The following is a 47,075-nucleotide window of genomic DNA, read 5'->3' as shown; positions in this document are numbered from 1 at the left end:
GTCGCCTCGGCGCTGGCGGTGCTGATGCTGGCGATTCTGATCGTGCCCATCGTGCTGTTCAACCGCAGCCAGGCCAAAGAGCTGGAGGGCAAGGCATGAAGCGTTTCGGGTTCTCCAAACTGATCCTGATACTGGGGCTGATCTTCATCTATGCCCCGATGTTGATCCTGGTCATCTACTCCTTCAACGCCTCGCGTCTGGTGACGGTGTGGGGTGGCTGGTCGGTGCAGTGGTACGTCGGCCTGCTGGACAACGCCCAGTTGATGGGCGCTGTCATGCGCTCGCTGGAAATCGCCTGCTACACGGCGGTGACGGCTGTGGCGCTGGGCACCATGGCGGCGTTCGTGCTGACCCGTATCAGTCGCTTCAGGGGCCGCACGATGTTCGGCGGCCTGGTGACAGCGCCGCTGGTGATGCCCGAGGTGATCACTGGCCTGTCGTTGCTGCTGCTGTTCGTGGCCATGGCACAGGTGATCGGCTGGCCGCAGGAGCGCGGTATCGCCACGATCTGGATCGCCCATACCACCTTCTGCGCTTCGTACGTGGCGGTGGTGGTGTCCTCGCGGCTGCGTGAACTGGACCTGTCGATCGAAGAGGCCGCCATGGACCTGGGCGCACGGCCGTGGAAGGTGTTCTTTCTGATCACCATCCCGATGATCGCACCATCGCTGGCGGCGGGTGGGATGATGTCGTTCGCTCTGTCGCTGGATGACCTGGTACTGGCCAGCTTCGTATCCGGACCGGGCTCCACGACGCTGCCGATGGAAGTGTTCTCGGCGGTGCGCCTGGGCGTGAAGCCCGAGATCAACGCGGTGGCCAGCCTGATTCTGCTGGCGGTGTCGCTGGTGACATTCCTGGTCTGGTATTTCGGTCGTCAGGCCGAAGAGCGGCGCCGCAAGGCGATCCAGCAAGCCATCGAGGAAAGTGCAGCGAACTCCTGGCAGCAGCCCAAGGCACAGCGGCCGGTGGCGTCGGTTTGATGGGGTAGGGCGCTGGATCGTCAGCGCCCTCGAGGGCCTCTTCGCGGGCAGAGCCCGCTCCCACAATAGAACACTACTCCACAGACACAGCGCGGGTTTATTGTGGGAGCGGGTCTCTGCCCGCGAAGAGGCCGGCCTGATCAGCACTCGTATTGCCTTGGAACAATCATCCATGCCCTCTGCATTCCATCCAGACACCCTACGCAATTCCCTGCCACCCTTGGCCACCCGACAGCCGCTGTCCGATGAGGCTCAGGCCTACCAGCGCTTCTATCAGCTAGACCTGCCGGTACAAAGCTGGCTGGGTCGTTTCAGCGCTGCCGGCTTCGATTTGGTGGCCCAAGTGTGGCTGCCGCAACGGCCTGTCGCAACGCTCTTCGTCATGCACGGTTTCTACGACCACATGGGGCTGTACCGGCACGCCGTGCAATGGGCTTTGGAGCGCGGCTTCGCGGTCATTTCCTGCGATTTGCCAGGTCATGGCCTGTCCAGCGGAGAGCGGGCCAGCATCCACAACTTCGCCGATTACCAGGCGACCCTCAATGGCCTGTTCGCCGAAGCGAGCCTGCTGCAGTTGCCCCAGCCGTGGCATTTGCTGGGCCAGAGCACCGGTGGCGCGATCATCATCGACCATCTGCTGTACCACGGGGCACGGTCACCGGCACAGGGACAGGTGCTGTTGATGGCGCCGCTGGTGCGGCCGGTAGCGTGGGGCCTGTCCAAGCTCAGCTATCGCCTGCTCAAGCCTTTCGTCAACGGCATTGCGCGGCGTTTCAGCGCCAATAGCAACGACGTGGATTTTCTGCCTTTTCTGCAGGCCGATCCGTTGCAACCCCGGCGCCTGCCAACGGCATGGGTGGGTGCGCTGGTTCAGTGGGTGCAACACATCGAAGCCGCGCCGCGCAGTGCGCGGACGGTGGTGATCGTGCAGGGGGATGACGATGACACCGTGGATTGGCGACATAACCTCAAGGTACTGCGCGGCAAGTTCGCTGAAGTGCGGCTGTTGCAAGTAGCGGGGGGCAAGCATCATCTGGTCAATGAGGTGCCGCCGATTCGGGCGCAGTGTTTCGGGTTTTTTGACCAGAATCTGTAACCGCGTCGCTCCATTCGCGGGCAGAGGACTCGCCGCCCGCCCCGCTCTCACACAGGCATTAGTGGATCCTGTGGGAGCTCTGCCCGCGAATAGGGCCGCATGGGCACGCTAAGCCCCAGGCCGGCCCTGCGCCTGGCCGACCGCCAATCCTGCCCGTACCGCCTCCAGGGCGGCCTGATAATAAGCCTGCCCGGCTGCAGACTCGGCGAAATTGACGAACTCTTCCAGTTCCGGATCAGACAGACCGCGGTACACGTATAGCAGCGTATTGTTCAAATCGATGCCGATCTGCTGCTGCAGCCGCTCACGCTGGCCATCGAGCAAACCCGCGGCCTGACCGCCTCCCAGCAGACCTGGAATCATCGAACTGAGGCTGTCGGCGGCCACCCCGGCGATCGCCAGGCTGACCTCTGCACCGGCCTGGCGGGCGGGTAGGGCCTGGGCCAGGTGGCCGATCAACAGCGCGCGGGTGGACTCGACCTGCAGTTTCGGCAAACCCTGGGCGTTCTTGGCCAGTTGGTCGCTACGGGTGGCGAGCAGTTCGGCGGCGACGATCTTGCGGCCCAATGGCGATTCGAAGAAGGCGAGGGCAGGCTTGGGATCGGCCAACCCCTGACGCAGCCGCGCTTCGGCACGCTGGTCCATGGCCTGGGCCGCGAAGCGTTGGTCGCTGTTGCTCACCAGTGCCTGAAACACAGCCGGTGGCAGGCTGCTCTGGTAGCGCTGCTGGGCAGCCTTGAGGGCATCGCTGAAATGCGCTCTTTGTTCAGGCCAGCCAGCGGCCTTGTACAGCAAGTCGTGGTCGTCGGCCCAGGCAGGCGTCGTACTGAACATCATCAAGAACACAAGGACGCGGCGCATAGGGACTCCTGTCGGCAAGGGGCCATTGTCCGTGGCATTGCCAGGCTTTGTCGAGAAGTGACACAGGCATCGCGCTTGGATGCATCGACACTGTGCAAGCCTCTGTCGGTTTTGCGGGCGTATGGATACTATGCCGGGCATGCAAATACCTTCTGACCATCCGCTGCTGCTGCGCATCGTCGACGACCTGGCCGAGCAGGGTTGGTCGCAGCAGGAACTCTTCGTGCCCCAGGCGTTGACCCTGGCGCTGGCGGCCGAATGCCGTACCCGTCATGCCCAGGGCGAGCTGGCGCCAGCGGCCGTCGGGCGTGGCCCGTCCCAGGAGATTCGCGAAGGCATTCGCGGTGATCGTATCCAGTGGATCGAGCCGGGCGAAGCGCTGCCGTGCGACACCTACCTGTCAGTCATGGACAGCCTGCGCGAAGCCCTGAACCGTGGTCTGTTCCTGGGGCTGGAAGACTTCGAATGCCACTTCGCCCTGTACCCGCCGGGCAGTGTCTACCTGCGTCATCTGGACCGCTTTCGCGACGATGACCGGCGCATGGTTTCAGCGGTGCTGTACCTGAACGATGCGGATTGGAGCGAAGCGGATGGGGGGCAATTGCGCATGTACCTGCAAGGCGACACGGCGTACGACGTGCAGCCGATCGGTGGCACGCTGGTGGTGTTTCTTTCCGGAGAGGTACCGCACGAAGTGATGCCGGCACAGCGCAATCGACTGTCGCTGACGGGCTGGTTTCGGCGGCGAGGCAATGAGCCGTTCTGATACACCGCGTCGCCTGGTTCGCGGCTACCAGCCGCTCCTACAGGAGATCTGGGTTGATTGTAGGAGCGGCTAGCAGCCGCGAACCAGACGACGCGGTGTGCCAGGCACACCGCAATCCGGCCGCTATCAGAACAGTACGCGGCAACGAATGGTCCCGGTGACCTGTTGCAGTTTTTCCTGCGCCAGATCCGAGTATTCGGCGTCGACGTCGATCACCACGTAGCCGACCTTTTCGTTGGTCTGCAGGAACTGGCCGGAGATGTTGATGGCGTTCTCGGCGAAGACCTTGTTGATCTCCATCATCACGCCCGGCACGTTTTCGTGGATGTGCAGCAGGCGGTGCTTGCCCGGATGCGCCGGCAAGGCCACTTCGGGGAAGTTGACCGACGACACCGAGGTGCCGTTGTCGCTGTACTTGACCAGTTTCTCGGCCACTTCCAGACCGATGTTGGCCTGTGCTTCGGCCGTGGAACCGCCGATGTGCGGGGTCAGGATGACGTTGTCCAGGCCACGCAGCGGGCTTTCGAAAACGTCGTCGTTGGAGCGTGGCTCGACCGGGAACACATCGATGGCGGCGCCGATCAGGTGCTTGTCCTTGATCGCCTCGGCCAGTGCGTCGAGCTCGACCACGGTGCCGCGCGCGGCGTTGATCAGGATGCCGCCCTTCTTGATGGCGCGGATTTCCTTTTCGCCGATCATCCACTGGGTGGCGGCGGTTTCAGGCACGTGCAGGGTGACGATGTCGCTCATGCCCAGCAGGTCGGTCAGGCTGCCGACCTGAGTGGCGTTGCCCAGCGGCAGCTTGGTCACGGTGTCGTAGAAGTACACCTGCATGCCCAGGCCTTCGGCCAGGACCGAGAGCTGGGTACCGATCGAGCCATAGCCGATGATGCCCAGCTTCTTGCCACGGATCTCGAAGGAATTCGCCGCGCTCTTGATCCAGCCGCCACGGTGGCAGGAAGCATTCTTCTCGGGGATGCCGCGCAGCAGCAGGATGGCCTCGGCCAGTACCAGCTCGGCCACGGAGCGGGTGTTGGAGTACGGCGCATTGAACACGGCGATGCCGCGTTCGCGGGCAGCGGCCAGGTCGACCTGGTTGGTGCCGATGCAGAAGCAGCCCACGGCCACCAGTTTCTTCGCGCAGTCGAACAGCTCTTCGGTCAGCTGGGTGCGTGAGCGAATGCCGATGAAGTGCGCGTCGGCGATCTTTTCCTTGAGTTCGGCTTCGGGCAGCGACTTGGTGTGGTACTCGATGCTGGTATAGCCGGCAGCCTTGAGGACGTCCACGGCGGATTGGTGGACGCCTTCGAGAAGAAGGAACTTGATCTTGCTCTTGTCGAGGGAAGTCTTGCTCATCTGCGTAAACCTGTGTCCCGAAAAAAATGGCAGGAAGTGAAGCGGCGCGCACCGGGCCAGAGCTCGATTGGCGGGGTGCGTATGCTAGCATAGCCTCCCTGTCGTACGCCCATCCTGGGTCATGAGCCGTTCTCAGGGTGACTATGAATGGTTCGAGGTTTGACGGGCCGCGAACTGCTCGATTCGTGAAACCTTCACTTCCAGAGTCGCGTCCATGAACAGCCACGCCTTGATCGATGAACTCAAGACCCTGCTCGAGCCCGGCAAGGTCCTCACCGATGCCGCCTCCCTCGACACCTACGGCAAGGACTGGACCAAACAGTACGCCCCGGCCCCCAGCGCCATCGCCTTTCCCAAGACCATCGAACAGGTCCAGGCCATCGTTCGCTGGGCCAACCAGCGCCAGGTCGCGCTGGTGCCCTCCGGCGGCCGCACCGGTCTGTCGGCGGCAGCGGTGGCGGCCAACGGCGAAGTGGTGGTGTCGTTCGACTACATGAACAAGGTGCTCGAATTCAACGCCACCGACCGCACCGTGGTGTGCCAGCCTGGGGTCATCACCAAGCAGTTGCAGAACCTGGCCGAAGAGAATGGCCTGTACTACCCGGTGGACTTCGCCTCGTCGGGGTCCAGCCAGATCGGTGGCAACATCGGCACCAACGCTGGCGGCATCAAGGTCATTCGCTACGGCATGACGCGCAACTGGGTGGCGGGCCTCAAGGTCGTCACCGGCCAGGGCGATCTGCTGGAGCTGAACAAGGACCTGATCAAGAACGCCACCGGCTACGACCTGCGTCAGCTGTTCATCGGTGCCGAGGGCACCCTGGGCTTCATCGTCGAGGCCACCATGCGTCTGGACCGCGCGCCGAAGAACCTCACCGCGATGGTGCTCGGCACCGCCGACTTCGACGCGATCATGCCGGTGCTGCACGCGTTCCAGGGCAAGCTCGACCTCACGGCGTTCGAGTTCTTCTCCGACAAGGCTTTGGCCAAGGTGCTGGGCCGCGGCGACGTGCCGGCGCCGTTCGAAACGGCCTGCCCGTTCTATGCCCTGCTGGAATTCGAAGCCACCACCGATGACATCGCCGACACCGCGCTGGCCACCTTCGAGCACTGCGTGGAGCAGGGCTGGGTGCTGGATGGGGTGATGAGCCAGAGCGAGCAGCAGTTGCGCAACCTGTGGAAGCTGCGCGAGTACATTTCCGAAACCATTTCCCATTGGGTGCCGTACAAGAACGACATCTCGGTGACCATTTCCAAGGTGCCGGCCTTCCTGCGCGAAATCGACGCCATCGTCAGCGAACGCTACCCGGCCTTCGACGTACTGTGGTACGGCCACATCGGCGACGGCAACCTGCACCTGAACATCCTCAAGCCCGAGCACATGGACAAGGACGCGTTCTTCGCCGAGTGTGCGCTGGTCAATACCGAAGTCTTCGAAACCGTACGCAAGTACAACGGCTCCATCTCCGCCGAGCACGGCGTGGGCATGGTCAAGCGCGACTACCTGCAATACAGCCGTTCGCCGGTCGAAATCCAGTACATGAAGGCCATGAAGGCCGTGTTCGACCCCAATGGGGTCATGAACCCGGGCAAGATCTTTTCCATTTGATGCGTTCATCTGAGCAGAGGTTCGAGCAATGAGCTACCAGCACCAGTACATCGATGGCACCCGTATCCACTTCCCGCTGGGCAAGGTGGTGTGCATCGGCCGCAACTACGCCGAACACGCCAAGGAACTGGACAACCCGATCCCGACCGAACCGCTGCTGTTCATCAAGCCCAGCAGCTGCGTGGTGCCATTGCAGGAAACCTTCAGCATTCCCACCGACCGCGGCGCGGTGCACTACGAGGCCGAGATCGCGGTGCTGCTGGGCAAATCCCTGAGCACCCGGCCCAGTGTCGAAGAAGTCATCGATGCCATCTCCGGTTTTGCTCCGGCGCTGGACCTGACCTTGCGCGACGTCCAGTCACGCCTGCGCGAGAAAGGCCTGCCGTGGGAGATCGCCAAGTCGTTCGACGGCGCCGCGGTGATCGCACCCTTTGTGTCGGCGGCAAGCTTCCCTGACCTCACCAACATCCCGATACGCCTGACCATCGACGGCGAAGTGCGCCAGGACGGCAACAGCAGCCTGATGCTCAACCCCATCGTGCCGATGATCCAGTACATGGCCGGATGTTTCTCGCTGCAGGCCGGCGACGTCATTCTCACTGGCACCCCGGCCGGGGTCGGTCCGCTTGAAGTCGGCGCCGATATCGTGCTGGAACTGCCGGGTGTCAGCCACTTCGAAAGCCGCGTTCAGTAGTCGCGCCGCGCCTCACTTTTTTTTTACATTCGATCTGGATAATGCCCCCACCCCAGTGGGTGCATCGTCCAGATGTGCCCGTATGAATCCATCTCCAGCAAGGGTACTCCATGGTCCGCGCCGCGCTGCATTCATCCCGCCCCCTGTATAAACGTTGGTACCTGTGGACCCTGCTGGTGCTGCTGAGCGGCTACATCGTCGCCGTGGTCCTGCACTGGGACGACCGGGCCGAGCTGTGGGTGCAGGAGTGGACGCAGAACAGCGCGCAGCGCAAGGCCAGCATCTGGTTGCCCGACTACAAGGCCGTGATCGACGGCAAGCACTTGCCGGGCATGGAAGGCGACGAGGCTTCGGACATCACCTATCACTCTGGTACCCGCACGCTGTTCGCGGTCATGGGCAAGAATCCCTACCTGACCGAATTGAGCCTGCAGGGCGACGTGTTGCGCAAGATGCCACTCAACGGCTGGAAAAATCCGGAGGCGGTCACGGCGCTGCCCGACGGGCGTCTGGCGATCATCGACGAGCGCCAGCACCAGTTGACCGTGGTCAAGGTCGACGCCGATACCCGCGAGCTGAACATCGCCGATTTCGCATCGTTCGACCTCGGCCCTTCGACGGATCAGAACAAGGCCTTCGAAGGGCTGGCCTGGGATCCGCGCAACCAGCGCCTGCTGCTGGGTGAGGAGCGACCACCGGCGCTGTTCTCGCTGAAGCTGGGCAGCGATGGCCAGCCCATCGGCGAGAAACAACGCCTGGATGCGTCCGACCTGGACATGCGCAACCTCTCGGCGCTGGCAGTGGATCCTCGCACCGGCCACCGCCTGCTGCTGTCGGCCGACTCGCACTTGCTGATGGAGTATGACGAAGCGGGCAAGCAATGGAGCTTCATGACGTTGCTGGGCGGCATGAACGGACTCAAGGACACCATCCCGCGTGCTGAAGGGGTGACCATCGATGACGAGGGCACCCTCTATCTGGTAAGCGAGCCAAATCTGTTCTACGTGTTGCGCAAGCACTGAGGCGGCGAGCGCGCTTTCAGTACAGTGATGTTGCGGAGATTTCCTACAGGTTTATCCGTAGAAACTTAAGCTTGGCTTCATCATTTAATGGTTTGATGCGCACACTTCATTCAAGAGCCCGACGCGATGCGTTTCTTCGTTCGACCCGTACACCTGCTGCTGATCGCGGCACTGCTCACGCTGATCTGCGCCTTCGCCGCGCTGCACCACTTTCGCTGGCTCGAACGCGCCAGTTTCAATGTCGAGCGCTGGCTGGGCGGGCCCCTGCCGGGTGCGATCGATCTGGACAGCTATCAGGTGGATATCGAAGCAAAGGTGATCGAAGGTCTGGACGACGACATTTCGGCGCTGACCTTCGACCCGTCGCGCAAGACCTTGTTCACCGTCACCAACCAGCGCTCGGAGCTGATCGAACTGTCGCTGCAGGGCAAAATCCTGCGGCGGATCGAGCTGGTCGGATTCGGTGACCCGGAAGCGGTCGAGTACATCAGCCCCGGTGTCTATGTGATCACCGACGAGCGCCAGCAACGGCTTATCAAGATCAACATCGACGACACCACGCAGATCCTCGATGCGCAGCACGCCGAGCAGTTGAGCCTCAACTTCGGTGGCCGAAGCAACAAGGGCTTCGAAGGGCTGGCCTACGATTCGGCCGGCAAGCGCCTGTTCGTGGCGCGCGAGCGCGACCCCATGCTGATCTACGAGGTGCAGGGTTTTCCACGGGGGGTGAGTGACAAGCCGCTGGACGTGCAGGTCACCCAGGACCGTCGGCGCGATGCCGGGCTGTTCGTGCGCGATCTTTCCAGCCTGCAGTACGACGAACGCAGTGGTCACCTGCTGGCACTCTCGGACGAGTCGCTGCTGGTGGTCGAACTGGACGTGCAGGGGCGGCCCCTGAGCACCATGTCGCTGCGCAAGGGCCACCAGGGTTTGAGCAAGAGCGTGCCGCAACCCGAAGGCATCGCCATGGACGACGATGGCAACCTGTACATGGTCAGCGAACCGAACCTGTTCTACGTGTTCCGCAAACCCTGAGCGGTATTACCGCTCGGGGTGCAGGAATTTATCGAGAAACTGCCGGGTCCGCGCCTGCTGCGGGTTGGCGAACAGCTCACGGGCCGGGCCCTGCTCCACGATCACGCCTTGGTCGAAGAACACCACGCGGTTGGCCACGTCCCGGGCGAACTGCATCTCGTGGGTGACGATGACCATGGTCCGCCGTTCCTGCGCCAGGCCTCGAATGGTCGCCAGCACCTCGCCGACCAGCTCCGGATCGAGCGCCGAAGTCGGCTCGTCGAACAGGATCACCTGCGGCTGCATGGCCAGTGCCCGGGCAATCGCCACGCGTTGCTGCTGCCCCCCCGACAGCCGCCTGGGATAGGCGTCCTCCTTGCCGGCCAGACCCACCTTCGCCAACAGGCTGCGGCCCAGTTCGACCGCCTCGGCCATGGCCGTTTTCTTGACCACCACCGGCCCTTCGATGACGTTTTCCAATGCCGTGCGATGGGGGAACAGGTTGAAGTTCTGGAAGACGAAGCCCACTTGCTGGCGCAGCTCGCGAATCAAGCCTTGCTGCTGTGCCACGCGGGCACCGTCGATTTCGATGTCGCCCACGCGGATGCGGCCGCTGGTGGGTGTTTCCAGCAGGTTCAGGCAACGCAGGAAGGTCGTCTTGCCCGAACCGCTGGGGCCGATGATGGCCACCACTTCGCCGGCGGCGATCTCCAGATCGATGCCCTTGAGCACCGTATGACCATTGAACTGCTTGGTCAGGCCCTTTACCACGATCATTGCTTCACGCCTCTTGGTCGTGGCGGTTGACCCGCCGTTCCAGGTGATTCTGCAGGTGCGCCAGAATGCTTGCCAACAGCCAGTAGATCAATGCGGCCGCCAGGTACATGGTGAAGATCTCGAACGTGCGTGCTGTGATCAACTGCGCCTGACGGAACAGCTCCGGTACCTGGATGGTGGCGGCCAGCGCCGTGTCCTTGACCAGCGAGATGAAGCTGTTTCCCAGCGGCGGCAGCGCGGTGCGCATGGCCTGCGGCAGGATGGCCCGGCGCAGGGTCTGCGCGCGGGTCATGCCGATGCTGGCGGCCGCTTCCCACTGGCCGCGCTCGATAGATGCGATCGCTGCGCGCAGGATTTCACAGGCATAGGCTGCCATGTTCAGGGAAAACCCGATCAGCGCCGCCGACAGTGGGTCCAGCTCGATACCGACCTGGGGCAGGCCGTAATAGATCACGAACAGCTGGACCAGCAACGGTGTGCCGCGGAAGAACGACACGTAGACCCGCGCCGGCCAGCTCAGCAACCGGCTTCTGGACAGGCGCATGAGCGCCAGGCCGAAACCCAGCAGCAAGCCGAAGAACATGCCGCCCAGGCTGAGAAATATCGTGTAGTAGGCGCCCTTGAGCAGAAAGGGCGCCGAATCGAGCATCAGCTGCAGGCTGCTCTCGATCATTGGGTGACGTCAGCGCTGAACCATTGCTTGGAGAGCTTGGCCAGGGTGCCGTCCTTGCGCAGTTTCTCCAGAGCGTCGTCGATGGCCTTGAGCAGCTCCGGTTCGCCCTTGCGCACGGCGATCCCCGATTCCTGACGCGAGAACGCGTCGCCGGCCAGGGCCAGAGTCTCGTTGGTCTTGTTGATCAGGTCGAAGGCCGCCAGGCGATCCACCAGGATGGCATCGATGCGGCCGACACGCAGGTCCTGGTACTTGGTGGGGTCATCGTCATAGGTCTTCACGATGGCGCTCGGCACGTTGTCCTTGAGCCACTGCTCGTAGTTGGTGCCCAGGCCCATGCCGACTTTCTTGCCCCCCAGGTCCGACGCCTGCTTGATGCTGTCGGCGTTCTTCTTGGCGACCACCGCCTGGATACCGGAAATGGTGTAGGGCGTGGAGAAGTCGTACTTCTTCTTGCGCTCCTCGGAGATGGTCACCTGATTGACCACGATGTCCAGACGCTTGGAATCCAGCGCCGCGAGGATGCCGGCCCACGGGGTCGCCTGCAGTTTGACCTTGACGCCCAGCTCCTTGGCCAACGCCTCGGAAAGCTGCACTTCGAAACCGGTCAGCTTGCCGTTTTCATCGACGAAGCTGAACGGTGGATAGGTACCCTCCAGGCCGACGTTGATGACACCGGCGTCCTTGATCTTCTGCAACTGTTCGCCGGCGACCGCCTGGCCCAGCAGCGAGCTGCCCAGAACCAGACCGGCGATCAGCAGGTGTTTGCGCAATGCGGGAAAATTCATGGCGAATCCTTGTTGTAATGGATGATCGTGATGAAGGAGGGGCGCGATCGGAAAACAGGACTATAGGCACCGCCACGCTGGCCCACAAGTCCCAACGGTAGCCACGGAACGTATGACCCCGGCTTATGTTCAGATGCTCCACGATCGATCCAAAGCGTTCTTTTTGGTGCCAGGATTTTTCCCGTATGGTGGGCGCCTATCGGCGGCCATCGCTGTTTTCGCACAGGGCAGGACATAACCGTGAACGACATTCCTCAGGCACGCAAAGGCCATTGGCAGTTACAGTCCATCGTCGGCCAGTTGCATGAGGCGCGGTCCGATTGGCGTCGGCAGAACGGGCGCAGCTGCGGCATGCAGGGCGGTCGCGAGCTGCCTTCGCGCGAGGCCATGGCCCAGGTGCTCGAACAGCTGTGCGGTGCGTTGTTCCCGATGCGCCTGGGGCCGGTGGACCTGCGCGAGGAAAGCGAAGATTTCTACGTCGGCCACACCCTGGACGCCGCGCTCAACGAACTGCTGACCCAGGCTCGCCTGGAGCTGCGTTACGCGGCGCGCAATGGTGACTGCGACCTGCCGGCCGTCGACGCCAAAGCGTTGCAGTTGATCCAGGATTTCGCTGCCGCCCTGCCGGGCCTGCGGCGGTTGCTCGATACCGATGTGCTGGCGGCCTACCACGGCGATCCGGCGGCGCGCAGCGTCGATGAGGTGCTGCTCTGCTACCCCGGCGTGCTGGCCGTGATTCATCATCGTCTGGCTCACCATCTGTATCTGGCCGGCCTGCCGTTGCTGGCGCGCATCAGCTCGGAACTAGCCCATTCGGCGACCGGTATCGATATTCACCCCGGGGCGCGAATCGGCCCGAGTTTCTTCATCGACCATGGCACAGGCGTGGTGATCGGCGAAACCGCCGTGATCGGTGAACGGGTGCGTATCTACCAGCAGGTCACCCTGGGCGCCAAGCGCTTCCCGGCGGACGAGTCCGGACAATTGCAGAAAGGTCATCCTCGCCACCCGATCGTCGAGGACGATGTGGTCATCTATGCCGGGGCGACCATTTTGGGTCGCATCACCATCGGCAAGGGCTCGACCATCGGCGGCAACGTGTGGCTCACGCGCACCGTGCCCGCCGGCAGTAACCTGACCCAAGCCAATCTGGTGCAGCACGACAGCAGCCAGAAATAAGCGTACACGGCGCACGGCCAGCGGCTTGTTCAACAGGACCGTTTGGCCCATCAATTGGCCATCTACCCATCACTCGTGTTTTAATTGAACGCTCGTTCAATAAAACCATGGATCGCGATTCGCGTTCAACAGGAGGCCATCCCTTGCTGAAAACGCCCAGTTTCTTCCATTACCGAACGTGTGGAGTGCACAACGCATGAGTGCATCTTCATCGACACCTAGCGGCAACGTGCGCATGAACCCTCCGGTGTTCTACTTTGCCGCCAGCTTCATTCTGATTTTCGGCATCGTCGTCATTTCCTTCCCGCAGGCGGCCGGCCAATGGCTGCTGGCCGCGCAGAGCTGGGCGGCCAACACCGTTGGCTGGTACTACATGCTGGCCATGACCCTGTACCTGGTGTTCGTGGTGGTGACCGCGCTGTCGGGCTACGGCAAGATCAAGCTGGGCGCCGATCACGACGAGCCCGAATTCAGCTACCTGTCCTGGGCCGGCATGCTGTTCGCCGCCGGCATCAGCATCACCCTGTTCTTCTTCTGCGTGTCCGAACCGCTGACCCACATGCTGCAACCGCCGCAGGGCGAGGCGGGTACCCAGGAAGCCGCACGTCAGGCCATGCAGCTGCTGTTCCTGCACTGGGGTTTGCACGGCTGGGGCGTGTTTGCCTTCGTCGGTATGGCGCTGGCTTATTTCGCCTATCGTCACAACCTGCCGCTGGCGCTGCGCTCGGCGCTCTACCCGCTGATCGGCAAACGCATCAACGGGCCGATCGGCTACGCCGTGGATGGCTTTGGCATCATTGCTACCATCTTCGGCCTGGGTGCCGACATGGGCTTTGGCGTCCTGCACCTCAATTCGGGCCTGGATTACCTGTTCGGTGTGGCCCATACCCAATGGGTCCAGGTGATCCTGATCACCCTGATGATGGGCGCAGCCATTCTGGTGGCGGTCTCCGGCGTCGACAAGGGCGTGCGGGTGATGTCCGACATCAACATGCTGCTGGCCTGTGCGCTGCTCCTGTTCGTGCTGTTCGCAGGGCCGACCCAGCACCTGCTCAGCACTCTGGTACAAAACGTCGGCGACTATCTGGGCGCGCTGCCCAGCAAGAGTTTCGACGTCTATGCCTATGACAAACCCAGCGACTGGCTGGGCAACTGGACGGTGTTCTACTGGGCCTGGTGGATTGCCTGGTCGCCGTTCGTGGGGCTGTTCATCGCGCGCATCTCGCGGGGACGCACCATTCGCGAGTTCGTCTTCGGCGTGCTGCTGATTCCATTGGGTTTCACCCTGGCGTGGATGTCGATCTTCGGCAACAGCGCCATCGACCAGGTGATCAACCACGGCATGGCCGCGATCGGCCAGTCGGCCATCACCGACCCGTCGATGACCCTCTACCTGCTGCTGGAAACCTACCCTTGGGCGCGGACAGTGATCGCGGTCACCGTGTTCATCAGCTTCGTGTTCTTCGTCACCTCGGCCGACTCGGGCACTGTCGTGCTCTCGACGTTGTCCGCACGCGGTGGCAACCCGGACGAAGACGGTCCGAAATGGCTGCGGGTATTCTGGGGCGCGATGACGGCGCTGGTCACCAGTGGCCTGCTGTTCGCCGGCAGCATCGATTCGTTGAAATCGGCGGTGGTGCTGACCTCGCTGCCGTTCTCGATCATCCTGCTGGCGATGATGTGGGGGCTGCACAAGGCGTTCCACATGGAAGGCCAGCGCAAGATCGCCCAGTTGTATTCGCTGGCCCCGGTTGCCAGCTCGCGGCCTGGGCGCGGCGGCTGGCGACAGCGCCTGAGCCAGGCCGTGAGCTTCCCCTCGCGTGACGAGGTGTACCGGTTCATGGACACCCATGTGCGCCCGGCAGTGGCCGAAGTGACCGCCTCGTTCGCCGAGAAGGGCTTGGATGCCGTGACCCAGGAGGATACCAGCCACGACAACGTGACGTTCGAAATCGGGCACGGCGAGGAGCGGCCATTCATCTATCAGGTGCAGATGCGCGGTTACTTCACGCCATCCTTCGCCCGTGGCGGGATGGGCAACCAGGAGCTCAAGAACCGCCGCTACTATCGAGCGGAGGTGCATCTGTCCGAAGGCAGCCAGGATTACGATCTGGTCGGCTACAGCAAGGAGCAGATCATCAACGACATCCTCGATCAGTACGAACGGCACATGCAGTTCCTGCACCTGGTGCGTTGACGGTCATGGAGGGGCCGCAAGGCCCCTCGCTCGACCTGGTACCGAAAAGCTGCACGCATAAAAAAACCCTCGCACCGATGTGCGAGGGTTTTTTCATGGTCGCGCTGTCAGTTATCGGCGACGGCGTTCTTGGCCAGGATGGCGTTGGCCAGGTCCATGTCGGACGCTTCCAGACCAGGGTTCTGCGCACGGACTTTCTGGATCGCCGCTTCCAGATACGGGCCGCGGATACCGCCTTCGCTGGCCACGAAGCTGCCGGCATCGTCCTGTGCGGCGATGATCAGCTTGTGATCCTTGAAGGTCAGGTAGGAGGAGCCGGTCGTGGCGCCAGAGGAGAGCACGTTGCGCCAGAAGGGATCGGCCATGGCCGAGCTGACGGGCAGGGACAGCAACGCGAGGGTAGCAACAGCGGTTTTGAGGCGCATGATCGAGACTCCACAGTGTGATCCGGTACGAATGTGATCCGGGGCAGTTGTCGTTCTGCTCGTTGGATAGGGTCAATGTCATTCAAGTTCCCCGAGGCGGTCGAGCGGCCCGTAGTGGCGGCTTCACATCGCGTCGATGCGCGGGGTCACGCGCAGTACTTCCTCGAGCGTGGTCAGGCCGGTAGCGATCTGCCGCGCACCCCCCAGGCGCAGGCTGCGCATACCTTCCTTGCACGCCTGACGCCTGAGCGCAGTGAAGTCGGTATTGGCGCCGATGCAGGCTTTCACACCATCGCTCAGCAGCAGCACTTCATACACGCCGGCGCGCCCGCAGTAACCCGTGTCTCGACAACGCGGGCAACCGACGGCGCGCTGGGCACCCTCCGGGACAGCCATGCGCCAGGGCCCGATGAGGGCCTGCCAGCTTGTCGGATCGATATGCGTGGGCGCCTTGCAGTCAACGCACAGCGTGCGTACCAGTCGCTGCGCCATGACGCCCAGCACCGTGGCCTTGATCAGGTAATGCGCGACGCCCAGCTCCAGCAGCCGGGTGATCGCGCCCACGGCATCATTGGTGTGCAGGGTCGACACCACGAGATGGCCGGTCAGGGCGGCCTGGATCGCCATCTCGGCCGTCTCCAGATCGCGGATCTCGCCGATCATGATGATGTCCGGATCCTGCCTCATCAGCGCACGCAAGCCGCTGGCGAAGTCCAGATCGATGTTGTGGTGTACCTGCAACTGATTGAAAGCCGGTTCGACCATCTCGATCGGGTCTTCGATGGTGCACAGGTTGATCTGCGGCGTCGCCAGCTGCTTGAGGGTGGTGTATAGCGTGGTGGTCTTGCCCGAGCCGGTGGGGCCGGTGACCAGCACGATGCCATGAGCCTGGGTGGTCATCTCCCGCCAGCGACTCAGGTCGTCGGCCACAAGGCCGAGCTGGGCGAAATCCTTGAGCAGCACCTGTGGGTCGAAGATGCGCATCACCAGCTTTTCACCGAAGGCCGTGGGCAGGGTGGACAGGCGCAACTCGATCTCCTGGCCCTCGGGCAGGCGGGTTTTGATCCGCCCATCCTGAGGCTTGCGCTTCTCGGCGACATTCATGCGACCCAGGCTTTTCAGGCGACTGACGATGGCCAGCGTGACCTGTTCGGGGAAGCGGTACACGCAATGCAGCAAGCCGTCGATGCGAAAGCGCAACGCTCCGAAGTCTCGTCGAGGCTCGATATGGATATCGCTGGCGCGTTGCTCGAACGCGTATTGGAACAGCCAGTCGACGATGTTGACCACGTGCTGGTCGCTGGCGGCAGGCGCGACCATGTCGCCCAGCTGCAGCAGTTGCTCCAGGTTGCCCGCATGGCCTGACTGGCCCTGGACTTTGGCGCCGCTGACCGAGCGGGCCAGTTGGAAGAACTGTTCGGTGAAGCGCTGGATGTCGACGGGATTGGCCACCACGCGCCTGATCGTGCGCTTGAGCACCTGGGCCAGGTCGGCCTCCCATTGACGCTGCCACGGTTGCGCGCTGGCGATGGTGACACTGTGCTCGTCCACGGCCACGGCAAGGATTCCATGGCGCTGAGCAAAGGCCTGGGGCATCAAGGCCACCACGGTGGGTACGTCGATGCACAACGGATCGATGCGCAGGTACGGTTGGTCGGCATGCTGCGCCAGCCATTGGGTCAGCGCTTCGAGGGTCAGCAATTGTCCGGGTTGGCGGAGATCGGGTAATCGGTAGTCGGCGAGCTGTTGCAGGGGGTGTGTCTGAAGCGGTTCATTGTAGTCGAGGCTGTCGCGCAGTGCCTGGGCGCGCTCCAGCCCGATAAGGCCGTCGGCCAGCAAGTCGTCGACCAGCTCACGCAAGCACAGGTCGCAGTCAGGGCGATGCCGCAGGGTCGTGGCGACGAGGGTCATGCGGGGGCCTCCTTGGCGGTGCGCGATCTGTCGTGCCACATAGCCTAGCGCCCATGCCGGAAATTGCCCTCATGGCAACCATTGCCGCATTTGTCGCCGACTCAAGCGTACGATTGCACCTGGGCCGGATGCTGAGCATCGGCCAGTTGCACATCAAGGACACTGATCAGGTTGCGCATCTTTTCCGCGATCACCTGTGCGCGATGCCAGCTCAACTCGCTCACTTGCACCTGGATTTCCAGGCTGTCCGCCACCTGGCGGGCCGCGAGCTGACAGGGAATCAGGTACTGCATGGCAAACAGGTTGAGCACCCGGCAAAGCACGTCGGCTTCGATCTCTGCACTCAGGTTGAACTGCACGGTGGTGGTCAGATTGCCAGCGGCCCAGACATCCGGGCGTAGCGGGGTCAGCGATTCAAAGGCAGACATGGGTGATCTCCGTGGTCAATGGGGAAAGTCTCCCATGGCCAACACGGTATTTCTTGCCCAACTTTGCTCGTTATGGGGCTATCTTGAATCAAACAATTTTAAAATTCGAACAATGGAGAAATAATTATGCACAGCTCGCTGGATGCTTACGACCGGCGCATTCTGGCGTTGCTGCAAGAGGACGCCACGCTGTCCAGCGCGCAGATTGCCGAGCAGGTGGGGTTGTCGCAGTCGCCTTGCTGGCGGCGCATCCAGCGGCTCAAGGAAGAGGGGGTCATCCGGGCGCAGGTGACCCTGCTGGATCGCAAGAAGATCGGCTTGAATACTCAGATATTCGCCGAGGTGAAACTCAACGCCCACGGCCGGTCGAACTTCACCGAGTTCACGGAGGCCATAAGGGGCTTTCCAGAGGTGCTGGAGTGCTATGTGCTGATGGGCAATGTCGATTTCCTGCTGCGCATCGTCACACCGGACATCGAGGCCTACGAGCGTTTCTTCTTCGAGAAGTTGTCGATGGTGCCGGGCATTCAGGAGGTGAATTCGACGGTGGCGCTGTCCGAAATCAAGTCGACCACCAGCCTGCCGGTGGATCGGTGACTGGCGAGATCAGCCGCTCCTACAGGTTCACAACACCCTGCAGGAGCGGCTAGCAGCCGCGAAGAGGTCAGAACAAACACCACAAAGCTTACTTGCGCAGCAACAGTTTCCACGCGCGATTCTGACTCACGGCGATGGCCTGTTGCATCCGCGCATCCAGCACTTCATCGGTGATGTCCAGGCTGGCCAGAGCGTGCAGCTTGTTCAGCTCGCCGAACAGGCGATCGACTTCCGGCACGTCCAGTACGCCACGGGCCAGATGCAGCCAGCTCTGGATCCGCTCGATACGCGGCAACTGCTCGGCCAGATCCTCAGGTTGCTGCTGGTAGCGGGGCAGTTGCAGCGCTGCGCCTTCCTCGGCCAGCAGATGGCCTAGCCAGCTTTGCAGCTGAGCGGCGCCCTGACGGTTGCCGCGGTTGTTGCGCTCGACCGTCCACAGGCGGCCCATCAGCCAGCGCGAGGTGTTCAGCGAGAACTGGCCCCAGCGCACGTCCAGCAGCTCTTCGGCGAACTGCTCGGGTGCGGCCTTGCGCACGTCTTCGTCTTCCTGCCCGGCCTGCACCAGCGGGCGCCAGTCTTCGAGCAGGGCGTCCAGGGCAGTGCGCAGTTCGTTGCTGCTGGCGCGCGGTGCGGCCTGGCCCAGGCTGCCGACCAACCCGCGCAACTCGATGAGCTGTTGCACCCAGTCCTGCAGCAGGCGCCAGTGGCCGTTGAAGCGGTACTGCTCGGCCAGTCGCTGGCTGTTTGCCAACAGGTGCCAGGCCAGGGCGGTAAAGGCATCGTCGAGCGTCGTCTCGGCGCCCAGCTCGGGGGCGGGCAGACTCAGCGCGTAGCTGTCCGGATCGCTGAGGCGATAGCCGCGCTCGGCCTTGCTGATGTCGCAGGGCATCAGGGGCAGTTTTTCGGCCAGCTCGGCGGCCAGCTCCAGCAATGCCGCAGGCTCGCCTTCACGCAGTTCCAGCTCCAGCTCGCAGATCTCTTCGGACTGCTTGCCGACGATGACCTTGCCCAGGTCCAGGGCCGCTTCGATAACCACCCGGGCCTTGCCGCGGCCCCAGGCGATTTCCGCCCGCTCGCGGACGAAGTCGGTGGTGAATACCGGCTTGATGGTCTTCTTGTCCAGCTCGGCCAGTTGCTCGGGCCAGCATTCGCCGTCGAGCTTCTTCAGATCGAGCTTGGCCTTGGGCAGGTTCCAGTCGTACTCGTTGCGCTGCGACAGCCCGGCCACGCTGCTGCCACGGGTCTTGAGGGTCTGGATGACTTCTTCGCCATCGCGACGCAGGCGCAGGGCGACCTTGGCCGCTGCCAGTTCGCGGGCAGGCGTGTCGAAGTACTGGTTGAACAGCTCTCGGCGCTCCCAGCCACTTTTGTTGCGCTTTTTCAGCAGGGGATGCTCACGCAGAGCAGCGAGCGTTTCGCGGCTGACGCGCAGTTTGATTTCGGTTTCTTTGTGCATGAGGGGGCAATCCAAGCGCTGGCGGACAACAACGCGCTGATGACTAGATAAGGCCGTGCAGTGTACAGCAGTCGTGCCGCGGCGGTTTATTCTTGGCGCCCGATGGCTCTATGATGGGGCTCGCCTCGGGAGGATCGCCATGCCATTGCCGTCCATGCAGGAACAATTCGCCGCCCTCATCGCGGCGCCTTCGGTCAGTTGCACCCAGCCCAGCCTGGATCAGTCCAACGGCCCGGTGATCGATCTGCTGGCCAACTGGCTGACCGAGCTGGGCTTCGCCTGCGAGATCCAGCAGGTCGAGCCCGGCAAGTTCAACCTGATCGCCACGTTCGGCAGCGGCCCTGGCGGTCTGGTGCTGGCCGGGCACAGCGACACGGTGCCTTACGACGAGGCGCTGTGGAACACCGACCCGCTCAAGCTCACCGAAGTCGATGGACGCTGGGTCGGGCTGGGCAGCTGCGACATGAAGGGCTTCTTCGCACTGGCGATCGAGGCGGTGCGTGGCCTGATCGATCAGCCGTTCAAGCAGCCGCTGATCATCCTCGCGACCTGCGACGAAGAGAGCTCGATGTCCGGTGCCAAGGCGTTGGCCGCCGCCGGCCGGCCGCTGGGCCGTGCCGCGGTCATCGGCGAGCCGACCGGGCTCAAGCCGATCCGCCTGCACAAGGGGGTGATGATGGAGCGCATCGACATCCTTGGCCGCAGTGGCCATTCCTCGGACCCAAGCCTTGGGCACAGCGCCCTGGAGGCGATGCACGGGGCGATCGGCGAGCTGATGAACCTGCGTCGGCAATGGCAGCGCGAATACAACAACGCGCAGTTCAGCGTGCCCCAACCGACCCTGAACCTGGGCTGCATCCATGGCGGCGACAACCCCAACCGCATCTGTGGGCAATGCTCGCTGGAGTTCGACCTGCGGCCGTTGCCGGGCATGGACCCACAGGTCCTGCGCACCGCCATTCGCAGCAAGCTTGCGCCGTTGGCCGAGTTGCACCAGGTGAAGATCGACTATGCACCGCTGTTCGCCGAGGTGCCACCCTTCGAGCAGCGTGCCGACACCGAGTTGGTGCGGGTTGCCGAGCGGCTGACGGGGTACACGGCGGCGGCCGTGGGCTTCGGTACCGAGGCGCCGTACTTCCAGAGCATGGGCTGTGAAACCCTGGTGCTGGGGCCAGGCAACATCGCCTGTGCGCACCAGCCCGGCGAATACCTGGAAATGTCACGTTTGCAGCCTACCGTGCGTCTATTGCGTGAACTGATCGGGCATTACTGCCTCGAATCGGTGATTGCCTAAATCGGCGTGCCTGCGGGCCGTCATCCCTGCAAGGAGTGCGCGCGTGTTGCCAAGCCTGTCACGACGATAACCCTCATACCGCTGTGCGCCGAGTGATGCTTTTCGTCCCACTTTTCTACAGGCTTCTGCCGTTATGCCCGACTACGTGAATTGGCTTCGCCACGCTTCTCCCTACATCAATGCCCACCGTGACTGCACCTTCGTGGTGATGCTGCCCGGCGAGGGCGTTGCCCACCCCAATTTCGGCAATATCGTTCACGACCTGGTGCTGTTGCACAGCATGGGCGTGCGCCTGGTGCTGGTCCATGGATCGCGCCCGCAGATCGAAAGCCGTCTGGCCGCGCGCGGCCTGAGCCCGCACTATCATCGCAACCTCAGGGTTACCGATGCGGCCACGCTCGAGTGCGTCATCGATGCGGTGGGCCATCTGCGGATCGCCATCGAGGCGCGCCTGTCCATGGACATGGCGTCCTCGCCGATGCAGGGCTCGCGGTTGCGCGTGGCCGGCGGCAATCTGGTCACGGCGCGGCCGATCGGCGTGGTCGAGGGTGTCGACTATCACCACACCGGCGAAGTGCGTCGGGTCGATCGTAAGGGCATCAACCGCCTGCTCGACGAACGCTCGATCGTGCTGTTGTCGCCGCTGGGTTACTCGCCTACCGGCGAGATCTTCAACATTGCCTGTGAAGACGTGGCAACACGGGCCGCCATCGACCTGGCGGCCGACAAGCTGCTGCTGTTCGGTGCCGAGCCGGGGCTGCTCGATGAAACCGGTCACCTGGTGCGCGAACTGCGCCCGCAGCAGGTGCCGGCGCACCTGTCAAGGCTGGGCAACGATTACCAGGGGGAATTGCTCGATGCGGCCGCCCAGGCGTGCAAGGGGGGCGTCAGCCGCGCGCACATCGTCAGCTACGCCGAAGATGGCGCATTGCTCACCGAGCTGTTCACCCGCAATGGTGGCGGTACCCTGGTGGCGCAGGAGCAGTTCGAACAGGTACGCGAAGCCAACATCGAAGACGTCGGTGGCTTGCTGGACTTGATCAGCCCGCTGGAAGAGCAGGGCATCCTGGTACGCCGCTCTCGCGAAGTGCTGGAGCGCGAGATCACCCAGTTCAGCGTGGTCGAGCGTGAAGGCATGATCATCGCCTGCGCCGCGCTGTACCCGATCGCCGACTCACAGACCGGCGAGCTGGCGTGCCTGGCGGTGAATCCGGAATACCGCCATGGCGGTCGTGGCGACGAGCTGCTCGAGCGTATCGAAGAGCGAGCGCGGGCGTTGGGGTTGAACACCTTGTTCGTGCTCACCACCCGCACGGCGCACTGGTTCCGCGAGCGTGGCTTCGTGCCCAGCGGCGTCGAACGCCTGCCGGCGGCACGCGCCTCGCTGTACAACTACCAGCGTAATTCGAAGATCTTCGAAAAGGCGCTATAGCGGCGCATCAGGCCGACCGGTGGCGCCTTCTTCGCGGGCAGAGCCCGGCTCCCACATGAGATAAGCACATATCCATTGTGGGAGCGGGCTCTTCCCGCGAAAAGGGCGCTGCGGTGCAGCAGAGATACCGCAGGGTATTCACCGCTGTCAGTTGCTGATGGCCAGGATGCTTGCCTGATAGGAACCGACGAACACATCGAAATCGCCCACTTCCTCGGCCTCGAGCGTCGCCTGGGCGGCCAGTGAATCGCGCGCCTGCTGTTCGAACTCCGCCTGGTCTTGGCTGCTCAGGGGCTGTTGCCGGAAGTACTCGGCATGGGCCTGGCTCTGGCTGAAGGAAAACTCGGCGAAGCTCTGTTTCTGCTCGGCCATCTTCGCCAGGACCTGCGCCGACGGCGTCAGCGAAGGATCGCTGACTTTGGCGCGTTGCGCCGCCATCGCCTGGGCATGCTCATCGGTACCGGTACTGCGATCGAGCAATGCAGCGACGGCGTCGATACGCTCCAGCAAATCGCCGGCCCACGCCTTGAGCTCGACCGCCTCGCCATTGCGCTGCAACTGCAGGCCCGGCCGACGACCTTCCTTGACCGTGCTGAGGAAGTTGCCGGTACAGGCCGCGCATTCGTTGCTGTCGATCTGCGGGCTGCTTTCCAGCGCACAGAACAGCAGGAACGCATCGAGGAAGCGCGACTCGGTCAGGTCGACCCCGGTGGGCAGGAACGGGTTGATGTCCAGGCAGCGCACTTCGATGTACTGCACGCCACGGGCCATCAATGCCTGGATCGGCCGCTCGCCACTGTAGGTCACCCGCTTGGGACGAATGTTGGAGTAGTACTCGTTTTCGATCTGCAGGATGTTGGTGTTCAACTGCACCCATTCGCCGTCCTTGTGCGTGCCCACCTGCACATACGGCGGATACGGCGTGGCCACCGCCTTGCGCAGGCTGTCGGTGTAGCTGGCCAGATCGTTGTAGCAGGGCGTCAGGCCGGCCTGGGCATTGCTCTGGTACCCCAGGTCGCTCATGCGCAGGCTGGTGGCGTAGGGCAGGTACAGGGTTTGTGCATCCAACTGCTCGAGCTGATGGGCGCGGCCGCGCAGGAAGCCGGCATCCAGTGCCGGCGAGGCGCCGAACAGGTACATCAGCAACCAGCTGTAGCGACGGAAATTTCGAATCAGCGCGATGTACGCGGACGATTGGTAATCACGATCGGTGCCGACATAGCCATCAGCCTGCTTGAGCACCGGCCACAGCTGCTCGGGCAGGGAGAAATTGTAGTGAATGCCGGCAATGCACTGCATGGTGCGGCCGTAGCGCAGGGACAGGCCCTGGCGATAGACGTACTTGAGGCGGCCGATGTTCGAGGTGCCGTAGTAGGCCAGCGGGATATCTTCCTCGGCCGGCAGCGGGCAGGGCATGGAGGGACTCCACAGGTACTCGCTGCCCAGCTTGCTGTACACGAAGCGGTGAATCTGCTCCAGGCTGTGCAGGGTTTGTGCGGGATCCTCGAGTGCGGGCGTGATGAATTCCAGCAGCGATTCGGAGTAATCCGTGGTGACCTGTTCGTTGGTCAGCGCCGACCCCAGCGCCTCGGGGTGCGGCGTCTGTGCCAGGCGACCCTCGTGGTTGACGCGCAGGCACTCACGCTCGATGCCATGCAGGCACTGCGCGAGCAGAGAAAGGGTGGCAGGCTCGCCGAGCAAAGTCAGGCGGCGGTTGAGAAATTCGCTCAAGTTGGATTCCTTCACGCGTCAGTCGCCCCGATATGGGGGTGGAGCGGACGGTCTGCAAGGGTGAAGACAAAAAGGAACCGGCGTCGTCGCCTGGTTTCGATCGGGCAAGGTGCAGGCCGTACTGCAATCGACACCGCCTGCGCCGTGCCGAAATTACCGCAGAACGACCCCTTCGGGCTAGAGAACCACGAAAGTACCTTGTGCCTTTGCCATCAGTTTTTCGCCCTGAAGCACCTCGGCCTCCACCACCATCGTGCGTCGGCCGGCGTGCAATACCTGGGCCTTGCAGATCACCTCACCTTCTGACACCGCGCGAAGGTAATTGATCTTGCATTCGAGCGTGACGCTTTGATTATCGAAACCGTGGGAGGTCGAGCACGCCAGGCCCATGGCAATGTCGACCAGACTGAAGATGGCCCCGCCGTGCATCACCTGGCCGCGGTTGCGCAGGTGCTCGGCCATGGGCAGTGCCACTTCCGCCACACCGGCATCCAGGCGTCGCACCTGGCAGCCGAGCTCGCGAAAGTAGGCGCTCTGGGTCAGATCGTCGTCGATCTGCATCAGCGTTTCTTCAACTGTTTGGCATTGGCGAACAACGACGCCATGGCGCCGTTGGCGGGCGCGGCGGCTTCCTTGACGCGGGTCGGAGCGGCCTGCTGACGGGCTGCGGCACCGGGACGACTGCCCCGTGCACCGTCGATCTTCTCGCCGGGCGTGTCGCCCATGCGCATCGACAGCCCCACGCGTTTGCGCGGAATGTCCACTTCCATCACCTTGACCTTGACCACGTCGCCGGCCTTCACCGCTTCACGCGGATCCTTGATGAATTTTTCCGACAGCGCCGAGATGTGCACCAGACCGTCCTGGTGTACGCCGATATCGACGAAGGCGCCGAAGTTGGTGACGTTGGTCACCACGCCTTCGAGCACCATGCCCAGTTGCAGGTCCTTGAGCTCTTCCACACCGTCCTGGAACTCGGCGGTCTTGAACTCCGGACGCGGGTCGCGGCCCGGCTTGTCCAGCTCCTGCAGGATGTCGGTCACGGTCGGCAGGCCGAAGGTTTCATCGGTGAATTTTTTCGGGTCCAGGCGCTTGAGGAAACCGCTGTCGCCGATCAGCGAACGGATATCCCGATCGGTACCGGCGGCGATGCGCTGCACCAGCACATAGGCTTCGGGGTGCACGGCCGAGGCGTCCAGCGGATTGTCGCCGTTCATGACGCGCAGGAAGCCGGCCGCCTGTTCGAAGGTTTTTTCGCCCAGGCGCGAGACTTTCTTCAGTGCTGCGCGGGTCCGGAACGCACCGTGCTCATCGCGGTGGGCGACGATGTTCTGCGCCAGCGTGGCATTGAGCCCGGAAATACGCGCCAACAGGGCCACGGAGGCGGTGTTGACGTCCACGCCCACGGCGTTCACGCAGTCTTCCACCACGGCATCCAGGCCGCGTGCCAGCTTGAGCTGCGAGACGTCGTGCTGGTACTGACCCACACCGATGGATTTCGGATCGATCTTGACCAGTTCGGCCAGTGGATCCTGCAGGCGCCGAGCGATGGACACCGCACCGCGGATCGATACGTCCAGGTCGGGAAACTCACGCGCCGCCAGCTCCGAGGCCGAATACACCGAGGCACCGGCTTCGGAAACCATGACCTTGGTCATTTTCAGGCCGGGGTATTTCTTGATCAGCTCGGCGGCCAGCTTGTCGGTCTCGCGGCTGGCAGTGCCATTGCCAATGGCGATCAGGTCCACGGCATGCTTGGCGCACAGTGCAGCCAGCGTGGCCAGGGTCTGGTCCCATTTGTTGTGAGGCACGTGCGGGTACACCGTGGCGTGATCGAGCAACTTGCCGGTCGCATCCACCACCGCCACCTTGCAGCCGGTCCGCAGGCCAGGGTCCAGACCGAGAGTGGCGCGCGGGCCCGCCGGGGCGGCCAGCAGCAGGTCATGCAGGTTGTGCGCGAAAACGTTGATGGCTTCGCTTTCAGCGTTCTCGCGCAGCTCGCTCAGCAGGTCGGTTTCCAGGTGCGTATAGAGCTTGACCTTCCACGTCCAGCGCACCACCTCACCGAGCCACTTGTCGGCGGCGCGCTGCTGATTTTTCACGCCGAAGTGCTCGCCGATCATCATCTCGCACGGGTGTAGGGTGCCCGGAAGTTCTTCGCCCACTTTCAGCGAAGAGCCGAGAATGCCTTCGTTGCGCCCGCGGAAAATGGCCAGGGCGCGGTGCGAGGGCATGCTCTTGAGTGGCTCGTCGTGCTCGAAGTAGTCGCGGAACTTGGCGCCTTCTTCTTCCTTGCCTGCCAGCACTCGGGCGCTGAGTACCGCTTCCTGCTTGAGGAAGCCGCGCAGCTTGGCCAGCAGTGTGGCGTCTTCGGCGAAGCGCTCCATCAGGATGTACTTGGCGCCTTCCAGTGCTGCCTTGACGTCGAGCACACCTTTATCGCCGTCGACGAAGCGGGCTGCTTCGATTTCCGGGTTCAGCGTCGGATCGGCGAACAGGCCGTCGGCCAGCTCGCCAAGGCCGGCTTCCAGGGCGATCTGGCCCTTGGTGCGGCGCTTCTGCTTGTAGGGCAGGTAGAGGTCTTCCAGGCGTGTCTTGGTATCGGCCTGCTGGATCTCGCGGGTCAGCTCGGGCGTCAGCTTGCCCTGTTCCTCGATGCTGGCCAGGATACTGGCGCGGCGCTCGTCGAGTTCGCGCAGGTAGCGCAGGCGCTCTTCGAGGTGACGCAGCTGGGTGTCGTCCAGGCTGCCGGTCACCTCCTTGCGGTAACGAGCGATGAAAGGCACGGTCGAACCTTCATCCAGCAGTGCGACGGCCGCTTCGACCTGTTGAGGGCGGACGCCGAGTTCCTCGGCGATGCGGCTGTTTATGCTGATCATGATAACCACCTGAAAAATGATAGGTACAAGGTGCAGTCCCCCATATGCCTGGTGTATGGGCACGTTTCGGGCACCGTGGCAGCGGACGCTTTCATGCGAACGTTGCCGCTGACGAGCCGCGCAGTATACCCAGCGATATCGTCTCGGCGCGAACCCCAAGCCTTGACGATCAAGGAATGTGGCTGGCGGCCAAAGAAAAATCTGCTAACAATGCACACGGCACGAGCGTCGGCAGCTACGCCATAATGCGCGCCGAGATCAGAGGAGCAACCCATGAGCAGTACCGCACAAGCAGCCGAAGGTGAAAAGATCCTCATCGTTGACGACGATCCGGGATTGAGCAGCTTGCTGGAGCGATTCTTCACCAGCAAAGGCTACCGTGCGCGCGCCGTGCCCAACGTCGAGCAAATGGATCGCCTGCTGGCTCGCGAAGTGTTCCATCTGGTGGTGCTGGACCTGATGCTGCCCGGCGAAGACGGCTTGTCCGCCTGCCGCCGCATGCGTGCCGGCAACAATCAGGTCCCGATCATCATGTTGACCGCCAAGGGTGACGAACTCAGCCGCATCAAGGGCCTGGAGCTGGGCGCGGACGACTACCTGGCCAAGCCCTTCAACCCCGACGAGCTGATGGCCCGCGTCAAGGCCGTGTTGCGTCGTCAGTCGGCGCCTGTGCCGGGCGCTCCGGGCAGCGAGGACGAATCGGTGTCCTTCGGCGACTACGAGCTCTCTCTGGCCACCCGCGAGCTCAAGCGCGGCGACGAAGTGCACATGCTCACCACGGGTGAGTTCGCCGTGCTCAAGGCCCTGGTGATGAACGCTCGCCAGCCACTGACCCGCGACAAGCTGATGAACCTGGCCCGTGGACGTGAATGGGACGCTCTGGAGCGCTCCATCGACGTGCAGATCTCGCGCCTGCGCCGCATGATCGAACCCGATCCGTCCAAGCCGCGCTACATTCAAACGGTCTGGGGCGTGGGTTACGTATTCGTACCCGATGGCAACGCCGCCCGGTAGACTTCAGGGGTTTTTGTAGGGTCGATATCCTGAATCACATGTTGATTCGGGATATTCGTCATTCAGAATGTCTGCGAGCCTGCTCGCTCCTGCAACGTATGTGACCGCCGCGCAATGAAGACCCCTGTCTGGTTTCCCCAAAGTTTCTTCGCCCGAACCCTCTGGCTGGTGCTGGTCGTCGTCCTGTTTTCCAAGGCTCTGACCCTGGTCTACCTGTTGATGAACGAAGACGTGCTGGTCGACCGCCAGTACAGTCACGGTGTGGCGCTGACCCTGCGTGCCTACTGGGCGGCGGACGAGAACAACCGCGACCAGATCGCTGACGCCGCAGGCTTGATTCGCGTGGTCGGCGGCGGTGTGCCAGAAGGCGAACAGCATTGGCCGTACAGTGAAATCTACCAACGCCAGATGCAGGCCGAGCTGGGCGAGGACACCGAAGTGCGCTTGCGCGTCCATGCGCCGCCCGCCCTGTGGGTGCGTGCGCCGAGCCTGGGCGCTGGCTGGTTGAAGGTGCCTTTGTACCCGCACCCATTGCGCGGGCAGAAGATCTGGAGCGTGCTGGGCTGGTTTCTGGCGATCGGCCTGTTGTCGACCGCTTCGGCCTGGATCTTCGTGCGTCAGCTCAACCAGCCGCTCAAGCGTCTGGTGTTCGCTGCCCGTCAGCTGGGGCAGGGCCGCAGCGTGCGCCTGCCGGTGAGCGATACGCCCAGTGAGATGACCGAGGTGTACCGGGCGTTCAACCAGATGGCCGAAGACGTCGAACAGGCCGGTCGCGAGCGCGAGCTGATGCTTGCCGGCGTCTCCCACGACCTGCGCACGCCGCTGACCCGGCTGCGGCTGTCGCTGGAACTGATGACCTCGGACAACGAATTCACCCCTGACATGGTCCGCGACATCGAGGACATGGACGCGATCCTCGATCAGTTCCTGGCCTTCATTCGCGACGGACGCGACGAAAAAGTCGAGGTCGTCGATCTGGGGAATCTGGTGCAGGAAGTCGTTGCGCCCTACAACCAGGCGCAGGAGCAGGTATTGCTTCGCCTGGAACCGATCCCACCGTTCCCGCTGCGCCGGGTGTCGATGAAGCGGCTGTTGAATAACCTGATCGGCAACGCGCTCTACCATGCCGGCAGCGGTGTGGAGGTGGCGGTCAACGTTTCAGGCGACGACAACGCGCCCTATGTGGTGCTCAGCGTGCTGGACCGTGGCGCCGGTATCGATCCGGGGGAACTGGTTGGCATCTTCGACCCGTTCATCCGCGGCGATCGCGCGCGCAGTGGCAAGGGCACCGGGTTGGGTCTGGCGATCGTCAAGCGCATTGCCGCCATGCATGGCGGCAACGTGGAACTGCGCAATCGCTCGACGGGCGGGCTGGAGGCGCGGGTGCGGCTGCCACTGGGCTTGATGCTGCCCAGGGATGCCGTCTAGGAACTAGCCCTTGCCCTTGGTGCGGGTCATGTTCGGGCCTCTGTTCTTTTCGATGTGCTCGATGATCATCCCGGCCACGTCCTTGCCGGTAGTCACCTCGATGCCTTCCAGGCCAGGCGATGAATTGACCTCCATCACCAAGGGGCCATGGTTGGAGCGCAGGATGTCCACGCCGGCGACGCTGAGCCCCATCACCTTGGCTGCGCGGATCGCGGTCATGCGCTCTTCCGGGGTGATCTTGATCAGGCTGGCGCTGCCGCCACGATGCAGGTTGGAGCGAAACTCACCGGGTTTGGCCTGGCGTTTCATGGCCGCTATCACCTTGTCGCCCACCACGAAGCAGCGAATGTCGGCGCCGCCGGCTTCCTTGATGTACTCCTGAACCATGATGTTCTGCTTGAGGCCCATGAACGCCTCGATCACCGACTCGGCGGCGGTGGCGGTTTCACACAGCACCACGCCGATGCCCTGTGTGCCTTCGAGCACCTTGATCACCAGCGGGGCGCCATTGACCATGCTGATCAGGTCGGGGATGTCGTCCGGCGAGTGGGCGAAGCCGGTGACAGGCAGGCCGATGCCGCGCCGCGACAGCAGTTGCAGCGAGCGCAGCTTGTCGCGCGAGCGGGCGATGGCCACCGATTCGTTCAGCGGAAAGACGTCCATCATTTCGAACTGACGCAGCACCGCACAGCCATAGAAGGTGACCGACGCACCGATGCGCGGAATGACCGCATCGAAGCCCTGCAGCGGCTTGCCCCGGTAGTGGATCTGCGGCTTGTGGCTGGCGATGTTCATGTACGCGCGCAGTGTGTCGATCACGACCATTTCATGGCCACGGGCAGTGCCGGCTTCGATCAGACGACGAGTGGAATACAGACGCGGATTGCGCGACAGCACAGCGATCTTCATGCAACACCTGTGGCAGAGGTAGTAGAGGCCGGGAACACCGGCTTGTCTTGAACGTAGGTGACGCCAGGGTTCACGACCAGTTGGCCATGGACCAGCGCCTTGGAACCCAGCAGCAGGCGGTAACGCATGGATTTACGGCAGGCCAGGGTGAATTCGACCGTCCAGACCCGGTCGCCCAGGGCCAGGGTGGTCTTGATCACGTAGCGCGTCTGCGCATGGCCATTGGAGCTCTTGATGGTCTTCATGGCCACCAGCGGTGCTTCACAGCGTCTGTGGCGCAGTTGCACCACGGTGCCCAGGTGGGCGGTGAAACGCACCCACTTCTCACCGGCACGGGTAAACGGTTCGATGTCCGTGGCGTGCAGGCTGGAGGTGCTGGCGCCGGTGTCGATCTTGGCGCGCAGGCCGGCGACACCCAGGTCGGGCAGCGCCACCCACTCGCGCAGACCGATGACGGTCAGGTGATCAAATGTTTTCAAATTCGGCAAACCGCAAGAGGTAGGGGTGGACCCGTATACGCAAGCTTCAGACCGGCGCGGCCCGGATCAATTCAACCCAGCCCGACGCCGCTTGGCAAGCGTGCGTGCACTGTAATCGCAAAGACCGTCGCTTGCATCCGACAGGCACGGTAGTACAGTTCGATGACGGCATTTCGTGAGGTGAGCCTGTGGCACAGAAGCAAAAGCAGGAAGAAGAGGACAAGGTCCGTCTGGACAAATGGCTGTGGGCTGCGCGCTTCTACAAGACCCGTGCCCTGGCCAAGGAAGCCATCGAGAGCGGCAAGGTGCATTACCGCGGCGAGCGCTGCAAGCCGGGCAAGGAGCCGCACGTGGGCGATGAGTTGCAGATACGCACCGGTTTCGATGAGCGCAGTGTGATCATCGAGGCGCTGTCCATCGTGCGCCGTGGTGCGCCCGAAGCGCAGACGCTCTACCGCGAAACCGAGCAGAGCCAGGCCAGGCGCGAAGCCGCTGCGGCCATGCGCAAGGCCGGCGCGCTGGGCGTGACCACCGACGGCAAGCCTTCGAAGAAGCAGCGTCGGCAGTTGTTCAGTTTTCGTTCAGGGGATTGATGGGGCGCAGTGCCCGCGAAGAGGCCGGGACAGACACCGTGTCACCCTGCGACGATACTCGACCGGCCGATGATTGGCAGCTTCGCCAGCAGCCTGAACAATGGCTCGGTGACCCGTACCAGCCACTGCGAAGTATGGGCTGCGAAGGGCGTGTAGTAGCCCCAGCCGAGCGCCCAGACGGCCATCAGCACGCCGCCGATGTAGTCATCCTGCCCCCAGTGGGCCCCGGCAACCAGGCGCGGCAGCATGAACACCAGGGCCAAGGCCCAGATCCACAGCCACTGGCCGATTCGACGGGTACAGACGCTCATGAACAGCGCCCAGATCAGCAGCACCGAAGCATGATCGCCCGGAAAGCTCTGGCTGGAGCGGTCCTTGAGTTCCCAGTGGCGTTCCAGGTTCGGGTACCAGTCGCTGAGCAGTACCGGATCGGTCAGGACCATGCTCGGACTGTCGTGGTCCCAGCCCATTGCGTGTATCCACTTGGAAAACAGCGCGCGCACCACCACTAAGAGCAACAGCACGGCCATGAAGCCGAAAAAGGCCTGGCGAACCTGTCCGGCCTTGAACACCCAATTGCCGCGGATCAGCAGCGCCAGCATGATCACACCGACCACGATGTCGAAGGGTCGCAAGCTGCCCAGGGTCCACACGTAACGCCACGCGGCATTGCTGGCCAGGGGCGTGTTGAGCAGGCGGAACAGCCATTCGTCGAATGCTGTACACAAATGATGGCCAATAGGCCATAACCAGAAGCACAAGAGCACGATCGGGATTGAATTGCACAGCAGCAAGCCGCTAACGTTCCACCTGGCTTGGAACAGTGGGGCTTTGTTCATAAGATACCTCTACATCCACAGGGCAGTGAGCGATCAAACGAACGCTCTGAAGCGGGCTTTATAAAAGCCGCTACACATTTTGTCACCTTTCTCAGATACTGGACTTATGCACGATCTTCCTGAAGCCGATTTCACCCAACGCTTTATTTTCGACGACGCCGATGTACGCGGTGAGGCGGTAGCATTGGAACGCAGCTACGCCGAGGTCCTGGCCAAGCACGATTACCCGCTGCCAGTCCAGTTGCTGCTGGGCGAATTCATGGCTGCCGCGGCCCTGCTGGTAGGGACTCTCAAGTTCGATGGCTTGCTGATTCTGCAGGCTCGCTCCGAGGGCCCTGTGCCGTTGCTGATGATCGAATGCTCCAGCGAGCGTGATATCCGCGGCCTGGCGCGTTTCCACGCCGAGCAGATCAACGATACCGATGGCCTGCCCGAACTGATGCCCGCCGGTACCCTGGCGATGACCATCGACCCTACCGAAGGTCAGCGCTACCAAGGCATCGTGGATCTTGAAGGTGCCGACCTGTCGGCAAGTTTCTCCAATTACTTCGCCCTCTCCGAACAGCTCGGTACGCGCTTCTGGCTCAAGGCCGATGGTCAGCGTGCCCGTGGCCTGTTGTTGCAGCAATTGCCTGCCGCTGTGATCAAGGACGAGGACGACCGCGCCGAGAGCTGGAAGACCGCCATCACCCTGGCCGATACCCTCAAGGCCGAAGAACTGTTGGGCCTGGATAACGAAACCGTGTTGTACCGCCTGTACCACGAGCAGGCATTGCGGCTTTTCGATACCCAGCCGATTCGGTTTCGCTGCAGCTGTTCCAGGGAGCGTTCGGCACGAGCGCTCGTCAGTCTTGGGCACGACGATGCACGCGAATTGCTCAAGGAGCATGGCGGTACGGTGGAAATCGACTGCCAGTTCTGCAACCAGCGCTACTTGTTTGACGCCACCGACGTCGATCAGCTCTTCAGTGGTGCCGGTGTGGACGCTCCGTCAGATACCCGTCACTGAAGCGATTTAGTCTCGCTAAATTAACAAACGGACGCCGGAATAACGCCGTTACCGACAGGAGGACGCTATTCTTTTCGGGCGTTTCTGGCATAATCCGGCCCACTTTTTAGCTGTAGTGGTTGTTGTAAACTTACTACAAAACGTTTGGAGCACTCGGCCCAGAGCCGACGGGGAACCTCATGACGCAAGCCAAGAACGCCGTGTACGCCGATCTGACTGTAGACGATCTGGTTAAAGAAGCCCTGAACCGTGGTGAAGGCGAGCTTGCCGATACCGGGGCTCTGGTGGTGCGTACCGGTCATCGTACCGGTCGTTCGCCAGTCGACCGTTTCATCGTCGAAGAGCCCACTACCCAGGACGCCATTGCCTGGGGCCCGATCAACCGCAAATTCCCTGCCGACAAGTTCGATGCCCTGTGGGATCGCGTCGAAGCCTATCTGGGCGAGCGCGAGCGGTTCGTTTCCCATGTGCATGTAGGCTCCGATCCGGCGCACTACCTGCCGGTCAAGATGACCACCCAGACGGCCTGGCACAACCTGTTCGGGCGTTGCCTGTTCATCAACCCGGAGCAGTACAACGCCGGTGGCAAGGATGAATGGCAGGTGCTCAACGCGCCTGAGTTCCAGTGCGTGCCCGAGCGCGATGGCACCAACTCCGACGGTACCGTGATCATCAACTTCGCGGCCCGCAAGGTGCTGATCGCGGGCATGCGCTATGCCGGCGAAATGAAGAAGGCGATGTTCTCGGTGCAGAACTTCCTGCTGCCGGCCGCCGACGTGCTGCCGATGCACTGCGCCGCCAACATGGGCGAAGACGGCGACGTCACCCTGTTCTTCGGCCTGTCGGGCACCGGCAAGACCACCCTGTCGGCCGACGAAAGCCGTTACCTGATCGGTGACGACGAGCACGGCTGGGGTGTGGGCGTGGTGTTCAACATCGAAGGCGGCTGCTACGCCAAGTGCATCGACCTGTCCGAGAAGAACGAGCCGGTCATCTGGAAAGCCATTCAGCACGGTGCCGTGCTGGAGAACGTCGTGCTCGATGCCGACAAGAAGGCCGACTACGCCGATGACAGCCTGACCCAGAACAGCCGTGCCGCGTACCCGCGTGAGCTGATCGAAAAGCGCGCGCCGAAGAACCTGGGTGGCGAGCCCAATGCCGTGATCTTCCTGACCTGCGACCTGACCGGCGTACTGCCGCCCGTGTCCATCCTCAGCGAAGAGCAGGCGGCCTATCACTTCCTGTCGGGCTACACCGCGCTGGTTGGTTCGACCGAGATGGGTTCGGGCAGCGGCATCAAGTCGACCTTCTCGACCTGCTTCGGCGCACCGTTCTTCCCGCGTCCGGCTGGCGAGTACGCCGAGCTGCTGATCAAGCGTATTCGTGGCTTCGGCTCCAAGGTCTACCTGGTCAACACCGGCTGGACCGGCGGCGGCTACGGCGTTGGCAAGCGCTTCAACATCCCTACCACCCGTGGCGTGATCGCAGCGATCCAGAGCGGCGCCCTGATCGGCACCGAGACCGAGCACTTGGACATCGTCAACCTGGACGTGCCAAAGGTTGTCCCAGGCGTCGACACCAATCTGCTCAACCCACGCAACACCTGGGCTGACCCAGCCGCCTACGACGAAGCCGCCAAAGGCCTGGCTTCGCTGTTCATCGAGAACTTCAAGAAGTTCGACGTGAGCGACTCGATCAAGGCTGCCGGTCCGCAGTTGTAAGTAGCAGCTTGCGAAAGAAACCGCCCCTTTGTGGGCGGTTTTTTCGTTTCTTGGTCTTCGATTTTCACAAGATCAACACGACATCGTTGGCGACAAGATACCCATCCATCTAGCAAAAACGCGGTGTATCCTTGCTGACGTCGACTGACCAAATGGAGGCAAGCATGTCGCCTATGTCATTTCCCATACCTGACGATATGGCAGAGTCTTTGTCGCGCCTCGCGCGTGATACGGGCCATAGCGAATCTTTTTTAGTGCTTGAGGCCATGCGCGAATACCTGCAGCGCGAGAGTTGGCAGATAGAAGAGATCAAGGACAGCCTTCGGGAATTGGAAGCAGGCAACACCGCCAGTGCCGAAGAGGTAAACGCCCTGTGGGAAAAGTGGGGTAAGGGTGCGAATTGAGTGGCTGACCAAAGCCCTCAAACACCTCGATCACGAAGCCAGTTTCATAGCCAAGGACAATGAATTGGCGGCGAGTCAATTCGTATCAGCGGTGCGCGAAGGCGTGGATCGCCTATCCAGGTACCCGGCGCTGGGTCGCAAGGGCCGCGTGGAGGGAACACGTGAGTGGATAATGCCCGACTGGCCATACGTGATTCCCTATCGAATCGAAGCTGATCGATTGATCATCCTCCATATCTTCCATACACGGCGGGCGCTGCCAAGCGATTGGTAGAAACTTGATTGCTGCACATAGGCAAGGCTAGTCCTAAAAGCGACTGTGCAGGCATTTGAAGACAAGGAAAGCGGGAGAGGTGTCGCAGGCAGTGGCCATACCATCTGCCCGCTTGCGTAGAGAAGCTCTCTACCATGATCGTGACTCAGCGATCGCGCCAGTGCTTGTTGTGGCCGACATGGCGGCCGCGGTCGCGGTGTTTCCATTTGCCTCGGTTGTCGTGGCCGCGATAGCGGCGATCGTCACGATCGTCGCGGTCGGACGAGGTGCCCATGTAGTTGCCCAGCGCGCCGCCGGCACCACCGCCGGTGGCGGCGCCGATCAGGCCGCCTGTGCTGCCGCCTACGTTGCGGCCCACCACGTTGCCGCCTGCAGCACCCAGGGCGCCACCGATGGCGGCCTGGCCACGGCTGCGCTTGTCGGCGCCGACTGCGCTACCTGCCGCACCACCCAGGCCTGCGCCAATGGTCGAGCCGGTGCTGCCGCCCAGTTGCTGGCCGACCACCGCGCCCAGTACCCCACCCAATGCGCCCCCTACACCGGCTTCGGTGTTGCTGCCAGCAGAGGCAGCGCCTGTCACCAGGCCGAGGGTCAACAAAAGTATCGAGGGAAATTTCATCGATCAGATCTCAGAGGGATGACGGCGCGACTTTGCTATGCGATCGGTCGTCCGACAAGCGCGATGTGATGGAAAGCACGATGGGTGCGCAGTTCTGAGATTCTGAAGTTTCATGGGGAAACTTTGAGCGGGGAGGGTGGTCGCACGTACTTCCGGAGTGGCGTCTTTTGCTGGCGTTGAAGGTTAAGAGCAAGATCAAGATCAAGATCAAGATCAAAAGCTACGCGGCTTGCGCCGCTGCTACAGGGGTGGCGTGCACCTTGGGGGCGTTCACCCTTGATTGGCGCGCATCCTTGGGTGCTGGGTATGCTGGATTGGCGTGAGGGCTTGTCGCGGCACGAGCCGCGACAAGGGTTTGCGTGGGGCCTCAGGCGATGCGGGCGCTTGGGGCGGGTTGCTCCAGGCGAATGGCGACGAACTTCGAAGTTGGCGTGCTGCTGCCGTCGCCGACGCTTTCCAGCGGTACCAGCGGGTTGACCTCGGGGTAGTACGCCGCTGCCTGACCGGCCGGAATGTCGAACGCCAGCAGCGTGAAGCCCTTCACGCGGCGCTCGCGGCCGTCTTCCCAGAGTGATACCAGATCGGCTTTCTGGCCCGGGCGGAAGCCCAGGCGAATGATGTCCGCCTCATTGGCGAACAACACGTCACGCTGGCCACGTACGCCGCGGTAGCGGTCGTCCAGGCCGTAGATGGTGGTGTTGTACTGATCGTGAGAGCGCATCGACTGCATGATCAGATCCGGCACCTGGCCAGTGGCGCGTACTCGCTCGTCGATCAGGTCCAGCGGCAGGCGGTTGGGCTTGAAGTTGGCGCGCCCGGTAGGCGTGTTCCAGCGACGTGCGCCAGCGCTGTTGCCCAGATAGAACCCACCTGGATGCTTGAGGCGTTCGTTGAAGTCCTTGAAGCCGGGCAGGGTGTCGGCGATCAGGTCGCGGATGCGGTCGTAGTCCGCGATCAGCCAGTTCCAGTCCACCGGCTGCGCACCGAGCGTGGCGGCGGCGATGCCGGCAATGATCGCAGGCTCGGAGCGCATCTGCTTGGACAGCGGCTGCAGCTGGCCATTGGATGCGTGCACCATGCTGAACGAATCTTCCACGGTGACCGCTTGCGGGCCCTCGCTCTGCTGGTCGATGTCGGTACGGCCCAGGCATGGCAGGATCAGTGCCTGCTTGCCATGCATCAGGTGACTGCGGTTGAGCTTGGTGCTGATCTGCACGGTGAGATCGCAGTTGCGCAGCGCCTGTGCGGTGCGGGTGCTGTCCGGCGTGGCCTGGGCGAAGTTGCCGCCCAGCGCGATGAACACCTTGGCTCGGCCTTCGGCCATGGCGTGGATGGCTTCGACCACGTTGTGGCCGTTGGTGCGCGGCACATTGAAACCGAAGCGCTTCTCCAGGGCATCGAGCAGAAAGGCCGGTGGCCGCTCGTTGATGCCCATGGTGCGGTCGCCTTGCACGTTGCTGTGGCCTCGAACCGGGCAAAGACCTGCGCCTGGACGACCGATGTTGCCGCGCAACAGCATCAGGTTGGCGATTTCCTGGATGGTCGGCACCGAGTGGCGGTGCTGGGTGATACCCATGGCCCAGCACATGATGACGTTCTTGCCCTTGAGGTACATGCGCGCGGCAAGCTCGATATCGGCCAGCGGCAGGCCGGACTGCTCGACGATGTGCTCCCACGACGTCTCATCGATCGCTGCCAGGTATTCGAGCACGGTGGCGGTGTGCTCGTTGAGGAAGTCGTGGTCGAACACCGACGGTGCATTGTTGGCCTGAGCTTCGCGCTCCCATTGCAGCAGGAACTTGGCCATGCCACGCATCATCGCCATGTCGCCGCCCAGGGCCGGACGGAAGTAGGCGGTGTTGGTCGGACGGTCACCGTTGGTGAGCATCTCGATCGGGTGCTGTGGGTGCTGGAAGCGTTCCAGACCACGCTCCTTGAGCGGGTTGATGCAAACCACCTGCGCGCCGCGCTGGACCGCTTCACGCAGCGGTTCGAGCATGCGCGGGTGGTTGGTGCCGGGGTTCTGGCCCCAGACGAAGATGGCATCGGCATGCTCGAAGTCGTCGAACGTCACCGTACCCTTGCCCACTCCGACGCTCTGCGACAAGGCCACGCCGCTGGCCTCGTGGCACATGTTCGAGCAGTCGGGGAAGTTGTTGGTGCCGTAGGCGCGCACGAACAGCTGGTACAGATACGCCGCTTCGTTGCTGGCCCTGCCAGAGGTATAGAACTCGGCCTGGTCAGGGCTTTCCAGATTGAGCAGGTGCTTGGCGACCAGCGCGTAGGCGTCGTCCCAGGCGATCGGGACGTAGCGATCGCTGGCGGCGTCATAGACCATCGGCTCGGTCAGGCGGCCTTGGTATTCGAGCCAGTAGTCGCTCTGCTCCAACAAAGAGGTAACGCTGTGCTTGGCGAAGAAGGCCGGGTCGACGCGGCGCTTGGTCGCCTCCCAGTTCACGGCCTTGGCGCCGTTTTCGCAGAATTTCACCATGCCGCTTTCCGGCGAGTCGCCCCAGGCACAGCCCGGGCAATCGAAACCGCCGTTCTGGTTGGTCTTGAGCATGGTGCGGATGTTCTTCAGGGCGTTGTCGCTGCTCAGCCAGAACTGCGTCACGCTGATCAGTGCGCCCCAGCCGCCGGCTGCGCCTTTGTAGGGCTTGTAGCGGGGTACAGGAGTCTTGTCGGCTTGATTGTGAATGCTCACGCTTGATTCTCCAACGCAGGGCTATAGACCCGCGGCGCGCTGTGCTGCGGCAGGTGGATGAGGTTCAGGTTGTGCCGGCGTGCCCATTGCAGGGCCAGGCCGGTCGGCGACGACAGGCTGACCAGGGTCTGGATGCCGGCGCGCAATACTTTTTGAATGAGTTCCAGACTGCAGCGACTGGTGACGATGGCCAGCCCGCCGGTGCTGTCGATGTTCTGCCGCACCAGGGCGCCGATCACTTTGTCGAGCGCGTTGTGGCGGCCAATGTCTTCGCGGCCCAGCAGCAGGGTGCCGGTAGCGTCCATGAACAGCGCCGCGTGGACCGCGCCGCTGCGCTGGCCCAGTGGCTGGAAGGCACCGATGCGCTGGCGCAGGCCTTCGAGCCATTGCGTTGGCGGCAGGGCCGCGCCGGGTAATACCGCCAGGTCCGGCAATGCCTGTTCGACGGCTTCTACGCCACACAGCCCGCAGCCGCTGCTGCCGGCCAATTGCCGACGCTGGGTCTTGAGATTCCAGAAGGCACGATTGGCGATCTGCACCTCGGCGTGACGTGCCGAGCCTGCACCGCTGAGCTTGATGTCGTAGATTTCATCGGCGCCAGCCACGATACCGCTGCCGATGCTGAAACCGGTGACGAAGTCTTCGAGGTCGGTGGGGGTGACCAGCATGACGGCCTGGCTGATGCCGTTGTAAGCGATCGCCAGCGCCACTTCTTCGGCCAGTGGCGTGCTGCCCGGTTCGTCCAGGCTCAAGCTGCAGTAACTGTAGGTCTGACTGGCGGTGGGACTGGCGAGAGGGGCAGCCGAGGTAGAAACGGGCACCGCGCTGGCCGGGTGCTTGGCGTTCATGGGAATGGACCGGCAATGAATTCAGCCTTTAGCCTAGGCGCAGGATTGCCTAGCGTCTAATTGCTATTACCGATGCGACGATAGACCGCATTGATCATGGCGCGTCGTAGAGCTTGAAGCAGGCTTCGGCCAGTGCCGAACGGGGCGCCGCGCGGCGCATGATCAAGCCCAGAGGCGCCAGCGTGTGGGCCTCGGCGATGGGTTGCAGGCGCAGGTGCTCGGTCAAGCCTTCGAGCCCGCCTGCCAAGGGCATGATCGCGCAGCACAGCCCACCGTGAACGGCCTGGATCAATTGATGGACGGCATCGGTCTGCAGCAGCGGTTGCGGTGCGAGCCCGCGCGAGTGGAAGTTGTGATCGATGGACTGGCGAAAATGCATGCCGGTGGTGAGCATGCCCAGGGGCAGTTCGGTCAGGGCTTCCCAACTCAGGGCCTGCTCGCCGAAATCGTAGTGACGTTGATCGAACAGCAGGCCCATGCGCGTTTCGCCCAGTGCGCGCGATTCGAAGCGCTCCTGGTCCAGCCGCTCCAGAAACGAGACGCCCAGGTCGATGCGGTTGCTCGCCAGCTGTTCGAGGATCTGCTCGGAGCTCAGCGAGCTGAGTTCGAAGCGCAGGTTGGGGTGCTCGCCGTGCAGGGTGTGCAGCAGCGGCACCGGGTCGAAACTGGACAGTGGCACCACCCCCAGACGCAGCGTCCCGACCAGGTGGCCGCGACAGGCCGCCGCTTCGGCCTGCAGGCCATCGTAGGCGGCCAAGACGGTACGCGCCCAGGCCAGCACGCGCTCGCCGGGCGCGGTGAAACCTTCGAAGCGCTGGCCGCGCTTCACCAACGGCAAGTCGAGTTCTTCTTCAAGGTTGCGCAGGCGCATCGAGAGGGTCGGCTGGGTGATATGACAGCGCGCTGCGGCCTGGCCGAAGTGCCGGGTTTCATCCAACGCGATGAGGAATTTGAGTTGCTTGATGTCCATGCTCGCTCCTGGGTTGGCGATGCGCAGTATAGCGACACGCGCTGGCGGTAGGTCCCTGGCCAGCCGGGCGGGTCACAAACCCGCGATGAGCTCGCGGTAGTCACCCACCGCCGCGAACTCCTCGGTGTCCTTGGCGCCCTTGCGGCTGTCGGGCTCGCTGACCGCCAGCAGGTGCTTGATCCCGTAGGCCCGGGCGCTGCGCAGCACGGGCAGGGTGTCATCGATGAACAGGCTGCGCGCCGGGTCGAAGCCGATGTCGGCCTGCAGGGCGTCCCAGAACTGCGCGTTTTCCTTGGGGTAGCCGTAGTCGTGGGAGCTGATCATCCGCTCGAAATAGGGCGCCAGCTCGATGCGCTCCAGTTTCAGCGACAGCGAGTCGCGGTGAGCATTGGTGATCATGATCACGCGCTTGCCGGCCTGCTTGATGGCGGCCAGGAACGTGTCGGCGTCGGCCCGCAGCGCGATCAGCTCGGCGGTTTCGCGTTTGAGCTCGCGCACCGGGATGTTCAGCTCGCGGGTCCAGAAATCCAGGCAGTACCAGTTCAGCTTGCCGGCGTTGTCGGTGAACAACGGTTGCAGCTCCAACTGCGCCATCGCCAGACTGACCCCGTGCAGTTGCGCATAGCGTTGGGGCAGATGCTCCAGCCAGAAGTGATTGTCGTAATGCAGGTCGAGCAGGGTGCCGTCCATGTCCAGCAGGACGGTGTCGATGGTGCTCCAGGCGAGGCAAGGCATAGCGAAGATTCTCGGGCAGTGGTGGATCAAGGGTGGCCTGCCGCAGGCCAAGCCACGGTATAGTAACCCGTTCACGTCCAGGAGCTGCCCGATGCGCCAGAAACCCGAAGTCCTCGCCCGCGAAATCGTTGCCAGCAGTCGCCTGTTCCGTGTCGAGGAAGTGCAGTTGCGCTTCTCCAATGGTGTGGAGCGCACCTACGAGCGTCTCGTGGGCCGCGGCAATGGTTACGGTGCGGTGATGATCGTGGCGATGGCCGATGCCGAGCATGCCCTGCTGGTCGAGGAGTATTGTGGCGGGACCGATGCTTATGAATTGTCGTTGCCCAAGGGTTTGATCGAGCCGGGCGAAGACGTGTTGGCGGCCGCCGACCGCGAGCTCAAGGAGGAGGCCGGATTCGGCGCACGTGAACTGGAGCACCTCACCGAACTGTCGCTGTCGCCGGGGTACATGAGCCAGAAGATCCAGGTCGTGCTGGCGCAGGGGCTGTACGAGGAGCGGCTCGAGGGCGACGAGCCGGAGCCGATGCGCGTCGAACGGGTCAACCTGCGCGACCTGGCTGGTCTGGCCCAGCATCCGCAGTTTTCCGAAGGCCGCGCATTGGCCGCCCTGTACCTGGCGCGCGACCTGTTGATCCAGCGCGGGGTGTTCAGCCTGTGAGCGACGTCGAACGCCTGTTGCCCGAAGTCGTGGCGCTGGCCCATCAGGCCGGCGCGGCAATCCTGCCGTTCTGGCGGGCCGATGTGCAGGTCATGGCCAAGGCCGACGAGTCGCCGGTGACTGCCGCCGATCTGGCGGCGCATCAGATCATCGTCGACGGGTTGACGGCGCTGGCGCCCGATATCCCGATCCTGTCCGAAGAAGATGCGGACATCGCCCTCGCGGTGCGTGAACGCTGGACCCGCTGGTGGCTGGTCGATCCGCTGGACGGCACCAAGGAGTTCATCAACGGCAGCGAAGAATTCACCGTCAACATCGCGTTGATCGAGAACGGTCGGGTGGTGTTCGGCGTGGTCACCGTGCCGACAACGGGCAGTGCCTACTATGGCGGTGCCGGGCTGGGTGCCTGGCATGCAGCGGGCGGAGAACCGGCCCAGCCGATCGGCGTGCGCAGCGTGCCTGCGCCCGGCAGCGCGTTTACCGTGGTCGCCAGTCGGCGACATTCCAGCCCCGAACAGGAGCACCTGCTGGCCGGGCTGAGCACCGTGGTGGGCCCACTGGAGCTGGTCAGTGTCGGCAGCTCGCTGAAATTCTGCCTGTTGGCCGAAGGCGCCGCCGATTGCTATCCGCGCCTGGCGCCAACCTCGCAGTGGGACACCGCGGCGGCCCAGGGCGTGCTCGAAGGCGCGGGTGGCGAAGTGTTGCAAATCGACGGACAGCCGTTTGTCTATGCGGCCCGCGAGTCACTGCTCAATCCGTCGTTTCTGGCGCTGCCCAGCAATGTGCCATGGCGTCAGTCGCTGGTTACGCTGGCGCAGGCGGGGTGTGGGCAACCACCACGTACTGACCGCTGAACGTTACCGCACAGCGCTCGCCATCCAGCACCTGGGTCTGCAGTTGCAGGCGCGCCCGGCCATGGCGTCGGTAGGTCTTGAGAAAGCGCTGCCAAAGAGCCTGGTCGATGTTTTCGCACACGGCCAAGGCGTCGCCGGCCACCGGCAGGGGATAGTCGATCTGACCCTGCTGGATGACGATATGGCCACCGCTCAGGCCGGCCTCGCCCAGGCGCAGGTGCAGCCAACCCCAGCCCGCCAGCACAGCGGCACAGTACAGGCTGCCGCCGAACATCGTGCTCTTGTGGTTGACGTTCGGTGCCAGCGGCACATGCAGGCGCAGGCAATGGTTGTCCCAGGCCCGCACGCGCAGGCCCATGTCGCCGGTCAGCGGAATGTCATGATGCAGCAGCCGCTCGAGGGCCTGGATTTCACTCATGTTCCTCGCCTCCACCAAAGCTCAGGCCGTGCTTGCGCAGCTTGTCGTGCAAGGTCTTGCGGGGGATGCCGAGGGCTTCTGCCAGGCTGCGAACGGAGGTGTGCGAGCGGCTCATCTCGGCCGCGATCAAGGCGCGTTCGAAATGCTCGACCTGATCGCTGAGCCCGCCCGTGACCGTGCGGGTCATCTCCACCGGGCCGGGCTCGCCGTTGTCCAACGCCAGTTCCAGGCCAAGGGCGAAGCGCTCGGCAGCGTTCTGCAGTTCGCGCACGTTGCCCGGCCAGCTGTGTCGCAACAACAACGCGCGTTGCGCTGCGGAGAGTTCGTTGGCCAGCACGCCGTGGCGTTCGGCCGCGGCATCGGCGTAGTACTGGAACAGCATCAGCACGTCTTCGCCCCGCTCGCGCAGTGGCGGGATGCGCAGCGAGGCGACATTGAGGCGGTAATACAGGTCGGCGCGGAAGCGTCCCTGATCGGCGGCCTGGCGCAGGTCTTCCTTGGTCGCGGCGATCACCCGGATATCCAGGCGGATCTGCTGGTTGCCCCCCAGGCGTTCGACCACCCGTTCCTGCAGCAGACGCAGCAGCTTGACCTGAACGTCCAGACTCATGCTTTCGATTTCGTCGAGGAACAGGGTGCCGCCGTTGGCGAACTCGAACTTGCCGATCCGGCGTTTCTGCGCGCCGGTGAAGGCGCCGGGTTCATGGCCGAACAGCTCGCTTTCCACCACCGATTCGGCGAGGGCGCCGGCGTTGATCGCCACGAAAGGGCCGCTGCGCCGGCTGGACAGGTCGTGCAAGGCGCGCGCCACGACCTCCTTGCCGGCACCGGTTTCGCCCAGGATCAGCACGTCGGCGCGGGTCCCGGCCAGCGCGCCGATCTGCTCGCGCAGGCGCGCCATGGAGGCCGACTGGCCGACCAGTCGCGTACTCAATTGCTGCCGATCGCTCAGGGCCATGCGCAGGCTGCGGTTGTCCAGCACCAGGCGGCGCACGGCCAGGCCGCGGCGTACGCTGTCGAGCAGCGCGTCGCTGGCGAACGGTTTTTCGAGGAAGTCGTAGGCCCCGGCGCGCATCGCCTGCACGGCCAGCGGCACGTCGCCGTGGCCAGTGATCAGCAAGACCGGCAGCTCGGTATCGCGGGCATGCAGTTGTTCGAGCAATTGCAGGCCGTCGATGCCCGGCATGCGGATATCGCTGACCACCACGCCAGGCCAGTCGCGCTCGATGCGTGCGGACAGACCCTGGGCATCGGCCAGGGCCAGCACCTTGAGGCCGGCCAGGTCCAGGGTCTGGCTCAAGGCCTGACGCAGGTGGGGATCGTCGTCGATCAGCACGACCTGGATCTTGCTGTCGATGGCGCTGTCGCTGGTCATGCCGATGGGTCCTCGGGGGCTTGCAGGCTGACGCCCGGCTCTCCAGCGCGTAAACGCAGGATCAGCAGGGCGCCGCCTTGGGGATGGTTGGACAGCAGCAGTTCGCCGCCCAGTGCGCGCATCAGCGTATCGCAGATCGCCAGGCCCAGGCCAAGCCCTTGTGTGCGTGTCTTGGTGGTGAAGAACGGCTCGCGTGCCCGGGCCATGGCTTCGCTGGTAAAGCCGGGGCCGTTGTCGCGGATGCGCAGCTCCACGCCGTCGGCGGTCTGTTCGGCGCTGAGCCAGAGGCATCGTGGCGTGGCTTTTTCGGTCAGGGCATCGAGGGCATTGGCCAGCAGGTTGCCCAGCACCTGACGCAGCCGGGTTTCGCCGGCCTGGACCCAGAGCGGCGCATCGGGCAGGTCGCGGATCAGCTCGACGGCCATGGCCCGGCGGCGCTTGGCGAGCAGTGCCAGGGCATCGTCGAGGGCCGGCTGCAGGGCGACGCTTTCCAGGGCGTGGCGGTCGCGACGGGCGAAGGCACGCAGGTGCGCGATGATCGAAGCCATGCGGCCGGTCAGTTCGCTGATCAACTTGAGGTTGCCCCGCGCATCCTCGATGCGCTCGTGGTCGAGCAGCACTTCGGTGTTCTCGGCGTAGCTGCGAATGGCCGCCAGGGGCTGATTGAGCTCATGGCTGATGCTGGCCGACATGGTGCCCAGCGCCGACAGCTTGCCGGCCTGCACCAGTTCGTCCTGAGCACGCACCAGCTCCTGCTGGGCCTGCTCGCGTTCGAGCACTTCCTGGCGCAGCTTGCTGTTGAGCCCTTCCAGCGCACTGGTGCGTTCCACCACCCGCGTTTCCAACTCATGCCGGGTGCGGCCTTCGAATTCGATGCGCTCGAGGTAGTGGCGGCGACGCTGCATCATCAGACCCAGCAGCAGCATCAATGCCAGGAGCAGGGCTCCGCCCACCGCTACGACGGTGCGCACCGGGCGATCGAGCAAGGTCTTGGGGGCGAGGATGCTGACGTTCCAGCCGGTTTCGGCGATGGTTCGCGTCTGGGTGAGCCAGGCGTCGGCTTCCAGGTTCAACGGTTGCGGGTCGCGGGTGGGGTAGGGCAGGATCGAGACGATGGCCTGACGCTCGCCATCGCTGAGCGGGCGTGTGGCCCGGAAGCGCCATTCGGGGCGCGAAGTGAGGATGACCACGCCGTTGTGGTCGGTGAGCAGGAGCTGTTCGGGCGTCTTGCCCCATAGGGTTTCGGTGTGGTCGAGGTCGACCTTCACCACCAGTACGCCGATGACCTTGTCCTGGTCGTGTACGGCGGCGGCGAAGAAGTAGCCGCGTTTTGCCGACGTGGTGCCAAGCCCGAAGAAGCGCCCCAGGCGTCCGGCGACGGCATCGCTGTAATAGGGGCGAAAGGCGAAGTTGCGACCGACGAAACTGTCGCGCTGCTCCCAGTTGGAGGCAGCCAACGTATTACCATCGGCGTCCAGCAGGTACATGACTTCCGCCCCGGTCTGTTCGCGGATGTCCTTGAGCAGATGGTTGGCGTCTAGCGTTGCTTGAGGGTCGCGAGGTGCAGCCAGCAGCGCACGCAGCGCGGGCAGGTCACCGAGGATTTGCGGCAGGGTTTCGTAGCGGTGCAGGGTGCCCAGCAGGTTGGCGACGTAGAGGTCCAGCGTCTGCCGGTTCTGGCTGACCAGCTCGCTTTTGTAATAGCGCTCGGCCAGGTGTTCCAGGGGCCACAACAGCGGCGCCAGGCACAAAGCGAGGATCGCCAGGCTGCGCCAGCGGGGTCTGCGAGTGGAGGAAGATCTGGAGGTCATAGGACAACACGCCGGGATGGACCGGCGTATTATGCGTCAGGCAGCTGCCGCGAAGCACGGGTGACATGCATCGCGACGTTGCCACAGGCCGATCACGGAAACACGTCGGCCTCTTCCAGGCGCTTGCCGGCCAGGTCCTTGGCCGACAGCGATGGCGCTGTATCCAGCTGCCAATCGATTGCCAATTGCTCGTCATCCCACGCGATGCTGCGTTCCGAAGACGGATCGTAGTAGTCGGTGGTCTTGTA

45 protein-coding genes and 1 pseudogene are annotated in these 47,075 nt (G+C 63.2%); 22 read left to right on the top strand and 24 right to left on the bottom strand.

Annotated elements, in window-relative coordinates:
- The 3 genes and pseudogenes from B2V21_RS15795 to B2V21_RS15785 all read left to right on the top strand — a co-directional run.
- A pseudogene (locus B2V21_RS15795) lies at positions 1-99 on the top strand (putrescine ABC transporter permease PotH); the annotation flags it as partial.
- On the top strand, positions 96-980 hold the full coding sequence (locus B2V21_RS15790; RefSeq protein WP_049860264.1) for an ABC transporter permease subunit: 885 nt from the start codon (positions 96-98) through the stop codon (positions 978-980). The pseudogene B2V21_RS15795 and the gene B2V21_RS15790, both read left to right, overlap by 4 nt.
- Before the next feature lie 172 nt (positions 981-1,152).
- Entirely contained in the window at positions 1,153-2,076 is a 924-nt protein-coding gene (locus tag B2V21_RS15785) for an alpha/beta hydrolase (RefSeq protein WP_286917342.1), read from the top strand.
- A gap of 108 nt (positions 2,077-2,184) precedes the next feature.
- Here B2V21_RS15785 and B2V21_RS15780 read toward each other — a convergent pair whose 3' ends face one another.
- Entirely contained in the window at positions 2,185-2,937 is a 753-nt protein-coding gene (locus B2V21_RS15780) for a DUF2059 domain-containing protein (RefSeq protein ID WP_286917341.1), read from the bottom strand.
- 130 nt (positions 2,938-3,067) lie between these two features.
- Between B2V21_RS15780 and B2V21_RS15775 the strand changes: the two genes are divergently transcribed.
- Positions 3,068-3,703, top strand: a complete 636-nt coding sequence (locus B2V21_RS15775) for a 2OG-Fe(II) oxygenase (RefSeq protein ID WP_056844711.1) — start codon at positions 3,068-3,070, stop codon at positions 3,701-3,703.
- A gap of 126 nt (positions 3,704-3,829) precedes the next feature.
- Here B2V21_RS15775 and serA read toward each other — a convergent pair whose 3' ends face one another.
- Positions 3,830-5,059 (bottom strand): phosphoglycerate dehydrogenase, encoded by a 1,230-nt coding sequence (gene serA / locus B2V21_RS15770; RefSeq protein WP_049860260.1) that lies wholly within the window; start codon positions 5,057-5,059, stop codon positions 3,830-3,832.
- Between the two features lie 214 nt (positions 5,060-5,273).
- Between serA and B2V21_RS15765 the strand changes: the two genes are divergently transcribed.
- From B2V21_RS15765 to B2V21_RS15750, 4 genes are all read left to right on the top strand, one after another.
- The gene (locus B2V21_RS15765) at positions 5,274-6,668 is read left to right on the top strand and encodes an FAD-binding oxidoreductase (protein ID WP_286917340.1); all 1,395 of its coding nucleotides are present in this window, start codon (positions 5,274-5,276) and stop codon (positions 6,666-6,668) included.
- A 28-nt stretch (positions 6,669-6,696) separates the two neighbouring features.
- A complete protein-coding gene (locus B2V21_RS15760) occupies positions 6,697-7,362 on the top strand; it encodes a fumarylacetoacetate hydrolase family protein (protein WP_286917339.1) in 666 nt (221 codons plus the stop codon).
- A 110-nt stretch (positions 7,363-7,472) separates the two neighbouring features.
- On the top strand, positions 7,473-8,384 hold the full coding sequence (locus B2V21_RS15755) for an SdiA-regulated domain-containing protein (RefSeq protein ID WP_049860257.1): 912 nt from the start codon (positions 7,473-7,475) through the stop codon (positions 8,382-8,384).
- A 126-nt stretch (positions 8,385-8,510) separates the two neighbouring features.
- Positions 8,511-9,419, top strand: a complete 909-nt coding sequence (locus B2V21_RS15750; protein ID WP_056844708.1) for an SdiA-regulated domain-containing protein — start codon at positions 8,511-8,513, stop codon at positions 9,417-9,419.
- A gap of 6 nt (positions 9,420-9,425) precedes the next feature.
- Here the strand turns inward: B2V21_RS15750 and tcyN are convergent, their stop codons facing one another.
- Genes tcyN through tcyJ form a run of 3 tightly spaced genes read right to left on the bottom strand, consistent with a single transcriptional unit; the run spans position 9,426 to position 11,636 of the window.
- Positions 9,426-10,175 (bottom strand): L-cystine ABC transporter ATP-binding protein TcyN, encoded by a 750-nt coding sequence (gene tcyN, locus B2V21_RS15745; RefSeq protein ID WP_056844707.1) that lies wholly within the window; start codon positions 10,173-10,175, stop codon positions 9,426-9,428.
- Positions 10,176-10,179: 4 nt separating this feature from the next.
- Complete coding sequence (gene tcyL / locus B2V21_RS15740; protein ID WP_122742938.1) at positions 10,180-10,848, bottom strand: cystine ABC transporter permease; 669 nt, start codon at positions 10,846-10,848, stop codon at positions 10,180-10,182.
- Positions 10,845-11,636 (bottom strand): cystine ABC transporter substrate-binding protein, encoded by a 792-nt coding sequence (gene tcyJ / locus B2V21_RS15735; RefSeq protein ID WP_049860253.1) that lies wholly within the window; start codon positions 11,634-11,636, stop codon positions 10,845-10,847. The genes tcyL and tcyJ overlap by 4 nt, the downstream gene beginning before the upstream one ends.
- Positions 11,637-11,885: 249 nt before the next feature.
- On the opposite strand from tcyJ, the gene epsC reads away from it, so the two are divergent.
- Both epsC and betT read left to right on the top strand, forming a co-directional pair.
- Positions 11,886-12,815, top strand: a complete 930-nt coding sequence (epsC, locus tag B2V21_RS15730) for a serine O-acetyltransferase EpsC (protein ID WP_376787067.1) — start codon at positions 11,886-11,888, stop codon at positions 12,813-12,815.
- Positions 12,816-13,050: 235 nt separating this feature from the next.
- A complete protein-coding gene (gene betT / locus B2V21_RS15725) occupies positions 13,051-15,012 on the top strand; it encodes a choline transporter BetT (RefSeq protein WP_177331308.1) in 1,962 nt (653 codons plus the stop codon).
- A 107-nt stretch (positions 15,013-15,119) separates the two neighbouring features.
- On the opposite strand, the gene B2V21_RS15720 is transcribed toward betT, so the two are convergent.
- The 3 genes from B2V21_RS15720 to B2V21_RS15710 form a co-directional block, all read right to left on the bottom strand.
- Positions 15,120-15,437 carry a DUF2388 domain-containing protein gene (locus tag B2V21_RS15720; protein ID WP_043192301.1) on the bottom strand — a complete coding sequence of 106 codons (318 nt, stop codon included), beginning with the start codon at positions 15,435-15,437 and terminating at the stop codon, positions 15,120-15,122.
- 123 nt (positions 15,438-15,560) lie between these two features.
- The gene (locus B2V21_RS15715) at positions 15,561-17,348 is read right to left on the bottom strand and encodes a GspE/PulE family protein (RefSeq protein WP_286917338.1); all 1,788 of its coding nucleotides are present in this window, start codon (positions 17,346-17,348) and stop codon (positions 15,561-15,563) included.
- Between the two features lie 101 nt (positions 17,349-17,449).
- Positions 17,450-17,776 (bottom strand): hypothetical protein, encoded by a 327-nt coding sequence (locus tag B2V21_RS15710; RefSeq protein WP_049860249.1) that lies wholly within the window; start codon positions 17,774-17,776, stop codon positions 17,450-17,452.
- A 126-nt stretch (positions 17,777-17,902) separates the two neighbouring features.
- Between B2V21_RS15710 and B2V21_RS15705 the strand changes: the two genes are divergently transcribed.
- A complete protein-coding gene (locus B2V21_RS15705; protein ID WP_090361129.1) occupies positions 17,903-18,373 on the top strand; it encodes an Lrp/AsnC family transcriptional regulator in 471 nt (156 codons plus the stop codon).
- Positions 18,374-18,461: 88 nt separating this feature from the next.
- Here B2V21_RS15705 and B2V21_RS15700 read toward each other — a convergent pair whose 3' ends face one another.
- Complete coding sequence (locus tag B2V21_RS15700) at positions 18,462-19,829, bottom strand: inorganic triphosphatase (RefSeq protein ID WP_056844704.1); 1,368 nt, start codon at positions 19,827-19,829, stop codon at positions 18,462-18,464.
- Between the two features lie 139 nt (positions 19,830-19,968).
- Between B2V21_RS15700 and argE the strand changes: the two genes are divergently transcribed.
- The gene (gene argE, locus B2V21_RS15695) at positions 19,969-21,123 is read left to right on the top strand and encodes an acetylornithine deacetylase (protein ID WP_134721999.1); all 1,155 of its coding nucleotides are present in this window, start codon (positions 19,969-19,971) and stop codon (positions 21,121-21,123) included.
- Between the two features lie 133 nt (positions 21,124-21,256).
- The gene (gene argA / locus B2V21_RS15690) at positions 21,257-22,555 is read left to right on the top strand and encodes an amino-acid N-acetyltransferase (protein ID WP_286917337.1); all 1,299 of its coding nucleotides are present in this window, start codon (positions 21,257-21,259) and stop codon (positions 22,553-22,555) included.
- Between the two features lie 147 nt (positions 22,556-22,702).
- Here argA and gshA read toward each other — a convergent pair whose 3' ends face one another.
- The 3 genes from gshA to B2V21_RS15675 form a co-directional block, all read right to left on the bottom strand.
- The gene (gene gshA, locus B2V21_RS15685) at positions 22,703-24,286 is read right to left on the bottom strand and encodes a glutamate--cysteine ligase (RefSeq protein WP_286917336.1); all 1,584 of its coding nucleotides are present in this window, start codon (positions 24,284-24,286) and stop codon (positions 22,703-22,705) included.
- Between the two features lie 177 nt (positions 24,287-24,463).
- Entirely contained in the window at positions 24,464-24,847 is a 384-nt protein-coding gene (locus tag B2V21_RS15680; RefSeq protein ID WP_049860243.1) for a PaaI family thioesterase, read from the bottom strand.
- Positions 24,847-27,165 (bottom strand): Tex family protein, encoded by a 2,319-nt coding sequence (locus tag B2V21_RS15675; protein WP_286917335.1) that lies wholly within the window; start codon positions 27,163-27,165, stop codon positions 24,847-24,849. Before B2V21_RS15675 ends, B2V21_RS15680 begins: the two co-directional genes overlap by 1 nt.
- A gap of 273 nt (positions 27,166-27,438) precedes the next feature.
- Between B2V21_RS15675 and ompR the strand changes: the two genes are divergently transcribed.
- Entirely contained in the window at positions 27,439-28,179 is a 741-nt protein-coding gene (ompR, locus tag B2V21_RS15670; RefSeq protein WP_043192310.1) for a two-component system response regulator OmpR, read from the top strand.
- Positions 28,180-28,293: 114 nt separating this feature from the next.
- Positions 28,294-29,607, top strand: coding sequence for an ATP-binding protein (locus B2V21_RS15665; RefSeq protein WP_049860241.1), 1,314 nt, complete (start codon positions 28,294-28,296; stop codon positions 29,605-29,607).
- A gap of 3 nt (positions 29,608-29,610) precedes the next feature.
- Here B2V21_RS15665 and rimK read toward each other — a convergent pair whose 3' ends face one another.
- Together rimK and B2V21_RS15655 are read right to left on the bottom strand one after the other, a co-directional pair.
- On the bottom strand, positions 29,611-30,516 hold the full coding sequence (gene rimK / locus B2V21_RS15660; RefSeq protein ID WP_049860240.1) for a 30S ribosomal protein S6--L-glutamate ligase: 906 nt from the start codon (positions 30,514-30,516) through the stop codon (positions 29,611-29,613).
- Positions 30,513-30,962 carry an ATP-dependent zinc protease gene (locus B2V21_RS15655; protein ID WP_177327959.1) on the bottom strand — a complete coding sequence of 150 codons (450 nt, stop codon included), beginning with the start codon at positions 30,960-30,962 and terminating at the stop codon, positions 30,513-30,515. Before B2V21_RS15655 ends, rimK begins: the two co-directional genes overlap by 4 nt.
- A 221-nt stretch (positions 30,963-31,183) precedes the next feature.
- Here B2V21_RS15655 and B2V21_RS15650 point away from each other — a divergent pair, with 221 nt between their 5' ends.
- Positions 31,184-31,588 (top strand): RNA-binding S4 domain-containing protein, encoded by a 405-nt coding sequence (locus B2V21_RS15650; protein WP_049860239.1) that lies wholly within the window; start codon positions 31,184-31,186, stop codon positions 31,586-31,588.
- Between the two features lie 41 nt (positions 31,589-31,629).
- Here B2V21_RS15650 and B2V21_RS15645 read toward each other — a convergent pair whose 3' ends face one another.
- A complete protein-coding gene (locus tag B2V21_RS15645; RefSeq protein ID WP_286917334.1) occupies positions 31,630-32,427 on the bottom strand; it encodes a phosphatase PAP2 family protein in 798 nt (265 codons plus the stop codon).
- A 106-nt stretch (positions 32,428-32,533) separates the two neighbouring features.
- Here B2V21_RS15645 and hslO point away from each other — a divergent pair, with 106 nt between their 5' ends.
- The 4 genes from hslO (at position 32,534) to B2V21_RS15625 (ending at position 35,835) form a co-directional block, all read left to right on the top strand.
- Positions 32,534-33,436, top strand: a complete 903-nt coding sequence (gene hslO, locus B2V21_RS15640; RefSeq protein WP_049860237.1) for an Hsp33 family molecular chaperone HslO — start codon at positions 32,534-32,536, stop codon at positions 33,434-33,436.
- Between the two features lie 179 nt (positions 33,437-33,615).
- Positions 33,616-35,157, top strand: coding sequence for a phosphoenolpyruvate carboxykinase (locus B2V21_RS15635; protein WP_286917333.1), 1,542 nt, complete (start codon positions 33,616-33,618; stop codon positions 35,155-35,157).
- A gap of 164 nt (positions 35,158-35,321) precedes the next feature.
- Positions 35,322-35,561: a CopG family ribbon-helix-helix protein gene (locus B2V21_RS15630; RefSeq protein WP_056844698.1), complete on the top strand. Its 240-nt coding sequence runs from the start codon at positions 35,322-35,324 to the stop codon at positions 35,559-35,561.
- The gene (locus B2V21_RS15625) at positions 35,551-35,835 is read left to right on the top strand and encodes a type II toxin-antitoxin system RelE/ParE family toxin (protein WP_286917332.1); all 285 of its coding nucleotides are present in this window, start codon (positions 35,551-35,553) and stop codon (positions 35,833-35,835) included. Before B2V21_RS15630 ends, B2V21_RS15625 begins: the two co-directional genes overlap by 11 nt.
- Positions 35,836-35,980: 145 nt before the next feature.
- On the opposite strand, the gene B2V21_RS15620 is transcribed toward B2V21_RS15625, so the two are convergent.
- From B2V21_RS15620 to yrfG, 5 genes are all read right to left on the bottom strand, one after another.
- Positions 35,981-36,454, bottom strand: coding sequence for a glycine zipper 2TM domain-containing protein (locus B2V21_RS15620; RefSeq protein WP_056844696.1), 474 nt, complete (start codon positions 36,452-36,454; stop codon positions 35,981-35,983).
- Positions 36,455-36,821: 367 nt separating this feature from the next.
- Entirely contained in the window at positions 36,822-39,158 is a 2,337-nt protein-coding gene (locus B2V21_RS15615) for an FdhF/YdeP family oxidoreductase (RefSeq protein ID WP_049860233.1), read from the bottom strand.
- Positions 39,155-40,006, bottom strand: coding sequence for a formate dehydrogenase accessory sulfurtransferase FdhD (gene fdhD, locus B2V21_RS15610; protein ID WP_286917331.1), 852 nt, complete (start codon positions 40,004-40,006; stop codon positions 39,155-39,157). The genes B2V21_RS15615 and fdhD overlap by 4 nt, the downstream gene beginning before the upstream one ends.
- A gap of 94 nt (positions 40,007-40,100) precedes the next feature.
- A complete protein-coding gene (locus B2V21_RS15605) occupies positions 40,101-40,976 on the bottom strand; it encodes a LysR family transcriptional regulator (protein ID WP_049860231.1) in 876 nt (291 codons plus the stop codon).
- A gap of 72 nt (positions 40,977-41,048) precedes the next feature.
- A complete protein-coding gene (yrfG, locus tag B2V21_RS15600; protein WP_282348660.1) occupies positions 41,049-41,711 on the bottom strand; it encodes a GMP/IMP nucleotidase in 663 nt (220 codons plus the stop codon).
- A gap of 91 nt (positions 41,712-41,802) precedes the next feature.
- Between yrfG and nudE the strand changes: the two genes are divergently transcribed.
- Positions 41,803-42,369: an ADP compounds hydrolase NudE gene (nudE, locus tag B2V21_RS15595; protein WP_049860229.1), complete on the top strand. Its 567-nt coding sequence runs from the start codon at positions 41,803-41,805 to the stop codon at positions 42,367-42,369.
- The gene (gene cysQ, locus B2V21_RS15590) at positions 42,366-43,223 is read left to right on the top strand and encodes a 3'(2'),5'-bisphosphate nucleotidase CysQ (RefSeq protein ID WP_286917330.1); all 858 of its coding nucleotides are present in this window, start codon (positions 42,366-42,368) and stop codon (positions 43,221-43,223) included. Before nudE ends, cysQ begins: the two co-directional genes overlap by 4 nt.
- Here cysQ and B2V21_RS15585 read toward each other — a convergent pair.
- The 4 genes from B2V21_RS15585 to B2V21_RS15570 all read right to left on the bottom strand — a co-directional run.
- The gene (locus tag B2V21_RS15585; protein WP_286917329.1) at positions 43,174-43,641 is read right to left on the bottom strand and encodes a thioesterase domain-containing protein; all 468 of its coding nucleotides are present in this window, start codon (positions 43,639-43,641) and stop codon (positions 43,174-43,176) included. The two genes, cysQ and B2V21_RS15585, sit on opposite strands and share 50 nt — an antisense overlap.
- On the bottom strand, positions 43,634-45,016 hold the full coding sequence (locus B2V21_RS15580) for a sigma-54-dependent transcriptional regulator (protein WP_049861437.1): 1,383 nt from the start codon (positions 45,014-45,016) through the stop codon (positions 43,634-43,636). Before B2V21_RS15580 ends, B2V21_RS15585 begins: the two co-directional genes overlap by 8 nt.
- The gene (locus B2V21_RS15575; RefSeq protein WP_049861436.1) at positions 45,013-46,827 is read right to left on the bottom strand and encodes a sensor histidine kinase; all 1,815 of its coding nucleotides are present in this window, start codon (positions 46,825-46,827) and stop codon (positions 45,013-45,015) included. The genes B2V21_RS15580 and B2V21_RS15575 overlap by 4 nt, the downstream gene beginning before the upstream one ends.
- A gap of 92 nt (positions 46,828-46,919) precedes the next feature.
- Positions 46,920-47,075 (bottom strand): dTDP-4-dehydrorhamnose 3,5-epimerase family protein (locus B2V21_RS15570; protein ID WP_286917343.1); only part of this gene is annotated, 156 nt, incomplete at its 5' end.

Source organism: Pseudomonas sp. UBA6276 (genome assembly GCF_002438365.1).
Taxonomy (GTDB): domain Bacteria; phylum Pseudomonadota; class Gammaproteobacteria; order Pseudomonadales; family Pseudomonadaceae; genus Aquipseudomonas; species Aquipseudomonas coleopterorum.
This window is presented reverse-complemented; position numbering and strand designations above follow the sequence as displayed.

What these genes read in the sequence shown, in the direction of transcription:
- B2V21_RS15790 (WP_049860264.1), top strand. Translation starts at nt 96, where the DNA reads ATGAAGCGTTTCGGGTTCTCCAAACTGATCCTGATACTGGGGCTGATC.
- B2V21_RS15785 (WP_286917342.1), top strand. Translation starts at nt 1,153, where the DNA reads ATGCCCTCTGCATTCCATCCAGACACCCTACGCAATTCCCTGCCACCC.
- B2V21_RS15780 (WP_286917341.1), bottom strand. Translation starts at nt 2,937, where the DNA reads ATGCGCCGCGTCCTTGTGTTCTTGATGATGTTCAGTACGACGCCTGCC.
- B2V21_RS15775 (WP_056844711.1), top strand. Translation starts at nt 3,068, where the DNA reads ATGCCGGGCATGCAAATACCTTCTGACCATCCGCTGCTGCTGCGCATC.
- serA (WP_049860260.1), bottom strand. Translation starts at nt 5,059, where the DNA reads ATGAGCAAGACTTCCCTCGACAAGAGCAAGATCAAGTTCCTTCTTCTC.
- B2V21_RS15765 (WP_286917340.1), top strand. Translation starts at nt 5,274, where the DNA reads ATGAACAGCCACGCCTTGATCGATGAACTCAAGACCCTGCTCGAGCCC.
- B2V21_RS15760 (WP_286917339.1), top strand. Translation starts at nt 6,697, where the DNA reads ATGAGCTACCAGCACCAGTACATCGATGGCACCCGTATCCACTTCCCG.
- B2V21_RS15755 (WP_049860257.1), top strand. Translation starts at nt 7,473, where the DNA reads ATGGTCCGCGCCGCGCTGCATTCATCCCGCCCCCTGTATAAACGTTGG.
- B2V21_RS15750 (WP_056844708.1), top strand. Translation starts at nt 8,511, where the DNA reads ATGCGTTTCTTCGTTCGACCCGTACACCTGCTGCTGATCGCGGCACTG.
- tcyN (WP_056844707.1), bottom strand. Translation starts at nt 10,175, where the DNA reads ATGATCGTGGTAAAGGGCCTGACCAAGCAGTTCAATGGTCATACGGTG.
- tcyL (WP_122742938.1), bottom strand. Translation starts at nt 10,848, where the DNA reads ATGATCGAGAGCAGCCTGCAGCTGATGCTCGATTCGGCGCCCTTTCTG.
- tcyJ (WP_049860253.1), bottom strand. Translation starts at nt 11,636, where the DNA reads ATGAATTTTCCCGCATTGCGCAAACACCTGCTGATCGCCGGTCTGGTT.
- betT (WP_177331308.1), top strand. Translation starts at nt 13,051, where the DNA reads ATGAACCCTCCGGTGTTCTACTTTGCCGCCAGCTTCATTCTGATTTTC.
- B2V21_RS15720 (WP_043192301.1), bottom strand. Translation starts at nt 15,437, where the DNA reads ATGCGCCTCAAAACCGCTGTTGCTACCCTCGCGTTGCTGTCCCTGCCC.
- B2V21_RS15715 (WP_286917338.1), bottom strand. Translation starts at nt 17,348, where the DNA reads ATGACCCTCGTCGCCACGACCCTGCGGCATCGCCCTGACTGCGACCTG.
- B2V21_RS15710 (WP_049860249.1), bottom strand. Translation starts at nt 17,776, where the DNA reads ATGTCTGCCTTTGAATCGCTGACCCCGCTACGCCCGGATGTCTGGGCC.
- B2V21_RS15705 (WP_090361129.1), top strand. Translation starts at nt 17,903, where the DNA reads ATGCACAGCTCGCTGGATGCTTACGACCGGCGCATTCTGGCGTTGCTG.
- B2V21_RS15700 (WP_056844704.1), bottom strand. Translation starts at nt 19,829, where the DNA reads ATGCACAAAGAAACCGAAATCAAACTGCGCGTCAGCCGCGAAACGCTC.
- argE (WP_134721999.1), top strand. Translation starts at nt 19,969, where the DNA reads ATGCCATTGCCGTCCATGCAGGAACAATTCGCCGCCCTCATCGCGGCG.
- argA (WP_286917337.1), top strand. Translation starts at nt 21,257, where the DNA reads ATGCCCGACTACGTGAATTGGCTTCGCCACGCTTCTCCCTACATCAAT.
- B2V21_RS15680 (WP_049860243.1), bottom strand. Translation starts at nt 24,847, where the DNA reads ATGCAGATCGACGACGATCTGACCCAGAGCGCCTACTTTCGCGAGCTC.
- B2V21_RS15675 (WP_286917335.1), bottom strand. Translation starts at nt 27,165, where the DNA reads ATGATCAGCATAAACAGCCGCATCGCCGAGGAACTCGGCGTCCGCCCT.
- ompR (WP_043192310.1), top strand. Translation starts at nt 27,439, where the DNA reads ATGAGCAGTACCGCACAAGCAGCCGAAGGTGAAAAGATCCTCATCGTT.
- B2V21_RS15665 (WP_049860241.1), top strand. Translation starts at nt 28,294, where the DNA reads ATGAAGACCCCTGTCTGGTTTCCCCAAAGTTTCTTCGCCCGAACCCTC.
- rimK (WP_049860240.1), bottom strand. Translation starts at nt 30,516, where the DNA reads ATGAAGATCGCTGTGCTGTCGCGCAATCCGCGTCTGTATTCCACTCGT.
- B2V21_RS15645 (WP_286917334.1), bottom strand. Translation starts at nt 32,427, where the DNA reads ATGAACAAAGCCCCACTGTTCCAAGCCAGGTGGAACGTTAGCGGCTTG.
- hslO (WP_049860237.1), top strand. Translation starts at nt 32,534, where the DNA reads ATGCACGATCTTCCTGAAGCCGATTTCACCCAACGCTTTATTTTCGAC.
- B2V21_RS15635 (WP_286917333.1), top strand. Translation starts at nt 33,616, where the DNA reads ATGACGCAAGCCAAGAACGCCGTGTACGCCGATCTGACTGTAGACGAT.
- B2V21_RS15630 (WP_056844698.1), top strand. Translation starts at nt 35,322, where the DNA reads ATGTCGCCTATGTCATTTCCCATACCTGACGATATGGCAGAGTCTTTG.
- B2V21_RS15620 (WP_056844696.1), bottom strand. Translation starts at nt 36,454, where the DNA reads ATGAAATTTCCCTCGATACTTTTGTTGACCCTCGGCCTGGTGACAGGC.
- fdhD (WP_286917331.1), bottom strand. Translation starts at nt 40,006, where the DNA reads ATGAACGCCAAGCACCCGGCCAGCGCGGTGCCCGTTTCTACCTCGGCT.
- B2V21_RS15605 (WP_049860231.1), bottom strand. Translation starts at nt 40,976, where the DNA reads ATGGACATCAAGCAACTCAAATTCCTCATCGCGTTGGATGAAACCCGG.
- yrfG (WP_282348660.1), bottom strand. Translation starts at nt 41,711, where the DNA reads ATGCCTTGCCTCGCCTGGAGCACCATCGACACCGTCCTGCTGGACATG.
- nudE (WP_049860229.1), top strand. Translation starts at nt 41,803, where the DNA reads ATGCGCCAGAAACCCGAAGTCCTCGCCCGCGAAATCGTTGCCAGCAGT.
- B2V21_RS15585 (WP_286917329.1), bottom strand. Translation starts at nt 43,641, where the DNA reads ATGAGTGAAATCCAGGCCCTCGAGCGGCTGCTGCATCATGACATTCCG.
- B2V21_RS15580 (WP_049861437.1), bottom strand. Translation starts at nt 45,016, where the DNA reads ATGACCAGCGACAGCGCCATCGACAGCAAGATCCAGGTCGTGCTGATC.
- B2V21_RS15575 (WP_049861436.1), bottom strand. Translation starts at nt 46,827, where the DNA reads ATGACCTCCAGATCTTCCTCCACTCGCAGACCCCGCTGGCGCAGCCTG.